Source organism: Oricola cellulosilytica, assembly GCF_019966575.1.
Taxonomy (GTDB): Bacteria; Pseudomonadota; Alphaproteobacteria; order Rhizobiales; family Rhizobiaceae; genus Oricola; species Oricola cellulosilytica.
Window position 1 is genome coordinate 172,052 of the sequence record NZ_JAINFK010000001.1, and the last position, 56,299, is coordinate 228,350.

General features: G+C 62.7%; 53 protein-coding genes and 1 tRNA gene (2 of these 54 cut by a window edge). 29 read left to right on the forward strand and 25 right to left on the reverse strand.

Annotated features, from left to right (window positions below):
• On the reverse strand, positions 1–276 hold the beginning of the coding sequence (locus tag LC298_RS00755; RefSeq protein ID WP_131565551.1) for a glycosyltransferase. The gene continues 897 nt to the left of window position 1, outside the view; only the first 276 of its 1,173 coding nucleotides appear in the window; it begins with the start codon at positions 274–276; the stop codon falls past the left edge of the window.
• Positions 277–429: 153 nt separating this feature from the next.
• Here LC298_RS00755 and LC298_RS00760 point away from each other — a divergent pair, with 153 nt between their 5' ends.
• The 9 genes from LC298_RS00760 to LC298_RS00800 all read left to right on the forward strand — a co-directional run bounded on the left by LC298_RS00760 (position 430) and on the right by LC298_RS00800 (position 8,590).
• Positions 430–1,425 (forward strand): glycosyltransferase family 2 protein, encoded by a 996-nt coding sequence (locus LC298_RS00760; RefSeq protein WP_131565549.1) that lies wholly within the window; start codon positions 430–432, stop codon positions 1,423–1,425.
• Positions 1,394–2,704 (forward strand): O-antigen ligase family protein, encoded by a 1,311-nt coding sequence (locus LC298_RS00765; protein WP_131565548.1) that lies wholly within the window; start codon positions 1,394–1,396, stop codon positions 2,702–2,704. The genes LC298_RS00760 and LC298_RS00765 overlap by 32 nt, the downstream gene beginning before the upstream one ends.
• A 70-nt stretch (positions 2,705–2,774) precedes the next feature.
• Positions 2,775–3,596: a pyrroline-5-carboxylate reductase gene (gene proC, locus LC298_RS00770; protein ID WP_131565546.1), complete on the forward strand. Its 822-nt coding sequence runs from the start codon at positions 2,775–2,777 to the stop codon at positions 3,594–3,596.
• Between the two features lie 6 nt (positions 3,597–3,602).
• Positions 3,603–4,217 (forward strand): glutathione S-transferase family protein, encoded by a 615-nt coding sequence (locus LC298_RS00775; protein ID WP_131565544.1) that lies wholly within the window; start codon positions 3,603–3,605, stop codon positions 4,215–4,217.
• Between the two features lie 106 nt (positions 4,218–4,323).
• The gene (locus LC298_RS00780) at positions 4,324–5,139 is read left to right on the forward strand and encodes an ABC transporter ATP-binding protein (RefSeq protein ID WP_131565542.1); all 816 of its coding nucleotides are present in this window, start codon (positions 4,324–4,326) and stop codon (positions 5,137–5,139) included.
• Positions 5,139–5,840: an ABC transporter ATP-binding protein gene (locus tag LC298_RS00785; RefSeq protein ID WP_131565540.1), complete on the forward strand. Its 702-nt coding sequence runs from the start codon at positions 5,139–5,141 to the stop codon at positions 5,838–5,840. Before LC298_RS00780 ends, LC298_RS00785 begins: the two co-directional genes overlap by 1 nt.
• A 3-nt stretch (positions 5,841–5,843) precedes the next feature.
• Positions 5,844–6,866: a branched-chain amino acid ABC transporter permease gene (locus tag LC298_RS00790; RefSeq protein ID WP_131565538.1), complete on the forward strand. Its 1,023-nt coding sequence runs from the start codon at positions 5,844–5,846 to the stop codon at positions 6,864–6,866.
• On the forward strand, positions 6,863–8,302 hold the full coding sequence (locus LC298_RS00795) for a branched-chain amino acid ABC transporter permease (protein WP_223385479.1): 1,440 nt from the start codon (positions 6,863–6,865) through the stop codon (positions 8,300–8,302). The genes LC298_RS00790 and LC298_RS00795 overlap by 4 nt, the downstream gene beginning before the upstream one ends.
• A 132-nt stretch (positions 8,303–8,434) precedes the next feature.
• On the forward strand, positions 8,435–8,590 hold the full coding sequence (locus tag LC298_RS00800) for a hypothetical protein (RefSeq protein WP_158284686.1): 156 nt from the start codon (positions 8,435–8,437) through the stop codon (positions 8,588–8,590).
• Positions 8,591–8,675: 85 nt separating this feature from the next.
• Here LC298_RS00800 and LC298_RS00805 read toward each other — a convergent pair whose 3' ends face one another.
• The 9 genes from LC298_RS00805 to LC298_RS00845 form a co-directional block, all read right to left on the reverse strand.
• Entirely contained in the window at positions 8,676–9,860 is a 1,185-nt protein-coding gene (locus LC298_RS00805) for an ABC transporter substrate-binding protein (protein ID WP_131565536.1), read from the reverse strand.
• A gap of 219 nt (positions 9,861–10,079) precedes the next feature.
• Positions 10,080–10,820: a proteasome-type protease gene (locus LC298_RS00810; RefSeq protein WP_131565534.1), complete on the reverse strand. Its 741-nt coding sequence runs from the start codon at positions 10,818–10,820 to the stop codon at positions 10,080–10,082.
• A gap of 120 nt (positions 10,821–10,940) precedes the next feature.
• The gene (locus tag LC298_RS00815; RefSeq protein ID WP_131565532.1) at positions 10,941–11,747 is read right to left on the reverse strand and encodes a transglutaminase family protein; all 807 of its coding nucleotides are present in this window, start codon (positions 11,745–11,747) and stop codon (positions 10,941–10,943) included.
• Between the two features lie 3 nt (positions 11,748–11,750).
• On the reverse strand, positions 11,751–12,692 hold the full coding sequence (locus LC298_RS00820; RefSeq protein WP_131565530.1) for an alpha-E domain-containing protein: 942 nt from the start codon (positions 12,690–12,692) through the stop codon (positions 11,751–11,753).
• A gap of 7 nt (positions 12,693–12,699) precedes the next feature.
• Entirely contained in the window at positions 12,700–14,127 is a 1,428-nt protein-coding gene (locus tag LC298_RS00825; protein ID WP_131565528.1) for a circularly permuted type 2 ATP-grasp protein, read from the reverse strand.
• A 66-nt stretch (positions 14,128–14,193) separates the two neighbouring features.
• Entirely contained in the window at positions 14,194–14,598 is a 405-nt protein-coding gene (locus LC298_RS00830; protein WP_131565526.1) for a hypothetical protein, read from the reverse strand.
• 30 nt (positions 14,599–14,628) lie between these two features.
• Positions 14,629–17,049, reverse strand: a complete 2,421-nt coding sequence (locus LC298_RS00835; protein ID WP_131565524.1) for a putative bifunctional diguanylate cyclase/phosphodiesterase — start codon at positions 17,047–17,049, stop codon at positions 14,629–14,631.
• Between the two features lie 12 nt (positions 17,050–17,061).
• Positions 17,062–17,586 (reverse strand): putative pterin-binding protein, encoded by a 525-nt coding sequence (locus LC298_RS00840; protein WP_223385480.1) that lies wholly within the window; start codon positions 17,584–17,586, stop codon positions 17,062–17,064.
• A gap of 319 nt (positions 17,587–17,905) precedes the next feature.
• Positions 17,906–17,980 (reverse strand) — tRNA-Phe (locus LC298_RS00845).
• A gap of 198 nt (positions 17,981–18,178) precedes the next feature.
• On the opposite strand from LC298_RS00845, the gene LC298_RS00850 reads away from it, so the two are divergent.
• The gene (locus LC298_RS00850; protein ID WP_131565523.1) at positions 18,179–19,213 is read left to right on the forward strand and encodes a Gfo/Idh/MocA family protein; all 1,035 of its coding nucleotides are present in this window, start codon (positions 18,179–18,181) and stop codon (positions 19,211–19,213) included.
• On the opposite strand, the gene LC298_RS00855 is transcribed toward LC298_RS00850, so the two are convergent.
• Positions 19,210–19,620, reverse strand: a complete 411-nt coding sequence (locus LC298_RS00855) for a hypothetical protein (RefSeq protein WP_131565521.1) — start codon at positions 19,618–19,620, stop codon at positions 19,210–19,212. The two genes, LC298_RS00850 and LC298_RS00855, sit on opposite strands and share 4 nt — an antisense overlap.
• Before the next feature lie 132 nt (positions 19,621–19,752).
• On the opposite strand from LC298_RS00855, the gene LC298_RS00860 reads away from it, so the two are divergent.
• Complete coding sequence (locus LC298_RS00860) at positions 19,753–20,100, forward strand: DUF952 domain-containing protein (RefSeq protein WP_131565519.1); 348 nt, start codon at positions 19,753–19,755, stop codon at positions 20,098–20,100.
• Positions 20,100–21,194 (forward strand): quinone-dependent dihydroorotate dehydrogenase, encoded by a 1,095-nt coding sequence (locus LC298_RS00865; RefSeq protein WP_131565518.1) that lies wholly within the window; start codon positions 20,100–20,102, stop codon positions 21,192–21,194. The genes LC298_RS00860 and LC298_RS00865 overlap by 1 nt, the downstream gene beginning before the upstream one ends.
• Before the next feature lie 121 nt (positions 21,195–21,315).
• On the opposite strand, the gene LC298_RS00870 is transcribed toward LC298_RS00865, so the two are convergent.
• Together LC298_RS00870 and LC298_RS00875 are read right to left on the reverse strand one after the other, a co-directional pair.
• Positions 21,316–21,732, reverse strand: a complete 417-nt coding sequence (locus LC298_RS00870) for a VOC family protein (protein WP_131565516.1) — start codon at positions 21,730–21,732, stop codon at positions 21,316–21,318.
• A 194-nt stretch (positions 21,733–21,926) separates the two neighbouring features.
• The gene (locus LC298_RS00875; RefSeq protein ID WP_428977523.1) at positions 21,927–23,267 is read right to left on the reverse strand and encodes an MATE family efflux transporter; all 1,341 of its coding nucleotides are present in this window, start codon (positions 23,265–23,267) and stop codon (positions 21,927–21,929) included.
• Positions 23,268–23,349: 82 nt separating this feature from the next.
• Between LC298_RS00875 and LC298_RS00880 the strand changes: the two genes are divergently transcribed.
• Positions 23,350–24,255, forward strand: coding sequence for a histone deacetylase family protein (locus LC298_RS00880; RefSeq protein ID WP_131565512.1), 906 nt, complete (start codon positions 23,350–23,352; stop codon positions 24,253–24,255).
• On the opposite strand, the gene LC298_RS00885 is transcribed toward LC298_RS00880, so the two are convergent.
• The 5 genes from LC298_RS00885 to LC298_RS00905 all read right to left on the reverse strand — a co-directional run bounded on the left by LC298_RS00885 (position 24,252) and on the right by LC298_RS00905 (position 28,804).
• Positions 24,252–24,722, reverse strand: coding sequence for a CAP domain-containing protein (locus tag LC298_RS00885; RefSeq protein WP_131565510.1), 471 nt, complete (start codon positions 24,720–24,722; stop codon positions 24,252–24,254). The two genes, LC298_RS00880 and LC298_RS00885, sit on opposite strands and share 4 nt — an antisense overlap.
• Complete coding sequence (locus LC298_RS00890) at positions 24,719–24,991, reverse strand: DUF6460 domain-containing protein (RefSeq protein ID WP_131565508.1); 273 nt, start codon at positions 24,989–24,991, stop codon at positions 24,719–24,721. The genes LC298_RS00885 and LC298_RS00890 overlap by 4 nt, the downstream gene beginning before the upstream one ends.
• Before the next feature lie 84 nt (positions 24,992–25,075).
• Entirely contained in the window at positions 25,076–26,086 is a 1,011-nt protein-coding gene (locus tag LC298_RS00895) for an endonuclease/exonuclease/phosphatase family protein (protein ID WP_131565506.1), read from the reverse strand.
• 94 nt (positions 26,087–26,180) lie between these two features.
• Positions 26,181–27,797 (reverse strand): cisplatin damage response ATP-dependent DNA ligase, encoded by a 1,617-nt coding sequence (locus LC298_RS00900; RefSeq protein ID WP_131565504.1) that lies wholly within the window; start codon positions 27,795–27,797, stop codon positions 26,181–26,183.
• On the reverse strand, positions 27,794–28,804 hold the full coding sequence (locus tag LC298_RS00905) for a ligase-associated DNA damage response exonuclease (protein ID WP_131565502.1): 1,011 nt from the start codon (positions 28,802–28,804) through the stop codon (positions 27,794–27,796). Before LC298_RS00905 ends, LC298_RS00900 begins: the two co-directional genes overlap by 4 nt.
• 106 nt (positions 28,805–28,910) lie before the next feature.
• Here LC298_RS00905 and LC298_RS00910 point away from each other — a divergent pair, with 106 nt between their 5' ends.
• Both LC298_RS00910 and pdeM read left to right on the forward strand, forming a co-directional pair.
• Entirely contained in the window at positions 28,911–31,439 is a 2,529-nt protein-coding gene (locus tag LC298_RS00910) for a ligase-associated DNA damage response DEXH box helicase (RefSeq protein WP_199223199.1), read from the forward strand.
• Positions 31,440–31,444: 5 nt separating this feature from the next.
• Positions 31,445–32,167: a ligase-associated DNA damage response endonuclease PdeM gene (gene pdeM, locus LC298_RS00915; protein ID WP_131565500.1), complete on the forward strand. Its 723-nt coding sequence runs from the start codon at positions 31,445–31,447 to the stop codon at positions 32,165–32,167.
• Here pdeM and LC298_RS00920 read toward each other — a convergent pair.
• The 4 genes from LC298_RS00920 to LC298_RS00935 all read right to left on the reverse strand — a co-directional run bounded on the left by LC298_RS00920 (position 32,164) and on the right by LC298_RS00935 (position 38,228).
• The gene (locus LC298_RS00920) at positions 32,164–32,664 is read right to left on the reverse strand and encodes a DUF3429 domain-containing protein (RefSeq protein ID WP_131565498.1); all 501 of its coding nucleotides are present in this window, start codon (positions 32,662–32,664) and stop codon (positions 32,164–32,166) included. The genes pdeM and LC298_RS00920 overlap by 4 nt on opposite strands.
• Positions 32,664–33,482: a TIGR02186 family protein gene (locus LC298_RS00925; protein WP_131565496.1), complete on the reverse strand. Its 819-nt coding sequence runs from the start codon at positions 33,480–33,482 to the stop codon at positions 32,664–32,666. Before LC298_RS00925 ends, LC298_RS00920 begins: the two co-directional genes overlap by 1 nt.
• Positions 33,479–34,402 (reverse strand): sulfite exporter TauE/SafE family protein, encoded by a 924-nt coding sequence (locus tag LC298_RS00930; RefSeq protein ID WP_131565494.1) that lies wholly within the window; start codon positions 34,400–34,402, stop codon positions 33,479–33,481. Before LC298_RS00930 ends, LC298_RS00925 begins: the two co-directional genes overlap by 4 nt.
• Positions 34,403–34,568: 166 nt before the next feature.
• Positions 34,569–38,228 carry an SEL1-like repeat protein gene (locus LC298_RS00935; protein WP_131565492.1) on the reverse strand — a complete coding sequence of 1,220 codons (3,660 nt, stop codon included), beginning with the start codon at positions 38,226–38,228 and terminating at the stop codon, positions 34,569–34,571.
• Between the two features lie 438 nt (positions 38,229–38,666).
• Here LC298_RS00935 and LC298_RS00940 point away from each other — a divergent pair, with 438 nt between their 5' ends.
• The 7 genes from LC298_RS00940 to LC298_RS00970 all read left to right on the forward strand — a co-directional run bounded on the left by LC298_RS00940 (position 38,667) and on the right by LC298_RS00970 (position 46,222).
• Complete coding sequence (locus LC298_RS00940) at positions 38,667–39,086, forward strand: MerR family transcriptional regulator (protein WP_223385481.1); 420 nt, start codon at positions 38,667–38,669, stop codon at positions 39,084–39,086.
• Between the two features lie 310 nt (positions 39,087–39,396).
• Positions 39,397–41,193, forward strand: a complete 1,797-nt coding sequence (locus LC298_RS00945; protein WP_131565489.1) for an acyl-CoA dehydrogenase C-terminal domain-containing protein — start codon at positions 39,397–39,399, stop codon at positions 41,191–41,193.
• Positions 41,194–41,232: 39 nt separating this feature from the next.
• The gene (locus LC298_RS00950; protein WP_131565487.1) at positions 41,233–41,466 is read left to right on the forward strand and encodes a hypothetical protein; all 234 of its coding nucleotides are present in this window, start codon (positions 41,233–41,235) and stop codon (positions 41,464–41,466) included.
• A complete protein-coding gene (locus LC298_RS00955; protein ID WP_131565485.1) occupies positions 41,463–42,116 on the forward strand; it encodes a glutathione S-transferase family protein in 654 nt (217 codons plus the stop codon). Before LC298_RS00950 ends, LC298_RS00955 begins: the two co-directional genes overlap by 4 nt.
• Positions 42,117–42,150: 34 nt before the next feature.
• Complete coding sequence (locus LC298_RS00960) at positions 42,151–43,359, forward strand: acetyl-CoA C-acetyltransferase (protein WP_131565483.1); 1,209 nt, start codon at positions 42,151–42,153, stop codon at positions 43,357–43,359.
• Positions 43,360–43,364: 5 nt separating this feature from the next.
• Positions 43,365–44,009, forward strand: a complete 645-nt coding sequence (locus LC298_RS00965; protein ID WP_131565482.1) for an FMN-binding negative transcriptional regulator — start codon at positions 43,365–43,367, stop codon at positions 44,007–44,009.
• Positions 44,006–46,222 (forward strand): 3-hydroxyacyl-CoA dehydrogenase NAD-binding domain-containing protein, encoded by a 2,217-nt coding sequence (locus tag LC298_RS00970; RefSeq protein ID WP_131565480.1) that lies wholly within the window; start codon positions 44,006–44,008, stop codon positions 46,220–46,222. The genes LC298_RS00965 and LC298_RS00970 overlap by 4 nt, the downstream gene beginning before the upstream one ends.
• 279 nt (positions 46,223–46,501) lie before the next feature.
• Here LC298_RS00970 and LC298_RS00975 read toward each other — a convergent pair whose 3' ends face one another.
• Entirely contained in the window at positions 46,502–47,392 is an 891-nt protein-coding gene (locus LC298_RS00975; RefSeq protein ID WP_131565478.1) for an SRPBCC family protein, read from the reverse strand.
• Positions 47,393–47,505: 113 nt separating this feature from the next.
• Between LC298_RS00975 and LC298_RS00980 the strand changes: the two genes are divergently transcribed.
• The 5 genes from LC298_RS00980 (at position 47,506) to LC298_RS01000 (ending at position 51,104) form a co-directional block, all read left to right on the forward strand.
• A complete protein-coding gene (locus tag LC298_RS00980; RefSeq protein WP_131565476.1) occupies positions 47,506–48,303 on the forward strand; it encodes a helix-turn-helix domain-containing protein in 798 nt (265 codons plus the stop codon).
• Between the two features lie 304 nt (positions 48,304–48,607).
• Positions 48,608–48,994 (forward strand): hypothetical protein, encoded by a 387-nt coding sequence (locus LC298_RS00985; protein WP_131565474.1) that lies wholly within the window; start codon positions 48,608–48,610, stop codon positions 48,992–48,994.
• Positions 48,995–48,998: 4 nt separating this feature from the next.
• On the forward strand, positions 48,999–49,700 hold the full coding sequence (locus tag LC298_RS00990) for a helix-turn-helix transcriptional regulator (protein WP_131565472.1): 702 nt from the start codon (positions 48,999–49,001) through the stop codon (positions 49,698–49,700).
• Positions 49,669–50,130 (forward strand): DUF6194 family protein, encoded by a 462-nt coding sequence (locus LC298_RS00995; protein ID WP_223385482.1) that lies wholly within the window; start codon positions 49,669–49,671, stop codon positions 50,128–50,130. Before LC298_RS00990 ends, LC298_RS00995 begins: the two co-directional genes overlap by 32 nt.
• A 227-nt stretch (positions 50,131–50,357) precedes the next feature.
• Entirely contained in the window at positions 50,358–51,104 is a 747-nt protein-coding gene (locus LC298_RS01000; RefSeq protein ID WP_131565470.1) for a hypothetical protein, read from the forward strand.
• A 311-nt stretch (positions 51,105–51,415) separates the two neighbouring features.
• Here LC298_RS01000 and LC298_RS01005 read toward each other — a convergent pair whose 3' ends face one another.
• Positions 51,416–52,792: an aspartate aminotransferase family protein gene (locus LC298_RS01005; protein WP_131565468.1), complete on the reverse strand. Its 1,377-nt coding sequence runs from the start codon at positions 52,790–52,792 to the stop codon at positions 51,416–51,418.
• Positions 52,793–52,909: 117 nt separating this feature from the next.
• Between LC298_RS01005 and doeA the strand changes: the two genes are divergently transcribed.
• Complete coding sequence (gene doeA, locus LC298_RS01010) at positions 52,910–54,091, forward strand: ectoine hydrolase DoeA (RefSeq protein WP_131565466.1); 1,182 nt, start codon at positions 52,910–52,912, stop codon at positions 54,089–54,091.
• 4 nt (positions 54,092–54,095) lie between these two features.
• Positions 54,096–55,088, forward strand: coding sequence for a N(2)-acetyl-L-2,4-diaminobutanoate deacetylase DoeB (doeB, locus tag LC298_RS01015; RefSeq protein ID WP_131565464.1), 993 nt, complete (start codon positions 54,096–54,098; stop codon positions 55,086–55,088).
• A gap of 100 nt (positions 55,089–55,188) precedes the next feature.
• Here the strand turns inward: doeB and LC298_RS01020 are convergent, their stop codons facing one another.
• Positions 55,189–56,299, reverse strand: partial view of a DEAD/DEAH box helicase gene (locus LC298_RS01020; RefSeq protein WP_131565462.1) — the 3' portion only. Its footprint extends 233 nt past the window's final position; the window shows 1,111 of its 1,344 coding nt (coding positions 234–1,344); the start codon falls outside the window, past its right edge; it ends in the stop codon at positions 55,189–55,191.

The window sequence follows — 56,299 nt, forward strand, 5'->3', positions numbered from 1 at the left end:
CAGCTTCGCGGAGGAGAATGTCAGTCCGCCGGCAACCGCCTTGCCCAGCCAGCGAAGCTTCTGCGGCAGGGACGAGGTATCCGTCTTTACGTCGACCTCGCCAAGACACACGGAATTTTCCGGGTAGCTCAGCGACGCGTCCGGCCATTTGAACCCGAGAAGCGTGACCTTGACGCCAACGCGGCGCAATCCCTCGATGATCGCCTGATTGGCGATCTCAAAACCGCTTTCGGGGGGACCGGATGGAATGAGTGACGATACTAAGACCAGATGCATAAGCACTCCTGCGGTGGCGCGGGGCTCTACCATCGATTGCTGAACCACCGCTTAATCGGACGGAAGGTGTTTGGTTTACAAGCCGTAAACGTTCCTTAACCGGTTTCTGCTTCGCTGCGTGAACAAGCGCGCCGACACCGGACGGACCAATCCTTGAAACAGAGACTCGCCGACAACATCTCGCTCGCCGGGCAGACCCCGGGACTCGACGCCGCGGCGGTGGAAATTGCCGTCACCGTGCCAACCTTCCGGCGGCCCGACCACCTTTTGCGCACGCTCGACAGCCTTCGAGCTCAGAAAACCAGCCGCCCCTTCGCCGTGATCGTCATGGAAAACGACGCCGAGGGGGGCGCGGGCGCCGAGGCCGCCGCGCCCCGTTTCCAGTCAGGTGCCGACAACGGCCTCGTTGTGATCGCCCATGAACGCGGCAATTGCCATGCGTACAATGCCGGCTGGTTCACCGCCTTCACGCTCTTTCCGAACTTGCGATACCTCGCCGTCATTGACGACGACGAAATCGCCGATCCCAACTGGATCGAGCAGCTTTGCGCCACCTCCGAACGGCTTGACTGCGCCCTCGTCGGCGGGCCGCAGATTGCCGTGTTCGAGGGCGATGTGCGTGGCGACTGGCAGACGCATCCCGTCTTTACCCCGCATCACAACGAGACCGGGCCCGTCCCGGTGATCTATTCATCCGGCAATCTCCTCGTTCGCAGTGACGTGCTCAGAGCGATGCCGCAGCCGTTCCTCGATCCCCGGTTCAATTTCACCGGGGGCGGCGACTCCGACTTCATCCAACGGGCGCGCACCAAGGGGTTCCGCATCGCGTGGTGCAACGAGGCAATCGTGCGCGAGACCGTTCCCGAGCGCCGCGTCACATGGTCGTGGATTCAGGCACGATCCCTGCGCAACGGCATGCTGAGTGCGGCGATCGAACACCGGAGGCGCGCCGGAGACGTCTTCGGCCGGACGCGAACGATCGCCAAAAGCCTGGCGTTGCTCGCCGCGGCGCCACCGCGGTTCGCCGTCCGCTTCGCCAGCACCGGCTCGCTGTTGCCATCACTCTACCCGGTTCATGTTGCGCTCGGACGGATCATGTCCGAGTTCGGATACGCCAATGAACAATATCGCGATCCCGAGAAGAACTGAGGCCGGCTTCACACCGCGCCGGGGCGTTGAGGTCAGATCGCTGCTGGCCTTTGCGGTGCTGGCGGTGGCGTGGATTTCGTTCTCCCCGTTCGATGTCGCATCCCTCTCCGATACGGAATCTGCGTCCGACGGAAAACTGATCAACCAGATCGGGTACACCGCCGTCAGCGCCGCCGCTGTTCTCGCATTGCTGACGATGACCGGCCGCGAAGTCGCATCGCGAATGCTCAGCCTCGGCTGGATCGCAATGTTCGTCTTGCTCGTCATTTCCGGTTACACAGCCGCGGATCCGGATGACGCAGTGCGGTCGACGCTGTTTACCATCATCGCGACCGTGATGGCGGCCACGGCCTTTGCCCTGCCCAACAACGCCAGAGCGCTTTCGGCCGCGCTGGCAACTGCCTGCGCGGCCGTACTGATACTCTCCTATGCAGGCGTCCTGATCTATCCTGAGGCCGCAATTCATACGGCCGAAGGGGTTGAAGCGAACCACTCGGGGTTGTGGCGGGGAATCTTCACCCACAAGAACACCGCCGGGCCGGTCATGGCGGCGATCGCGTTTTCTGGCATTTACCTTACACGGCGCGGTTGGCGTCTCCCCGGCGCGATCATTGCGCTCGCCGCGATCGTGTTTGTCTGGAACACCGGATCCAAGACGAGCACGGCGCTGGTGCCGGCGATCATCGTGCTTGTGATGGTGCCGTCGCTCGTCGGCATGCGGTTCCTCGCGGCAAGCGCCATCATCTTCTCCGTGGTGTCGATCTACGCCCTGACCATCGGAACGGTTTTCGTTCCGTCGTTCGACGCAATTCTTCGCGGCTTCAACGAAACCACCACCTTTACCGGCCGCATCGAGATCTGGGAGTTCGCGCGCGATTTCGTAACACGACATCCGTGGACCGGGTTTGGCTACGACAGTTTCTGGGGCGAGGCCGTCACGGAAAATGCCGAGCAGGCCTTCGACAGCACGTGGGATCCGCGCGGCATCGTTCACGGCCATAGCGGCTTTCTGGATGTCACCCTGTTCATGGGATTGCCGGCGCTGTTTCTTTCGGTGTGGCTCCTGTTGCTCGCCCCGTTGTGGCAATATCTGCGCACGCCGCCCTTCCGCGAGAACGTACTGCTTGCCGATCTCTGCCTCATGATCGTGTCGTTTATGATCATGAACTCTGCCATGGAGAGTTACTTTTTCCGAAGGGCGGACCCGATCTGGCTGACGCTGGTCGCCGCGCTGTTCGGACTGCGTCTGTGTTCGCGTTTCAAGCTCCGGTCGGAGTAGGCACCTCTTCCTCTTGCACCGCGTCACGCCTGCCTTTATCGCTGGCCGAAAGCGGAGGAACTGGCAAACGATGACCGGCAAAAACACCGTTATCCTGGCCGGATGCGGCAATATGGGCTTTGCCATGCTGAAAGGCTGGCTGGCATCGGGAGCGCTCCAGGCGGGCGACGTCTATGTGGTCGAACCCAGCGAGCAGCTTCGGAGCCGTGCCGGCGAGCTGGGGGTCAATGTCGCCGCAGGCGCAAGCGATTTGCCCCATGAACTGAACCCCGCGCTGGTCATCCTCGCCGTCAAACCGCAGGCCGTCGATGCGGTCCTGCCCGACTACGCCCGTTTCGCGGATGCGGGCAGCACGGTCGTCAGCGTGGCGGCAGGCATCACGATCGCCCGTTTCGAGGAAAAGCTCGGCGCAAACGCCGCGATCATCCGTGTCATGCCGAACACACCGGCCGCCGTGGGTGCCGGGATGATGGTGCTGTGCGCCAACAGCCGCGTCGGCGAAGCGAGCATGGAATTCGCGCGCACCCTGATGGCGGCGAGCGGCGACGTGGCGGTGATCGACGACGAGAGCCTGATGGACGCGGTCACCGCCGTTTCCGGTTCCGGACCGGCCTATCTGTTCCACATGATCGAGGCGCTCACCGAGGCCGCGCGCACCGCCGGCCTGCCGGACGAGATCGCCGCGCAGCTTGCCCGGCAGACGATCTATGGCGCCGCCGTCTACGCTCACGAGAGCGGTGTCGAACCGGGAACCCTGCGCGAGCAGGTGACCAGCCCCCAAGGGACGACCGAAGCCGCCCTGTCGGTGCTGATGAAGGACGGGCGGCTGACGAAGCTCATGACCGAAGCCGTCGAGGCCGCCCGCAAGCGGTCGGTCGAGCTCGGAAAGTAGGAATTCATGACGTATCATGTTTACGGATCGCCGCTGTCGCGCATGACGCGCGTGACATGGATGCTGGAGGAACTCGGCGAACCATACAGCCTGAACAAGGCCCGTCTCGGCACGAAGGATCTTGAGGGGCTCAACCCCTCCGGCAAGGGTCCGGTGCTCAAGGACGGCGACTTCGTGCTGACGGATTCCGCAGCGATCTGCCTTTTTCTTTCCGAGAAGCACGCCGATGCCGGGTTCGGCCCGCGCGACCCACGGGAACGCGCCCTGATGGAAAGCTGGATGCTCTATGCGCTGTCGGAATTCGAAGCGCCGATGTGGAACAAGCTGAAGCACCGGCTGCTGCTGCCGGAGGAATTGCGCAGCGAGATCGTCCCGTGGGTCCAGGCCGAATTCCGCCGCGAATGCAAGACGCTGGGGCAGCGGATCGGCGGCAACGACTACGCGATGGGCGATCGTTTCACTTGCGTCGATATCGTCCTCGGCCACTGCGGCATGTGGGCGCGCAGCGGCAAGTTCGAGATCGCGCCCGCGCATGTCGGCGCCTATTTCGATCGGGTACTCTCACGCCCGGCGTATCAGCGCGCGGTCGAGGCGGAAAAGGCGCTCAAGGCCGCGGCTTGAGGGCTTTCCCACAAATTCCGGGCGAAAGCGCCGGGTTGGAAATGTATCGGCATTGCCTTTCGGCAAGCGTCGTGCTTGACACTGCGAAAACGTAAGCCTGTCAAACATGATCGAAGTCAAATCCGTCTACAAGCAATTCGGCGGCGTCCACGCGGTCGAAAACGCGACTCTCAAAATCGCGCGGGGGTCGATCACCGGCCTGATCGGGCCGAACGGCGCCGGAAAGACGACCCTCTTCAACATTATCGCCGGCAATCTCCGGCCGACCAGCGGACACATCCTGCTCGACGGCGAGGACGTGACCGGCCTGCCGCCGCACGAGTTGTTCAAGAAGGGGCTGCTGCGCACGTTCCAGCTCGCGCACGAGTTCTCGACGCTCACTGTTCTGGAAAACCTGATGATGGTGCCGGACAACCAGCTCGGGGAAGGCCTGATGAATGCGTGGTTCGGCTTTGGCGAGGTCAAGCGTCAGGAAAAGCGCATTCGCGAGCGCGCCATGGAGGTGATCGAGTTCCTCAATCTTGGCCATGTCGCGCAGGAGCTGGCAGGTAATTTGTCCGGCGGCCAGAAGAAACTGATCGAACTCGGCCGCACGATGATGGTCGACGCCAAGGTCGTGCTTCTCGACGAGGTCGGCGCCGGCGTGAACCGCACGCTGCTCGGCGAGATCGGCGATGCGATCATCCGCCTGAACGAGGAGCGGGGCTACACGTTCTGCATGATCGAGCATGACATGGATTTCATCGGCAAGCTCTGCGACCCGGTGATCGTGATGGCGGAAGGAACGGTTCTGGCCGAGGGAACCGCCGACGAAGTGCGCAGCAACGAGGCGGTGATCGAGGCCTATCTCGGACGCGGACTGAAGAACAAGACGCCACGCCAGATGCAGGTCGCGGCAAGCCAGCCGGAGGCCGGGGCCTGATGTATCTGGTTGGCGAAGGCATGACCGGCGGCTACGGCGGCGGCGACATTCTCCGCGACTGCACCATCGGTGTCGAAAAGGGCGAGATCGCCGTTATCGTCGGGCCAAACGGTGCGGGAAAATCGACCGCCATGAAGGCGATGCTTGGAATGCTGCGCCTGCGGCTGGGGTCCGTCGTCCTCGACGGAAAGAACATCACGACGCTGTCGCCACAGGCGCGCGTGGCAGAGGGCATCGCCTTCGTGCCGCAAACCAACAATGTCTTTACCGGAATGAGCGTCGAGGAAAACCTCGAGATGGGCGCCTATCTGCGTCGCGACGACATCAGCGGGACGATGGAACAGGTGTTCGCTCTGTTCCCGATCCTCAAGGAAAAACGCCGGCAGGCCGCGGGCGAACTTTCGGGCGGACAGCGCCAGCAGGTGGCCGTCGGACGCGCGCTGATGACCCGGCCGACCGTGCTCATGCTTGACGAACCGACCGCCGGCGTGTCGCCGATCGTCATGGACGAGCTGTTCGACCGCATCCTTGAAGTCCGGGACACCGGTCTCGCCATCCTCATGGTCGAGCAGAACGCCCGGCAGGCGCTGAACATCGCCGATCGCGGCTATGTGCTGGTCGGCGGCGAAAACTGGCGAACGGGAACCGGCCACGAGTTGCTCGCCAATCCCGAAGTCCGCAAATCCTTCCTCGGTGGATAGAAAATGCCGGAAGCAACAGAGATTCTCAATGCGCTCGTCCTGATGACGAATTTCGTCTTCGTGCCCGCCCTCGCCTACGGTTCGCAGCTCGCGCTCGGCGCGCTGGGTGTGACGCTGGTCTTCGGCATCCTGCGCTTCGCGAACTTCGCCCATGGCGATCTGATGGCATTTGGAACGACGATCACGATCCTTTTCACATGGCTGTTGCAGGCGAGCGGCATCACCTTCGGCCCGTTGCCGACCGCATTGCTGGCGCTGGTACCGGCCATTGCGGCGACCGCCATCATCGCCATCCTGATCGACAAATCCGTGTTCGCGTTCTACCGCAAGCACCGCGCGGCGCCGGTGGTGCTGGTGATCGCGTCCGTCGGCGTCATGTTCATGCTGAGCGCCATCGTGCGCTTCATCATGGGAACCGACGACCGCCGCTTTACCGACGGCGAGCGGTTTCTGGTACGGGCGCCGGAGTTCAAGCGCTGGAGCGGCCTCGACGAAGGACTCGCCATCCAGACCACGCAGGCGATTACCGTGATCGTCGCGCTGGTCGTCGTCGTCGCACTCTTCATCTTCCTCAACCGCACACGTACCGGCAAGGCAATGCGCGCCTATTCCGACAATGAGGATCTGGCGCTTCTGTCGGGCATCAATCCCGATCGCGTCGTAATGGTGACCTGGATCATCGCCGCAGCGCTCGCGACAATCGCTGGAGCGCTCTACGGTCTCGACAAGAGCTTCAAGCCGTTCACCTATTTCCAGCTTCTTCTGCCGATTTTCGCGGCGGCGATCGTCGGTGGAATCGGCCAGCCGGTCGGCGCGGTGGTCGGCGGCTATATCGTCGCTTTCTCGGAGGTGATGCTCACCTATGCCTACAAGAAGTTCGCGATGTACCTCATGCCGGACGAGCTGGCGCCGCAGGGACTGCTGCAGTTCCTGTCGACCGACTACAAATTCGCGGTCTCCTTCATCATTCTCGTGGTCGTGCTGCTGATCCGGCCGACCGGTCTGTTCCGGGGGAAAGTGCTATGAGCGCTCCGGCTATAGACGAAACGGCACAAGCCGAACGCAGCCCCGCTGCCCCGCCGGCCATCGTCCAGAAAAAGGACAGCGCATGGCGCGCGCCGCTGGCCTTTCTGGCGATGGGCGCCGCCCTCGCTGCGGTCGGCATGTTCCAGTCCTGGTCGGTGGCGCTGGCAATTCTCAACATGAGCCTGATCTCGGCCGTCATGGCGATGGGCCTGAACCTGCAATGGGGCTATGCGGGCCTGTTTAACGCGGGCGTGATGGCATTTACCGCGCTGGGCGGTCTGGCCGCTGTTGTCGTGTCGCACCCGCCGGTGATGGAGGCCCTTACCGCCGGAGGCCGCAGTCTTGCTCTGTCGGCAGTCATCACCATCGGCATCGTGGCGACGATCATCTTCCTGACGTCGATCTTGAAGGGACGGGTGCGGGGCTTCGCGATCTTCGTTGTGGTCGTCGCAGGTTACTTCCTGCTGCGTCCGGTTTTCAGCGACGCCGTTACCACGATCGAATCCGTCAATCCTGCGCGCACCGGCTTTATCGGCGGATTGGGCCTTCCGATCACGTTATCCTGGCTTGTCGGCGGTATTTTTGCCGCCGCGGTCGCCTGGCTGATCGGCAAGGTGGCGCTCGGTCTGCGCTCGGACTATCTCGCCATCGCGACCCTCGGCATCTCCGAAATCGTGATTGCCATTATCAAGAACGAGGACTGGCTGGCGCGCGGCGTGAAGAACGTCACGGGTCTCCCGCGTCCCGTTCCCTATGAAATCAACCTGCAGCAGGAACAGTGGTTCGTGGATCTGGTGAGCCGCTTTCATGCCGCTCAGCTCGAATCGGTCGGCGAAGGCACACGGGAGCTGTTGCTTCGCCAACTTGTGATCGAAGGCGCCAGCGCCTTCGTCAAGATTGCTTACGCGGGCCTGTTTACTGTCGTTCTGCTGATCATCCTGGCGCTGTGCGTGCGGGCGCTGAACTCGCCATGGGGCCGGATGATGCGCGCCATCCGCGACAACGAAGAAGCGGCCGCCGCGATGGGCAAGAACATCACGAAGCGGCACCTTCAGGTCTTCGTTCTCGGATCGGCGATCATCGGGATCGCCGGGGCGATGATGACGACACTCGACGGCCAGTTCACCCCCGGAACCTACAATCCGCTGCGCTTCACCTTCCTTATCTGGGTGATGGTGATTGTCGGCGGATCCGGCAACAATCTCGGTGCGGTTCTCGGCGGATTCCTGATCTGGTTCATCTGGGTGGAGGCGGAGCCGGCGGGCCAGTGGATCGTCGCGCAGATCAGCGCCAACATGGATCCGAACACGCCGCTCTACCGGCACCTGCAGGACATCGCGGCGCCGTTCCGCCTGTTCGTCATGGGTCTGGTTCTGCTGATCGTGATGCGGTTCTCGCCGCGCGGAATCCTGCCGGAAAAGGTCCGCCATACCTGACCTGTCTGCACCCGACTTCCGATAATCGGGAACGCTGGCGGTCGGCAGGAAGACTGGTTGACCGATATCAACGCATCACGCGGTGCACCTGTCTAGGGTTTCCCTATCGGGAACACGAAAAGGGGCGTTGTCATGAAAGCAGCTGCGAATGTTTTGGCTGGTCTTGCGCTTCTGTTGGTGGTCGGATGCGCCACCGACGGGCGCTATCCCATCTCGGGCGAGGAATGCGGTCCCGACGATCCGGTCAAGACGATGAGCGCCCCGCTGTGTCCGGAGACCGGCGTCTAAAGTTCATCAGCCCGCATGGCGCGAAAAACCCCGGACCGCGTGACGATCCGGGGTTTCTTTTCGGTGTGTTCAGTTGGCTATGGGCCTAGCGGACCTTAACGGTCTTCCACGCTCCGCCCTCGATCACCAGTTCCTTGTAGGAGCCGAGCGCCTCGCCGACATCGGTGAACTCGACATTCGTCGCGCCCTGATAGTCGATATCGGTGCCTGCGGCGACCAGTTCGAGCGCCTTGTCCAGCTCGCCCGGGCCGATCTGCTCGCCCGGCGCGTTGGCGATCTCCATGATGTTTCCGGCGATGGCAGAGCGGTCGGCGGCGCCGGCCTTCTGCATGGCGAGGATCATAAGGGCGGCGGCATCGTAGCTCTCGCCCCGGTACGGGCCGGTTCCGGTGATGCCGGCATCGGCGGCCATCTTGTCGAAATTGGCCGCGCCTTCGGAGTCCGAACCCGGCGCGGTCCCGATCACCTTGGCACTGTCGAGGCCGGACACGTCGAGCAACGAATCGCCGATCATGCCGTCGCCAAGAACGAAGGTTTCGAAGGCGCCGGTGTCGATCGCGTTCTGCATGATGCCGCGGCCACCTTGGTCGACGTAACCGAGCACCGCAAGCGCGTCTCCGCCCGCAGCAGCCAGCGCGCCGACTTCGGCGGCGTAGTCGCCCTTGCCGTCCTCATGGGCAGCCGTGATCGTGACCGAACCGCCACGCTCCTGGAAGGCTGCGGCGAACGAGTCCGCCAGGCCCTTGCCGTAGTCGTTGTTGGTATAGGTGATCGCGACCGACTGAATGCCCTGCTCCATCGCCACATCGGCCAGAACCTGGCCCTGACGGGCGTCGGACGGCGCGGTGCGGAAGAACAGGCCGTTGTCCTCGATCGTCGTCAGCGCCGGCGACGTTGCCGACGGCGAGATCAGGACGACGCCGTTCGGAATGGCGGCATTGTTGGCGACGGCTGTCGTCACGCCCGAGCAATCCGGACCCATGATGGCCACGACATTGTCGGATGTGATCAGCCGCTCGGCGGCTGCGGTGCCGGCTGCGGAATCGACGCAGGTGGAGTCCGCGCGCACCGAAGTGATCGTTTCGCCACCGAGGAACTTGCCGCTGTCGGAAGCTTCTTTCATGGCCATTTCAGCACCACCGGCCATGTCCGGCGTCAGCGATTCGATCGGCCCGGTGAAGCCGAGGATGACTCCCATCTTCACTTCGGCCTGTGCCGCGGCGGCGAGCGCGAAAACGCTCGCTGCGGCGAGTAGAACAGTTTTTCTCATAATCCCATTTCTCCCTTTTGAGACGCCGCCGTTACGGCTGGCGCGGGCATTTCCGCATCTTGCGACCGGAAAGGCTGACAGGGTTTAAAGCGCACTCCAGACAGGTGCGCAAGCGCTTTGCGATGGTTGGGTTAAGACGGCAAATCGCAGTGACTCCAAAGGGATGCCCGGACAAGGGCCGTCGGGGCGGCTGGGCCAAAGGCGCTTTTGGCGCACCGCTTAGCCGTCGGCAAACGTGAAATCGGGAAGAACGCGCAGCGCCTGCGACAGCGCTTCCCCCCAACCGGTCGAGATCGACTGGTAATAGGCATCGTCGGCGCCGATGCGCTGCTGGCGGCCGATCTCGAAACTGTCGGTTTCATAGGTCTGCACGTCGATCGGCAGCCCCACCGAAAGATTGGCCTTGATCGTGGAATCGAACGAAACGAGCAGAAGCTTCACCGTTTCCTCGAAGGACATTGCCGGATCGTAGGCGCGCACCAGGATCGGGCGGCCGTACTTCGTTTCCCCGATCTGAAAGAAAGGCGTGTCGCCATTGGCCTCAACGAAATTGCCCTCCGGATAGATCATGAAGAGACGCGGCTCGCTTCCCTTGATCTGGCCGCCGAGGATCAGCGTCGCATTGAAGGCGGAATCGGCTGTTTGCCCGCTCATCGCGTTCGAATTGATCACCTCGCGCAGGGTCTCTCCGATCTCGCGCGCCACCTGGAACATCGACGGCGCCTCGAGGATCGACGGATTGCGGTCGACCGGCGCCTTTGAGCGTTCGTCCAGCAGGCTGACGACGGCCTGGGTGGTGGCGAGATTGCCCGCCGTCATCAGCGTCATCACCCGCTCGCCGCGCCGCGACCAGCTGAACATCTTCCGGAACACGGAGACATTGTCGACTCCGGCATTGGTGCGGGTGTCGGACATGAAGACAAGGCCCTTGTCGATGCGCAGGCCGACGCAATAGGTCATCGAATGATTCTCGCCACGAATTTCGGGGACGTTACGTCCACGCCCCATGCGTTACAAGGGATTCGGTGGGCTGACGGTTCCCTGCGTTCTTCCCGTGACGGCCGAACCGGCACCCCCGCACTACTGCTGCTGAACCTGCAAGGTGACGTCCATCTTCTCTTCACCGGTGCCCCGCCGCAGTCCCGAGACAGGCGCCGCCTCGGTGTAATCCAGCCCGGTCGCCACCCGCACGTAACGCTCATCCGGCGAAATGCGGTTGGAGACGTCGAAGCCGACCCAGCCCAAACCGTCGACATGGGCCTCCGCCCAGGCGTGGCTCGCATCCTGCTCTACCCGGTCGTTCATCATCAGATAGCCGCTGACATAGCGGGCTGGATATCCCATCGCCCGCGCCGCGGCGATGAAGATATGTGCGTGGTCCTGGCACACACCATAGCCGATATCGAGCGCCTCCTCGCCGGTTGTCCCCGCTTCGGTCTGGCCGGTCCGATACTCCACCTGTTCGACGATCGCGTTCGACAGATCGTGCAACCGCGCCACGTCGCCATCGCCGAAATCGCCGCCGACGCTCTTGACCAGCTTGCGCACGTTGTTGCCCGCGCGTGTCAGCGGAGTGGCCTTTCGGAACAGCCACAGCGGAGCAAAGCCGCCATGTGCGCCGATGACGCCGGTGCTGTTGGTGTTTTCCACCTCACCCTCGCAGAGCACCGTGATGTCGGTGCGTCCATCCTCGAAACTGACCAGTTCAACGTGGTTGTTGTGCTCGTCGTCATATTGCAGTTGTGAAATCCCACCCTCGACCGTGGTGCTCCACGCAATGACGTTCTGTCCGGCGCGCGATTTCGGCGTCAGCCGCAATTGCTGAAGCACGGCATGAACGGGCTCGGCGTAATGGTAGCGGGTCGTGTGGGTGATCCTCAGTTGCATGGCCTATCCATTGAACCGGTAATCCTGCTCGATCTGCTGCCCGAGCGCGTTGTTGTCGCGAATGAACTGCTCGATGAATTCGTGCAGGCCGATGTCGAAGATGGCGTCGACCGTATTGTCGCGCAGCCTCGAAACGAGGGCCTCCGCCGCATCGTGACAGGCGTGCCGTTCCCCGTAATCGTCGGCCAGAAACTGCAGATTGTCGACGATCTTCGTCGCGCAGAACGCCAGCGAACGCGGTAAACGGCGATCGAGAATGAGAAATTCGGCGATGCTGCGCGCGCTGATGTCGTCGGCGTTCAGCCAGCGATAGGCGCGCTGCGCCGACACCGAGCGCAGGATCGTCTCCCACTGCACATTGTCCAGCGACGAGCCGACATGCATCACCGAAGGCAGCAGCACATAGTACTTCACGTCGAGAATACGGGCCGTGTTGTCGGCGCGTTCCAGAAACGTCCCGATACGCGCGAAATCGTAGATCTCGTTGCGCAGCATGGTGCCGTGCAGTGCCGCGCGGACGAGCGCGCTCTGCTGGCGGATCAGCGCCAGCGTGGCCGGCAGTTCGCGGTCGCGCACCGGACGCGCCAGTGCGTCCTTCAGGGTGATCCAGCATTCGTTCACCGCTTCCCAGACTTCGCGGGTCAGCGCGGTGCGCACGAGGCGGGCGTTGTTTCGCGCTGCCTCCACGATCGACATCACGCTCGTCGGATTGGTCATGTCGCGCAGCAGAAAGTCCGTCACCGTTGCCGTGTTGACCTCGTCGTGACGCTCCTCGAACGCCTCGCGGATGCTGGTAGTCTGGATAACCGACATCCATTCGTCCTGATCGCTGGCGGAACGCGTCAGCGACATACGGAACCCGGCGTCAACCAGGCGCGCGGTGTTCTCGCTCCGCTCGAAATAGCGGAACATCCAGTAGAGGCCGCCTGCGGTCTTGCCTAACATCGCTGTGTCATTCCTCCAGCACCCAGGTGTCCTTGGTGCCGCCTCCCTGGCTGGAGTTGACGACGAGCGAGCCCTCCTTCAGCGCGACGCGCGTCAGCCCACCGGGCGTGATGTTGATACCGCGCGGCGAGACCATGACGAAGGGCCGCAGATCCACGTGACGCGGAGCAAGCCCCTTACGGGTCAGGATCGGCACGGTCGACAGCGAAAGTGTCGGCTGGGCAATATAGTTGGCCGGCTTGGCGACAAGCTTTTCGCGGAAGGCGGCAACCTCGCGCTTGCTGGCGGCGGGCCCGACCAGCATTCCGTAGCCGCCCGATCCGTGCACTTCCTTGACCACCAGTTCGGTCAGGTGCTCCAGCACATAGTCAAGCGAATCCTGCTCCGAACAGCGCCAGGTCGGCACGTTCTTCAGGATCGCCGTTTCGCCGGTGTAGAACTCCACGATCTCCGGCATATAGGAATAGATCGCCTTGTCGTCCGCTATCCCCGTTCCCGGCGCATTGGCGATGGTGATGCCCCCGGAGCGGTAGACATCCATAATGCCTGGAACGCCGAGCATCGACTGGGGGTTGAAGTTCAGCGGATCCAGAAAGTCGTCGTCGACCCGGCGGTAGAGCACGTCGATGGGCGCGTATCCGCGCGTCGTGCGCATCGCGATCTTGCCGTCGACCACGCGCAAATCATGGCCCTCGACAAGTTCCGCGCCCATCTGGTCGGCCAGAAACGAATGTTCGAAATAGGCAGAGTTGTGAATGCCCGGCGTCAAGACGGCGACAACGGGCTTTCCGTCACATCTCTCCGGCGCGCAGGCGGCGAGCGAGCGCCTCAGGTTCTTCGGATAATCGCTGACCGGCTGCACCCGGATTTTCGAGAACAGTTCGGGAAACATCTGCAGCATGGTTTCCCGGTTTTCGAGCATGTAGGACACACCCGACGGCGTGCGCGCATTGTCCTCGAGGACGTAGAACTCGTCCTCGCCCGTGCGCACGATGTCGGTTCCGACGATATGGGTGTAGACGTTGCCGGGCGGTGCGACACCGATCATCTTCGGCAGAAAGGCTTCGTTGTCGGCGATCAGGTCGACCGGAACGCGGCCCGAGCGCAATATTTCCTGACGATGATAGATGTCGTAGAGAAACGCGTTGATCGCGCGGACGCGCTGCTCGATCCCGCGTGAAAGCCGCGCCCATTCGCGGCCGGAAATGATGCGCGGCACGATATCGAACGGTATCAGACGCTCGTTCGCGCCTTCCGCGCCGTAGACGTTGAACGTGATTCCGGTCCTGCGGAAGAAGGTCTCGGCTTCCTTGGATTTCTTGTTCAGCCTCGCCGTCTCTTCGCCGGCCAACCAATCGCAAAATCCCGAATAGGGAGGACGGGCCGTTTCGCCCCCGCCAAGCATCTCGTCGAAAAACCCGCCCGCTCGATCCATGGCATAACCTTATGGCAATGCTTGGCTTTGACAAGGTGTCTCGTTCAGCAAGGGATCCGCGGGCCTTCAGTTCTCCGCCTTCAGAAGTGACCGCGCATAGGCGACGAGCGCCGCTACATCGGAGAACTCGATATCCACCGGCACGGTCGGCCGCCCGGCGGATTCATCGCTCGGCTGGCCCGCAAACCGGATGATCGCAGGATGCGGCGGCCTCTCGTGAAAACTGCCGAAACGCTCTTCCCAATCCCGCAACTGGTTCACCAGAAACGGAAAGGAGGGCGTTGATGATATGCCGGAAAAGCGGTTCTCGTTGTCGACGATATGGCAGCGGGAGCAATGCGCGCGCGCAACCGACCGGCCCCGCTCGACGAGCGTTGGCGCTTCCTGGGCGCGCGCCGGCCCCGCATATGCGGACGCGGCCGCCGCACCGGCGGCCAAAAGTGAAAGCCAGATCGGGAGGATCAAACGCATGGTGAAAGGCTATCGCGTTTCCGACCGGCGTCAATGCACCGGTCGGCCTGCCTTGCCAAACCCGCCAGGCGGCTGATCGATCGTTACACCTTGCCCGGACGGCGTGTCCGACTGGAAATACGCGACGATTTCGCGTGGCCCCAGCGGCTTGCTGATCAGGAACCCCTGCACCTCGTTGCAGCCCGTCGCACGCAGGATCTGCAGTTCACTCTCCGTCTCCACGCCCTCCGCGATGGTGCGCATCCCAAGTCCCCTCGCCAGGTGAACGATCGCGGCAACGATTGCCTGGCGGTCCGGGTTGCGATCGATTTCTTCGACAAAGATCCGGTCGATCTTGATGCGGTCGACGGAAAATTTCCGCAGGTAGCTCAGCGACGAATAGCCCGTGCCGAAGTCATCAAGCGAAATGCCGATACCAGCGCGCCTTAGGGTTCCGAGTTCATTCTCGAAAGCGCACTCGTCATCGAGCAGAAGGGTTTCAGTAATCTCCAGATGGAGACGCTTCGGCTCAAGTCCCGTCCGGCTCAGAACATCGAATACCGTCGCGACAATGTCATCCTGGCGAAACTGGATCGGCGACAGGTTCACGGACACCGCGACCGGTTCCGGCAAGCCGAGAGCCTGGCGGCATGCCTTTTCCAGAATCCAGCGGCCCAGGCTGACGATAGCCCCGGTATCCTCGGCGATTGAAACGAGCTCCAGCGGCGTCAGATCGTCGTCGCGAGACGTCTTCCACCGCAGCAGCGCTTCCACCGCATGGGGTTGGCCCGTGCGCAGATCGACAATCGGCTGAAACACAAGGTCGAGCTTTTCGTCGAAGTCCCCGTCGAGCAGTTCGGCCTCGATCCGGTTTCGCCGCAGTAACGTCTCGGACATTTGCGGGGAATAGGTGGAAAAAGCGCCACGACCGCGCCTCTTCGCGTCGTAAAGAGCGATATCGGCATTCCTTATTAGCTCGTCGGGCTCCATCCCGGAGGAGGACAGCGCAATCCCAACGCTCGTGCCACCGAGTATCCTCACGCCATCCACTTCGAAGGGTTCGGCCAGTGCCACGACGATGCGCGCGGCAATCTCTTCGGGAAGCGAATGTTGCTTGACCTTGTCGACCACCACCACAAACTCGTCGCCGCCGATGCGGCAGACAAGAGTCTGCTCAGGAACAATCGAACGCACCCTCCGGCCCACCTCCCGAAGAACCGCATCGCCGGTCGGATGGCCATGGGTGTCGTTGATCTTCTTGAAGTTGTCCAGATCGAGACACAGGAGCGCGGTCGAACCGCATGGATCGGAGTCGGTCGCCAGAACATTTTCGAGGCGTTCGCGAAGCAGAATACGATTGGGCAGGCCCGTAAGCGCATCATGGCGCGCTATCTGCTCAATTCTTTCCTGCGCCCGGTGCCTTTCGCTTATATCCTCGAATGTAATGATCCAGCCGCCGGTTTCGACGGGCCGAAGCGTCAGGCTGATCATGCGCCCATCCGGCAAGGTCTGATGTAAACGTTCCGGTATACCCCGTGCGATCGCCGCCTCGAGGCGTTGCCGGCTCGCGCTTGTTCTGCCGGAATCGTTTGAATGCCGCTCCAATCCGATAGCCTGGAAAAAGTCCGCAAATCCGGTCCCGGGCTCCGGGCAGCCCGGCTTGCAACCATAAAGCCGACTGAATTGCCGGTTGCTGACGATCATTTTCCCCTCGGCGTCGAACATGCACAAACCGTGCGTCATGTTGTTGAGGGCGGTGTCGAACAGCACGTTTTGCGACCGCAGTTCTGCGCCCGTATTCCGCAGTTCGTCGTTCGATCGCCGGAGCCAGCGGCGGATATGGACCAGTATGTGGTTTTGCCATCTCACGAGGGCCAGAAACACGAAGGCGCAGACAACGAGACAAAGTGCAAGAAGCGAGAAGATCCAGTGCAAACGCAGGAGGCCGCGCTGATCTTCGGCAACTTGGCGGCTTCCGTAATGGTCCGCTTCCGAGGCAAGCCCTATCAATTCTCCCTCCAGAGGAGAGGTCATTTCCAGCGCCCGCCTTGCGATCTCGGCGCGATGGATGTTTGCCATCATATTTTCGAGATCGCCGACAGTCCGCTTCAGTTTGGCAATCACCTGACGGCGCTCAGCGCTGGTGCCTACGAATTCGTCGAACTGGCCAGCGCGAAATATGTCGAGCCGGCTCGCCAGAATGTCGAAGCGAAGCCGCACCTCGCGAAGCGCTTCGGGCGAGGGCGCGAGAAGATATTCGGCCAGCCGCTCCCGTAACCGGACATATTCGTTCATTCCCTGCGCGGCGCTGAACGCAACATTGTAGCGGTAGGATTTCTCAAGCGCCTGCTGGCGATCGAAGACTATCGCCGACACATAGGCGGCCATGGCCGCAAGGAAGACGATGAGCACCGTCAAGGCGAACTGGGTCGCCTTGAATCCTCGCTGTCCGAATGGCCGGGGCAATGGCATGGGTGAGACGCGTTACCTGACCACCAGTCGGCTGATCTGCCATACCGATCGTGCATAGTATTTCTCCGCGGCCAGCCGGGAATCGGAATCGTAGGGATAGACGATGAACAGCGGCCCCTTGTCGCGGATTTCCATGTACTTTCCGTCACGTTTGAGCGCGAGCACGGCTCCATCTTCGCCCAAATCCGACAACGGAAGCGTCGCCTGATAGTCGTTGAGCGCAACCGCCGTCATTTCGCTGCCTGTCGCGCCGACCGCGTCAAGCAATCGGTCCAGCGGCACGCCCTCGAATTCGACCGGATTGTCGTACCAGGGCGTGGATGTCAGGAAGGATGTGGTCCCGATCGACTCCAGCATCGCGCGATCGAATTGCGCTGTCTCATCGACGTTCTTGCGTTTGATATTTCCTTCGATCACCAGGATGATTTCGCTCTCGGGGGCAGGCAGCACGTCCTCGGCCGCGTTCGCGGGAAGAATGACTGCGAGGGCGGCTAAGGCGGCGATCGCAGACGGAAAACGGCGGCGTAAATCGGGCACTGCTTGCTCCTTCGGTTGCTCGATCAACACCTAGAACATAGCGGCGGAATGGACAGGGAAATGTCCGGGGTGTTCGCCGCTTCCGGCGCTTACGGTAAAGGCGAAGTTAAATCTTCTCCCTTCACCTTATCCGATCGCCACCTTTGCTGATTGGCGTCTGGCGCAGTCTACCTTCGGTAACGTTTCCGGCTCGACGGCCCATTACCCGATTTCGTCGGCGACCGAGGCACGCGCAATGCTCGCCTGGTGGGTATCGACTTCACCAATCGCTGAAATCTCTACTCTTCGAGACAGCATCTTCGATCGGGGGGAAGGCTGGTGGTGCCCGGGGGCGGATTTGAACCACCGACACGCGGATTTTCAATCCGCTGCTCTACCCCTGAGCTACCCGGGCCGACGCTTCACTTCATTTCGCGAAGACGATTTCCGCGGTCGCGCCGCGTGAAAGTGCGCGGTTTATAACACGCAATTTCCGGGTGTCCAGCCGCAAATTCCGCTCTTCTCCACCCCCGCCAAGCCCCTTCAATGAGACTTTGACAAATCCCCCGGCCCCGGCCTTACATGACGCCGTTCGGCGACGAGAAAGGACAGCATGAAGCAACAAGCGCTGGGGTGGGGCGTTATCGGCACCGGAACAATCGCCCGCAAGTTTGCCGAGGACATGGCGCTGGTTGTCGGAGCGCGTCATGCTGCCGTCTGTTCGCGCTCCATGGAGACCGGTCGCGCTTTCGCGTCGGCGCACGGATTTGCGAAGTCTTACGCCGATCTCGATGAATTTCTGGGCGATCCTTCGGTGGAGGCCGTCTATGTCGCGACGCCGAACACCGCCCACCTCGAACAGGCGCTGGCGGTCGTGAAATCCGGCAAGCCGGTGCTGATCGAAAAGCCGGTGGCGCTGTCGGCGGCGGACGCACGGACGATCGCTCGCGCCGCCGAAGGACGCAACGTGTTCGCCATGGAGGCGATGTGGACACGCTTTCTTCCGGCGGTCCAGCGGACGGCCGCACTCATCGCGGACGGGCGGATCGGCATGATCGAGCGGGCGCAGGCGACGCTCGGCTTTTCCCGCGTCGTCGAACCGGACAGCCGTCTTTTCAATGCCGCGCTTGGGGGCGGCGTTCTCTACGATCTCGGCGTCTATCCGCTCTCGCTCGCCCTGATGCTGCTCGGCGAGGCGAGTAACGTGTCGGGCCGGTGGAAAGCCGGGCCGACCGGAACCGACATCGAAGCCCATGTCGAGATGACATGCGGCGGCGCGCCGGTCTCGGTCCGAACGTCATTCGCCTCGGAGATGGAGAACGCCTTCGTCATCCAGGGGTCGGCGGGTGTGTTGCGGCTGGACCGGCACTTTCTGCGCGGCCCGTCCCTCACACTCTGGGACAAGCCGCTCAAACGGATTCCTGCCGGGTCCGATACGTTGGCGGGAAAGCTGGCGCACAGATTCCCCCTGGACGGACGCAGGACCGAGCGGTTCGACCAGCAGGGCCACGGCCTGCACCACGAGATCCGTGCGGCGCAGGCGGCCATTCTCTCCGGGAAAACATCAAGCGACGTCATGCCGCTTGGCGAAAGTGCCCGTGTGCTGGAGATCATCCGGGCGGTGCTGTCGACGCCGGCCGAAACCTAGGTCTTGTCGCCGGGCTTTCCCTGCTCGAATTCCTCGACAATGCCGAGAAAGCGGCGGAAGAACTTTTCCATGTTGTCGAGACCGCGATCGAGCTCCTCGTCGCTCGGCAGCACGCGGTCGGCAAGCCCGCCCTCGAGCCTCGTCTCGAGCCGCGCGACCCGCTCCTCCAGCCTTTGGAGTTCGTCCTGAAACGCCGCGCGCTCGTCGGCGGCGAGCTTGCAGACGATCTGCCCGCTCTTCTCCGCGCAGATCGACATCTCGCCGGTGGCGGTGTCCATGCGAACATAGCCGTTTTCGGTTTTCTCCATGACATAGCGGCCATTTTGCGCTGATGCGGCCTGCGCGCCCGCCAGCGTCATCGCCAAAAACGTTGCAACGGCAGCCATGTGCCGGCTGAAACTGGTCATGTATCGTGCCTCTTCCACAAAACTGTCCCGTCTCCTCCCGAGTAGCAGCCAATTCGGCGGGAATTGCGACAGATCGGGAAAAACGCCGATTGCGGCTTTCCCCCGCACCCGAGGCGGATTAAGCACCACTCCATGGACAAGATCATTTACAAGATCGCGCCGCGCGCCCTCTGGCAGGCGGCAGAGGAAAACGGGCGCTTCGACGGCGCGCCGATCGATATCGCCGACGGCTTCATTCATTTCTCGACGGCGGCGCAGGCGCGCGAAACCGCCGCGAAACACTTTGCCGGCCAGAACGATCTTCTGCTCGTTGCGGTCGACGGCGAAAAGCTCGCCGGCGCGCTGAAATACGAGGTCTCGCGCGGCGGCGACCTGTTTCCCCATCTCTACGCGCCGCTCGATCTCGACACGGTCGTGTGGGTGAAGGAACTGCCGCTCGGCGATGACGGCGCACACGTCTTTCCCGGGCTCGACGCCTGATGCTTTCACACCTTGCCGAGACGGCGGGACGCTGGCTGGCGTTCCGCTTCGAGCCGGAAACAGCCCACCGCCTCGCCATCCGGACGCTCAAATCCGGCGCGCCGGTCGTTCGAAGCGTGCACCGCGACCCCCGGCTTTCCGTGTCGGTGAACGGCCTGACCGTGCCCAACCCGCTCGGCGTCGCCGCCGGGTTCGACAAGAACGCGGAGGTTCCCGACGCGCTTCTGGCCGCCGGGTTCGGTTTCGCCGAAATCGGCACGGTCACGCCGCTGCCCCAGTCCGGCAACCCGAAGCCGCGGGTTTTCCGACTGCCGGAGGATCGCGCCGTGATCAACCGTCTCGGCTTCAACAACGAAGGCCACGCGGCGGCGCTCGCGCGCCTTCAGGCGCGGAACGGGCGGCCGGGCCTCGTCGGCGTCAATATCGGCGCCAACAAGGATTCAGGCGACCGGGCCGGCGATTACGTTTCCGGGCTGGAGCGATTCTACGGCCTGGCCAGCTATTTCACCGTCAACATTTCCTCCCCCAACACCCCCGGCCTGCGCGACCTGCAGGGCCGCGCGCAACTGGCGGAGCTGCTTTCGCGCATAGCGGAAAAGCGTGCCGAACTGTCCGAAACCCAATCACGCATTGTCCCGGTATTGCTGAAGGTCGCGCCGGATATCACCGAAGAGGGTCTCGACGATATTGTCGCAGAGGTGCTCGCCCACGGGCTCGACGGGATGATCGTGTCGAACACGACGCTGGCCCGACCGGGGCTTCGATCCGACCCCGGCGAGGCGGGCGGTCTCTCCGGCCGCCCGCTGTTCGAGCGCTCGACGATCGTTCTGGCGAAGACGCGCGAGCGGATCGGCGGAGAGGCATTGCTCATCGGCGCGGGCGGCGTCGATACGGCACAGTCCGCGCTCGCCAAGATCGAAGCCGGCGCGGATCTGGTGCAGCTTTACACCGGCATGATCTATCGCGGCCCTGGCATCGCCAATGCGATCAACCAAGAGCTGTCCGAAGTGCTCGACAAAACCGGCGCGCCGTCGATTAACGACCTGATCGGCACGAAGACCGAGGACTGGGCGGCGAAGCCAATCCCGGCGTGATCGCATGCATTAGGTCATAATTCGCTTCGCCGTACGATCAGGCGGCGTATGGCTGCTTCAAGCGCATTATACCGATCTTCCGCGATGCGGCGAATGGCTTTTGCCGCCCGTGTGACCGGCGCTATCCGTCTCGTCCTGGTTCGTTCGGATCGCTAGAGAAAAGTGCGATCTTGTTGCCTTGAGGATCGCGAAGGTAGCCAACATAGAACTCAGGTCCATAAGAAGCACGAAAGCCTGGCTGGCCCTCATCGGAACCGCCTGCGAAAAGCGCGGCGGCGTGAAGGTCACGAACCTGCTTTTGATTGCGCGCCTCAAATGCGACCATAGAACCGTTGCCAGCCGAGGCCGGACGTCCATCGAAGGGTGGTTTGACGTAGAAGTCAGGCAGAACGGGAGACTTACCCGGTTGTACGGGCAGTGCGTAACTCAGTCCCGCAGGCCCCTCCTCCAGTTCGTAACCAAGGGCTGGCAGGAACGCGGAATAAAATCGTTTTGCGCGCGCGATGTCATCCGCACCGACTGTGACGTAGGCAATCATGCTTCGTGCGTCTTTTCGGAAGTTTGGTCATTCAAACGAGATTACTGCATAGTTGCAAGCCAACACAGAATTCGGCTCAATATATGACCCCTTATCCATCCCCAAAGTCGACATTGTGCAATTGCAGCGTAAGCTCACTTTGTCCGCATAGCTGCCATCGGCCGGCATTTCGAAGATTGCCCGTTTCCGCCCGATCAGCCGAAAACCCTCCGCGCCTTGCGCGGGAGGATCGCCAGCAGCGTCAGTCCGCGCACGCCCAGAAAGACGTTGAGGGCAAGCCATAGCCCGTGATTGCCGTAGGCCGGCACAACCGTCAGCAGCAGGATCACAAACACCGCCAGTGACGCCAGCATCATGTTGCGCATGTCCTTCGACCAGGTCGCGCCGATGAATACGCCATCCATCTCGAAGGCGAGCACGCCCGCAATCGCGGTCAGCGCCGCCCACATCAGGTAGGTCTTCGCCTCGGCTCGCACGTCCGGTGCCGTGGTCATCAGGTCGATGGCTGCCGGTCCGAACAGGACGACCATGATGGTCGTGAAGCCGGCGAGGGCGAATCCCCACATCGTCGTCAGCCGGACGGCGCGCCAGAAAGCCGGCGGATGATTTGCGCCGATTGCCCGCCCGACGATCTGTTCGGCGGCGGTCGCGAACCCGTCGAGATAATATCCGGCGATGAGGAAGAAGTTCATCAGGATCGCATTGGCGGCAAGCGTGACAGCGCCGAACTGCGCGCCGGTACGCGTGAACAGCGAGAAGCCCGCAAGCAGAGCGAAGGATCGGATCATTATATCGCGGTTGACCGACACGAGGCGCAAGAATGCCTCGCGATCGAGGACGCGCGCCCGGCTTGGCGCGTGGCGGAGGTCGAACCCGCGCCTGATCCACCAGAAACCGGCTCCGGCGGCGATCGCCTCCCCGAGCACCGTGCCGATGGCCACGCCCTCTATCTGCCAGCCGAGGACGAGCCCGAACCAGATCGATCCGGCAATGTTGATCCCGTTCAGAAGCGTCTGCAGCAATAGCCCCGCCATGGCCCTTCCCTGCCCCAGCAGCAGGCCGAGAAGCGCATAATTAACCAGCGAGAACGGGGCGCCAAGCATGCGGATGGTGACATAGCTGCGCGTAGCGTCCGCAACGCCCTCGCCGGGATTCATCAGCAGGATGCCGAGTTCGCGGATGAGCGGCCCAAGGATCAGCAGCACAAGGCCCAATCCCGCGGCAAGCAGGACAGCGCGCCAAAAGACGGCCTGTTGTTCGGTTTCGTCACCGCGGCCGAATGCTTGGGCGACGAAGCCGGTGGTTCCGGACCGCAGAAAATTGAACGTCGTGAAGACGATGTCGAAAATGATCGCGCCGACGGCAAGGCCGCCGATCAGCGCCGCATCTCCGAACTGGCCGATCACCGCCGTGTCCACGATCCCCAGCAAGGGCGTCGTCAGGTAGGCCAGCGTCATCGGAACCGCGATGGCGAACACCATGCGGTTGCTGACCTCGAAGGGAAGCGAGGAAACGGATGGCTCGGATGTCGTCACGGTCTGCCGGGATCGGTCGCGATGAATGGCGGAAGCGAGGCTTGGTTGCTTTTGCCGGCAAATGCAATAGCTGAACTTCGCCATGCGCCTGCCCATAGTCCACAACCCCGCCTACGACGCGAAGTTCTCGCCGGACCATCGGTTTCCGATGAGCAAGTACGCATTGCTTGCCGAGGTCATTATGCGCGAGGGCCTCGCGGGACCGGGAGATTTCCATGTCCCGATGCCGGCGCCCGCCGCGTGGATAAAGCTCGCCCACGATGCGGCCTATGTCGATCAGGTCTACGACTATCGCGTGCCGCCGGCGATCGAGAAGATCATCGGATTTCCGGTAACCGAGCGGACCTCCATCCGAGCGCAATGCGCGACCGCTGGGACCATCATGGCGGCACGGCTGGCGTTGGAATACGGCATCGCGTGCAACACAGCCGGCGGGAGCCATCATGCCGGACACATGCATGGGGCCGGCTTCTGCACCTTCAACGATGTGGCGGTCGCCGCCAAACTCATGCTCGCAGACGGAGAGATCGGCACCGCCCTCGTGCTCGATCTCGACGTTCATCAGGGAGACGGAACGGCAGCGATCCTGTCCGATGAACGCCGCGTCTTCACCGCCTCGGTCCATTCGCAGAAGAACTACCCGACCCGGAAGGTGGCGTCCGACTACGACCTCGGACTGCCGGACGGGATGGAAGACGCGGCGTATCTGAAGACGCTTGCCCTTGTGCTCGAACAACTGCGCGACCGGGTGTCGCCCGACATCGTCTTCTATAATGCCGGCGTCGACGTTCACGCCGAAGACAGGCTCGGGCGTCTCGCGCTCACCGATCGTGGGATCGAACAACGCGAGCGCATGGTCATTTCCCATTTCCGGCAGCGTGGGATTCCGGTCTGCGGCGTGATTGGCGGCGGTTATTCGAAGGACGTGGAAGCCTTGGCATTGCGCCACGTCATCCTGCATCGCGTGGCAAGCGAGTTTGTCTTCTAGGGCGAAAGCACCATCGCCCAATAGCGCCGGCCGCCCGCAGCCGACGCGTAGGCGACGCCGACACGGCCGAATTCATCATCAAGGAGGTTGCGGCGGTGTCCGGCCGATTGCGACCAGCCATAGACGGCCGATTCGGTGTCCGGCTGGCCGAACGCCAAATTTTCCGCAGCCGGGAAGTTCACGCCTGCCGCGCGCATGCGCCCCCTGAATCCGGCATGGGTCACCCGCCCCTGTACCGCCATGGCTTCGGCATGGTCGAGCGCGGCGCGCGACAGCACGTCGTCGGCCAGCAGCGGCTGCAAACCGTTATTGACACGCAGCGTATTGACCGGGGCCAGCGCCTCGCCGGTGACGATGCCGCTTTCGATCGGGCCGTCGACGGTGGCCGACCTCGTCGTGCACCCGGCGATGACCGGTGCAACCAGGAGAACGCCCGCACCAGTCAGAAGCGCCCGTCGGCCGATCATGCGCGGCGGCCGTAATTGAGCAGCCGCATCAGGATGAACACCGGAATGACGACCATCGCGCCGAGGATCAGCCAGTCGCCGAAACGGCCGAGCGCGGCCCACCCCTTCTCCCAGAGATTCACCGCGAAATCGCGCACCGCGAATAGGAGGTCCATCGGATAAATCTCGAACACGTTCATCACCATTCCGACCAGAACGGAGACCACGATGAGCTTGACGATGGTTCGGAAGACGGTATCGCCGAGAAAGGCATTCACGCGCATTGGCATCTGATTCCCTGAAAGCTGTGCATCGCAGCTAGTAAGAAACTGTGGCGTATGCAAGTCACGGCGCGGTGCGGCGCCCCCCCCCCGCTAGACGACCAATGGCACACCCAGGGTATCGAGGTCGAATTCCGCCACCACGGGCGCATGATCCGATTCCGGGAACTTGGCGTCAAAGGCGAAAGCGACACTTTCGTCATGGATCATCTCGTTGTGAATTTCGATGCCCTGGAAGCAGGCCATCATGCGTCGTGAGACGAGCATGTGGTCGAGCAGGTTTCCGCGACCGTGATGAAACAGCGTGTAGCGCCTGCTCTGCGCGACGGAGAGGGCGACCGGATGCATCACCCGGTGATTGAGCGCGGGATTTCCCGTGTCCTCCGTCTGCCCGCGGATGGCCATCACGGGAACCTCATGGGGTTCGGCATTGAAATCGCCACAGATCAGAATATTCGCGTCCGGCTCCACGTCGAATATTCCGTCGATGAACATGCGTGTTTCGAGCGCGGCGCCCACCCGCTTCATTGAGGAGAGAAAATACCCCTCCGCCCAGCCTGATGCCGTTTTCCATTTGTAGTCGTCCGGGCCCTGTCCGGGTATCCGGGTGGGGTTCTTCGACTTGAAGTGGACATTCAGGATGTGAAGAACGACGCCCGACTGACGGCGCAGGCGGACGTAGAGCGTCGGCCGGTCCCAGATCACTTTCTTCGGCAACTGGTCGCCCTCGGCCGTTACCCGGAAATATTGCGGCGGATTGACGAGCGTGTTCTGGATTTCGCGCATTTCTTCGACGGTGTCGCCGGCCGGCGTGGCGACGACGAGGTTGCGGTATCGCTCGACGTCGGGCTTGTTCTTCAGGGTTGTCGAGGAAAGCGTGTGCACAGAGTATCGCGTTCCGCTCAACAACGTCTCCAGCGCTCTCAGGCGGCGCGGACCGGAGGCAACATTCTGGCCGTGCACCTCCTGAAAACAGATGATGTCGGCTCGCAGGCGCTCCAGCATTGGCCGCAGGATCCTCACACGCTCCTCAAACGGCGCGTCCCGGTCGGAACTGACAGCAACGTCGTCGAGGTTTTCGATGTTGTAGGTTGCGATCCGCATGGCATTTTTCCTCCCGCATTCGGTTGAGGCCTGTCGTCGCGACGGAGCGAGAGTAGCGGACCCGTGTGAAACGAGCGTGATCGCGCTCAGCGGTTCAGTCCAGCATCGCTTCCAGCGTTTCCAGCCGGTCGGCCTCGAATGGCGGCTTGTCCCACCTCAGCCGGGATATCCGCGGGAAGCGCATGGCGACGCCGGACTTGTGCCGCGCCGACCGGTTGAGACCCTCGAACGCAACCTCGACAACCAGGCCGTGATCCGGCTCCGCGCGCACCGATCGTACCGGCCCGAAGCGCTCAACCGTGTTGTCGCGCACATATTTGTCGATCTGCTTCAGTTCCTCGTCGGTGAAGCCAAAATAGGCCTTGCCGACGGGCACGAGCTGCGGATCGTCCATCGGTCCGGTCCACACGCCGAAAGTGTAGTCGGAATAGAAGCTCGACCGTTTGCCATGGCCGCGCTGGGCATACATCAGCACAGCGTCGACCAGACGGGGATCGCGCTTCCATTTGAACCACGGCCCCTTCGGCCGGCCCGGCACATATGCGCCGTCCCGGCGCTTGAGCATCAGCCCCTCGATCACCGGATCGGGCGGGTCGTTGCGTCTTTCGGCTACGTCCTCCCACGACGAGAACGCCAGCAGCGGCGAGAGGTCGAACCGGTCGGCGGGCACGCCCGCGACAAAGTCCTCGAGATGCCGGCGACGATCCTCGAAGGCGAGCGAACGCAAATCCCGGTCTCCCGACTGAAGCAGGTCGTAGGCGCGTACGAAAGCCGGATACTTCGCCTGCAGCTTCGCGGGCACGGCCTTGCGGTTCAGCCGCTGCTGCAAATCGGAAAACCTGCCCGTCCGGATCGCGCCCCCCTCCGGCCATCCGACAAGAAGCTCGCCGTCGATCGACCCCTCGAAGTCCATTGCCTCGAGCAGATCCGGGAAAGCGCCGGAGATGTCGTCCCCGGTGCGCGAATAGATGCGGCGGGCATTTCCCTCGGCAGTGACCTGCACACGAATGCCGTCCCATTTCCACTCCGCCAGGTAGTCCTTCGGGTCATAGCGGGTCAGTTCCTCGGCATCGGTCGGGGTGGCGAGCATGACCGGGCGAAACGGTGCAGCGGCCAGGTTCACCGGTTTTTCAGTCCTGCCATCCAGCCACGCGAAAAGCGGCAGATAGGGGGGCGTCAGCCCGTGCCAGAGCTCCTCGATCTCGGTCACGTCCTTGCCGCCGAAATCGGCCAGCGCCTGCTTCACCAATCGTGACGAAACGCCCACGCGCATGCCCCCGGTGATAAGCTTGAGCAGCGCGTAGCGGCCTTGGGAATCGAGAATGTCGAGCCAGCCTTCGACCAGCTTCGGGCCATCGGAGCGGGACGCCGAATGCAGCGCTTCCACAATCGTCGAAATCGTCAGATCGTCTGCGCCCCTGTCTTCAGCCCGCCCGTGGGGCGTCGGCCATATCAGCGACACCGTCTCGGCGAGATCGCCGACGAAATCGTAGGAATAGCCGAACAGCACCGGATCGACGCGCTCCTCCACCAGCCGGCGGATCATCGCCGGCTTGACCGACAAGATGTCGAGATCGCGGGTGATGGCGGCGATCGCGTAACCGCGGTCGGGATCGGGGGTCGCGGCGCAATAATCGACAAGCAGCTTCAGCTTCGCGTTGCGCGACGGGGTCAGGACCAGCCGGTCGAGCAGTTCGGCGAAGGGCTTCATTCCGCCTCATCCTCATAGCCGACAATGTGCAACGGCTTGGCGCGGATCTGGTTCAGCTCGCACCAGCGCACCAGCGCCTCTTCCCGACCATGGGTGACCCAGACCTCCTGCGGACGTATTTCCAGAATGGTTTCCGTCAGTTCATCCCAGTCGCAGTGATCGGAAAGGATCAGCGGCAATTCGACACCGCGCTGCTTGGCCCGCTGCCGGACACGCATCCAGCCGGAGGCGAAGCAGGCGATCGGATCGGGAAAGCGGCGCGCCCAGCGATCGGCGAACGCCGAAGGCGGACCGATCACGATCGCCCCCTCGAACTGGTCCTTCGCCGCCCTGTCGACCGTGGCCGGTGCCAGCGGTCCGAGCGCCACGCCCCGGCTTTCGTAATAGTCGCACAGCTTCTGCATCGCTCCGTGGATGTAGATCGGCTTGTCGTAGCCCGCCTCGCGCAGCAGCGCGATGACGCGCTGCGCCTTGCCGAGCGCGTAGGCCCCGACGAGATGGGCGCTTTGCGGAAACTGCCCGACGCTCTTCAGCAGCCGGGCGATCTCCTCGCGGTCGTCGGGGTGCCTGAACACCGGCAGTCCGAACGTCGCCTCGGTGATGAAAACGTCGCAGGCGACCGGCTCGAAGGTCGTGCAGGTCGGGTCGCGGCGGCGCTTGTAGTCACCGGAAGCGACGATCCGCACGCCGTCCTTTTCCACCGCGATCTGCGCCGCGCCGAGCACGTGCCCGGCCGGATGCCAGCTCACGCTCACGCCGTTGACCGTCATCGCCTCGCCATAGGCGGCTTCCTGCGAAGCGGCGGAAAAATCATCGCCGTACCGTATCGCCATGATGTCCAGCGTTTCGCGCGTCGCGGTCACATGGGCATGACCCGGACGCGCGTGATCCGCATGGCCGTGGGTGACGAGCGCGCGCTCGACCGGCCGGACGGGATCGATGTAAAAATCGCCGGGCGGACAATAGAGCCCCTTCGGTGTCGGACGTAGCAAATCCTCGAAACGCATGGCCCATAGATAGCCGTTCGACGATCCGCGGAAAGGGTATCGCGGAAGAAAACAGGAACATTGTCTTGGCCTTCCGGCCATCAGACCCTAGTTTGCCCGCGTGAGCATAGCGACCTCCCCCTCCAATCCGTCCTCGGACGGTATCGACCTGCCCGTCCCCTTTCTCGACTGGTTCATCTCGAAGGGCTGGCAGCCGCGCGCCCATCAGCTCGAGTTGCTGACGAAGGCAGATGCGGGACGGTCGTCGCTGCTGATCGCGCCGACCGGCGCCGGCAAGACGCTGGCTGGCTTCCTGCCGTCGCTTGTGGATCTGACGCGGCGCGGCAGCCCGCAGCCAGGCACGAAAAAACCGGGTGTGCACACACTCTACATCTCGCCGCTCAAGGCGCTTGCCGTCGACATCCACCGCAACCTGTCGACACCGGTCGAGGAAATGGCTCTGCCGGTCATGATCGAGACGCGCACCGGCGACACGCCGCAATCGCGCCGTCAGCGCCAGAAGCTCAACCCGCCGGACATATTGCTGACGACCCCGGAACAACTGGCGCTTCTGCTGTCGCACAAGGACGCTGAGCGTTTCTTTGCCGATCTGCGCTACGTGGTGCTTGATGAGCTGCACTCCCTGGTCACCTCCAAGCGCGGCCACCTGCTCGCGCTCGGTCTGGCCAGGCTGCACCGCCTGTGTCCGAGACTGCGGGTGACCGGCCTGTCGGCGACGGTTGCGGAGCCCGACATGCTGCGGCAATGGCTGGTGCCCCAGCGCGATGGCGGCGAAATGGCCGATATCATCACGGTCGCTGGCGGCGCGAAGCCGGACATCACCATCCTGAAATCGAAGGAGCGGGTGCCGTGGAGCGGCCATTCGGCGCGCTATTCCATGCCGGAAGTCTACGAAGCGATCCGTCGGCACAAGACGACGCTGCTGTTCGTCAACACACGCTCGCAGTCCGAAATGCTGTTTCAGGAACTGTGGCGGATCAACGAGGACAATCTGCCGATCGCGCTGCATCACGGCTCGCTCGATGTCAGCCAGCGGCGCAAGGTCGAGCATGCGATGCAGAACAACGCGCTGCGCGCCATCGTCGCCACGTCGACCCTCGACCTCGGTATCGACTGGGGCGATGTCGACCTCGTCATCCATGTCGGCTCGCCGAAGGGCGCCAGCCGGCTTGCACAGCGCATCGGCCGCGCCAATCACCGCATGGACGAGGCGTCGAAGGCGATCCTGGTGCCGGCGAACCGCTTCGAGGTGATGGAATGCCAGGCGGCGCTCGACGCCAACTATCTCGGCGCGCAGGACACGCCGCCGTTGGCCGAGGGCGCGCTTGACGTGCTGTGCCAGCACATCCTCGGGACGGCTTGCGCGGAGCCATTCCGTTCAGACGATCTGTATGCGGAAATCGTGACTGCCGCGCCATATGCGAATCTGCCGCGCGAGACCTTCGACCGGGCGGTGCAGTTCGTTGCTCATGGCGGCTACGCCCTGCAATCCTACGAGCGTTACGCGCGCATCCGCCAAACCAGCGAGGGAACCTGGCGCATCTCGCATCCCTCCATCGCCCAGCAGTACCGGCTTAACGCCGGGACGATCGTCGAGGCGGCAATGCTGAACATCCGAATGACGCGCCATCGCGACAAGGGTGCCGCGGTGCGGGCCGGGCCGACGCTGGGAAAGATCGAGGAGGGCTTCGTCGAGGCGCTTGCCCCGGGCGACACCTTCCTGTTTGCCGGAAAGGTTCTGCGTTTCGAAGGCATTCGCGAAAGCGACTGTATCGTATCGAAGGCCAGCGATCTGAACGCCAAGGTGCCGGTCTATGCGGGCGGCAAGTTTCCGACGACGACCTATCTGTCCGAGCAGGTCCGCAAGATGCTTTCTGACCGGAAGAGCTGGAGCCGGCTGCCCGCCCAGGTATCGGACTGGCTGCACATCCAGAAACGGAAATCTGCGGTGCCGGGCCCGCGGGACCTTCTGGTAGAGACGTTCCCCCGCGGCGCGCGGTACTACCTCGTCGCCTATCCGTTCGAAGGGCGGCTCGCGCACCAGACGCTCTGCATGTTGCTGACCCGCCGCCTCGAACGCGCGAAGGCGCGGCCGCTCGGGTTCGTGGCGTCGGACTATGCGGTGGCGATCTGGGGCCTGCGAGACATGGGCGCGATGCTGCGCTCCGGCGAGATCACGCTGGACGGACTGTTCGATCAGGACATGCTGGGCGACGATCTGGAGTCATGGCTGGACGAATCCTTCCTTCTTAAGCGTACGTTCCGCAATTGCGCTGTCATCGCCGGCCTTATCGAGAAGCGTCATCCGGGAAAGGAAAAATCCGGCAGGCAGGTTACCGTTTCCGCCGACCTCATCTACGACGTCCTGCGCACGCACGAGCCGGACCATATCCTGCTTCAGGCGACGCGCACGGACGCGCGAACCGGATTGCTGGACATCGGCCGGTTAAACGACATGCTCTCGCGCATACGCGGACGAATCATGCATAAGGACCTGGAAGGGATATCGCCGCTGGCAGTCCCGGTGATGCTTGAAATCGGCAAGGAGTCCGTGCATGGCGGCGATGCGAGCGAGGCATTGATGGCGGAAGCAGCGAACGACCTCGTCCTCGAGGCGCTTGGAAAGGATATCTGAAAACCATGCGGGCAGCGCTGAAGACGGTCGATCAGGTGACAGCGGGCGAGGCCCTCGCGCTGTCTTTCGATGATGCGGAAGTGCTGCTCGACCCTGCCGGCGTCGCATACTTTGTCGAGCATCGCATCCTCGCCGTTTCCGACCTGCATCTGGAAAAGGGATCGTCCTACGCGCGAAGGCGCGTCTATCTGCCGCCCTACGACACGGCGGCCACACTGGCGCGGCTGGCTGCAATGGTCGCCAAATACGACCCGGCCACGATCATCAGCCTCGGCGACGGCTTCCACGACAAGGACGCGTCGGCGCGACTCGGCCACGAGGCACGCGACGCTATCGCCGCCATTGCCGCAAGGCGGGAATTGATCTGGGTGACCGGCAATCACGATCCATTGCCGCCGGCGAACGTGCCGGGGGATTCGGTCGAGATGCTGGCGTTCGGGAGAACTGTCTTTCGTCACATCCCCGACGCTTCCGAGTTCGGTCATGAAGTGTGCGGGCACCTGCATCCCTGCGCGAGGATAGTCGGCGGCGGACGGTCGGTCCGCCGGCCCTGTTTCGCCAGTGACGGAATCCGCCTCATCATGCCGAGCTTCGGCGTCTTCACGGGCGGGCTGAACGTGTGTGACGACGAGTTCGCCGGATTGTTCGAAATGTCGCGGTTCCGCGCCTACATGCTGGGCAAGGACAGGGTCTTTGCGGTCGGCGCCCGAAAGCTTCATGGAGACTAGAAAGTCGCCGCAAAGGCCGTGAGCATGGTCCCGGTCACCAGGATCGTCAGCAGCAGGCGCAGCCGTCCGAACCAGGCCGGAGCACCGCCCGAGGTCACGAGCCTGCGGTCCCAGAGTCCGGTCGCGGCGAAGGCAGCCGCAAACACCGCGAATGACCACGGGTCGCCGAGGAAGAATGCGAACCAGCCGACAAGGGACGGGATGACGCTGACGGTCAGCACCTCAGCATTGTCACGCCCCTCACCCGGGCTGACGATCGCGACACCCCACCTGATGCCGCCGAGAAATGAAAGGATGATCGCCGCATAGGCCTTCAGCGCCACGGCGGCGCTCGTGCCTTCGCTGAAGCTGCTCTCGCCGGCGGCAATGAAACCGGGCGCTGCGAGAAGCAGTGCCGTCAGGAAAGCGAAAGGCAGGAAACCGGACAAGGCAAGAAACACCGCGGTCCATTCCAGACCGCGCCGGGCCGTTCGCCTCTTTCTTAACGTGATCATCATTAGTCCCTGCGGAACAGGACGCGGCCCAGCCAGCCGATGAACAGGGCGAACGCCACCGCCGCGATTCCGTAGAGAAGCGACTGGTTCTGGGCGGCCTGGAACAACTGGTACTCGAGGCCCGCCTTGCGAATATCGAGCGTCGTGGTCGTCTGCGCGGAAAGGGTTCCGGCCCTGAACAGATATGCGCGCGCGGTATGGCGGCCCAGCGGCACGTCCGCGGGCAAGTGCAACTGGGCGCGGAACAGCGACTGGGAGATGAAGCGGACGCCCGAGGGAAACTCCTGATAAAGACCGCTGTTTTCCTTCAGGCGTCTCAAGGCCTCGGTAAACTCGGTCACGTCATCCTTCCCCCGGGGGGAGACCTTGCCGGGACGCAACCGGACTTCCTCCACGCCGAGCGACAGCCGGTCCAGCGTCGAACTGGTAGTGATGTCCCTGGCCTGCCGTGTCGAGGCGACCAGAAACGATTGCGGCACGTCCAGAAAGCTCTGCGATTCCACGTTCATCCAGATTCCGAGAACCCGGCTCTTGCGCCTGGTCACGATGTTCGAGGACGGCCCTTCCAGAATTACGAACACATCGTAACGGCCCTGACGCTGGATCAGCGGATCGACATTGTCGATCGCGCCGAAAATGGTAAGGCCGACCCCTGCGAAATCGGAGGTGATCGCGATCGTCTCGGTCGAAAGTCCGATTTCGATACGCTCCGGCGGTATGGGCGCCGCCAGCAACGGGCCTTCCGGTTCCTCCTGCGCGTCCGCCGGCGGCGCGGACACCAGCGCAACGCCCATCGCGGCCGCGGCAACCAGCGCCCTCACAGCAGGAAATCCGTTGAAATGGTGTAGAGTTCGTCGGGGGTGATGAAAAGCGTATACGCCAGCCGCAGAGCCACCAGCAGAACGAGCGCCGCAAGGAGCGCGCGCAATTGCTCACCGCGCAGCTTCTGCCCGGCCTTGGCTCCGTATTGCGCCCCGGCGACGCTTCCCGCCATGAGCAGCATTGCGAGAACGACATCGACCGTCTGGTTCGCTGTGGCGTGTACGATGGTGGTGTAGGCAGCCACGAAGATGATCTGAAACAGCGATGTCCCGATCACGACGTTCGTCGGAACCTTGAGGAGGTAGATCATGGCCGGCACCATGATGAAGCCGCCGCCGACACCCATGATCGATGCGAGCATTCCGATCATCGCCCCGAGCAGCACCACCGGTATCACGCTGACATACAGCTTCGAGGCTTTGAACCGCATTTTGAAGGGCAGCTTGTGCACCCACATGTGCTGGCCGGGCCGGCGCAGGCCGATCGTCGCACCGGCGCGGGCCCGCGCCATCGCGCGAATGCTCTCCGCCATCATCAGCCCGCCGACCGTGCCGAGAAAGACGACGTAGAGGATGGAGACAAACAGGTCGAGTTGGCCGAGGTCGCGCAACAGCGCGAAGATCCATACGCCGACGCTGGACCCGGCGATGCCGCCGACCAGCAGGACAGATCCGAGCTTGACGTCCACCGTGCCGCGCTTGAAGTGGGACAGGACCCCCGAAACGGATGATGCGACAACCTGGTTGGCTCCGGTCGCGACAGCCACGGCCGGCGGAATGTTGTAGAAGATCAGCAGCGGCGTGATCAAGAAACCGCCGCCAACGCCGAACATTCCGGAGAGGAAACCGACCGCTGCGCCCATGCCGAGCAATACGAAAATGTTGACCGACATTTCCGCTATCGGCAGATAGAGCGCCAACTGGATCTCCTGTGTCTCCCAAGCCCCTTAATAGTTCATGCGCCCCGCGAATGATGAAGTCAATTCATGCGGGGTGGGGGTGGTAAATGTCTGAAAGGACTGCCAACCCGCCGACTTCGAACGGCGCCCGTTTCCGGCAAGCGCGATGGCGGATGGCCCGCTTGGCTCAGGCGGTCCGGTTGTGTTCGAGCAGCTTGTCGACCAGGGCGCGGTCGACTTCGCCGGTCGGCATCAGACCGTTGGCCTTTTGGAATTCGATGATGGCGGCACGGGTCTTGTTGCCCATGATGCCGTCGGGAGGACCAGCGTCGAATCCGTTCTGATTCAGGATCGCCTGGATGTTGCGTATCGCCCGGGTCATGTCGTCGCCGGAAATCGTCGCCGAGGCAGCCGTCACAGCCTTGTCCGTCTTCCATGCGTCCGGCACCTCGACCGTGTTGACCTCCGGGTCGACCGGTTTCGGCTTCCAGAGCTCCACCCTGCCGCGGGCGGTTTCGAGCTGGTCGGGGCGCATGAACGTCGCCACCTCATCGCGTTTCGCCAGCGCATCGGCGTCGCCGGCCGCGGCGGCGAGCGCGAGCCATTTGTATGATTCGACGAGATCCTGGGCGACTCCTTCGCCCCGCGCCGAGAGAATTCCGAGATTGACCTGGCTGTCACGCACGCCCAATTCCGCGGCCTCGAGGAACCACCGTCCCGCCGAAGCCATATCCCTCTTGCCATTGATTTCGGTGGCGAAGAGCACCGCCAGATTGTGCATCGCGCTGGCATTGCCCTGTTCGGCGGCAAGCTGATACCAGGTCTTCGCCGCGTCGGCATCGCGGGCAAGGCCGTGGCCCTTCTCGTAAAAATTGCCGATCCGATATTGAGCCGGAGCATAGCCCAGTTCGGCGGCCATTTCGTACCATCGGGCAGCACCCTCCAGATCGCTGTCCGGAGCAGCCGGGCCGTTGATCATCATGCGGTCGCCGACGACAAACATCGCTTTCGGATCGCCGGCGACGACCGCCTCCCGCAGCGCAACGGGGCCAATCTCTTCGGGAACATCGTCGAGCGTCAGCGTCTCGAGGCTGCTCTGCCCGGCGGCATCCTCCGGATCGTCGGTCTCAACCACCGGCGCGGGCGCGTCCGATGACACCTCTTCGGACTCCTCCGCCACCACCGGGACCGCCTCACGCACGACGACGGGCGCCTCCGCGGCGACCTGTGGGGCCGCGTCCGGCGAAGCCGAAGCTTCCGATTGCCCCGGTTCAGGCCCCTCGGTGGCGACGGATGGGGATTCGGTCTCCGTCGCGGAGGGCTTCTCGTCGATCGCCACCACGTCGACCGGGGCAACGTTGTCCTCCAGCAGGACATTGCGCACCAGCGGAATGGCCATCAGTGCAAGCAGGATCGCGCCGACGCCGAGCATCAGCGGCCGGCGGCTGCGCGGCTGCTCGGCGCGCGATTTCTTTCCGTTCCGTCCGGGCTGATCCGGTCTTTCCGTGATGGCGGCTTCGTCGGCGGCAGCGCGCGCCGCACGGCGAGCGGCGGCAATGAAGTCCGACTTGCCCGCCTCGTCGGCGGAATCGGCATCCGGGGCGCCTGAACGCTCGGCGCGCACCCGCTTCATGATGGCAGCAAGATCCGGGCCGCCCGACCCCGGCTCCAGCGGTTCGTCCGCAACTTCCGGTGCCTCCTCGGACGAATGTGCCTTGCCGAAGATTTCCGGAACTTCGTCCTCAATCGTCTCTGCGGCGGGTTCGGCGGTCGAGCGATTCAGCCGGTTGCGCAGATTTCCCAGAATGCTGGTTGAGGCGCTCTTACGGTCGCCCGGCCCGGTTTCCACCGCTGGCGCCAACATCCCTTCGCCGGCGTCGGCCGGGCTTGCGGCCGCGCCCGCCGCCAGCGCAGCGGCCTCCGCCGGTGAAACCGGCATGCGCGGTGGGGCGGTATCCCGTTCGCGCGGTGGCTCGGCCACCTCACCGTCATCGGCGATGTCGATCGCAGGCGCGTCGTCGATTTCCTTCTTGTCGGCCTCCGACCAGAACTGTTCCGGAAGCGCTTCCACGGGAGCGGGCGCAGCAGCGGCGGCGGGCGTTCCCGTCTCGCGGTTGCGGGCGAGCCCCTCCTCGAGGCCCGCGATGCGATCGGCCACCTTCACAAGCGTGTCGTGAATGGCCTCGAACGTCCTCACATTGCGGTCGTCGGCGTTGCGCGCCAGCTCGTCGAGAGCATGAAGATCGGCCGCGAGCCGCCCCAGCACATCGCGTTCCTGCTCGGATGCGCCATGGGCGAACTTCGTGACGATCTCTTCGGCTGCCTCGCGCGCCGCGGAGATCATTTCCTCGCGGCCGTTGGCGAACTGTTCACCGATTGCGATCAGCTTGGGCGCGAGGTCGGCGACGGCATGATTGTCGACCGGCGCCGGCATTGCCGACAGACGTTCCGAGAGGGCCGCGATCTGGGCTTCGAGATTTTCGAACGCGTCAGGGTCGGCGCCGCCGGGGGGCGCGGAGACCTGCCCTTCGCCCGAGGTCAGCATCTGGGCGATCTCCTCGATCCGCCGCTCCATGTGGTCGAAGGTCGGCACGCTTGCCGAATCGCGTTCATTCTCCTCGATCCGGCGGGCGAGTTCCTCCATGCGCGCATCGAGCGACTGGAACATCCGGGCTCCGGCCTGCTCGGCAGAACTGTGATGGGAATCGAGCCTGCTCGCGATCTCCTCGAACCGGGAATTAAGCCTATCAAGTACCTCGTCGGGGACGGATGCGGGAGGCGATCCATCCTGGAGCGAGTGCATCACCTCCTCGAGGCGATCACTCAATTTGTCGAACGCGTCGTCCGGTGATGCCATGTTAGCTGTCGCCGAATGCAGCGCATCGAGCCGCGCGCCGATCTCGGCGAGCTTGGTGTCGACGGCGCTCCGGCTGGAATCGCCGCCCTGTTCTTCGATCTGGCGCGCGAGGGAGGAAAGCCTCGCTTCGATCCGGTCGAACGGCGTCGGATCGATTTCCGGCGGGGCGCTTGATACCGAGACCGCGACGATCGCACGGCTGATCTCGTCGAGGCGCTCGTCGATCGCGGTGAGGTAATCGGGCGAAATTGCCGCATTCTGCGACGCCAGGGTTGCAACCGCTTCCGCAAGCGCGCGCACCTGGTCCTCCATGGACTCCATTGCGCGCGAATTGGGCAATCCACTCATTGCCTCGTCGATCTGCGAAATCCGGTCGGCAATCCCCATCAGATCGTCGCGCGATCCCAACGTTTCGGGCAGCGCGCCGATTTCCTGCTCGATGACCGACCAGCGTTCGGTCATGTCGCGCAGTGTGTCCTCGCGAGCCAGCTCGGCAACGTGCGCCTTGAGTTCCTCGACCTCGCTCCGCAGCGACGCTGCGTCGTTGTGCTCAACGCGCGAGGCTACGACGCCGAGTTCGCGGGTCAGCCGGTCAAAACCGGCGGAGAGGTCGCCGGCGGCGATACCGTCGCCACGGGTCTGAAGCAGGCGCAGGTCTTCGCGCATGGCCTCGAACTGGCTGGAAATCGTGTTTGATAACTCGGCGTTCAGGGCGGCGCGCATGTTTTCGAGCTCCCGCCGGAGCGAGGCATCGCCCGCGCCTGCAGTGCCGGTTGTGCGCGGAGGGATGGCAGTGCGCGTGTGCGCGAGCGCCTCCTGCCGGGCCCTTATGGCCGAAATGTCGTCTCTGCTCGCACTGGCCTGAGCGGTTCGCGCGGCAATCCCAATGCGTCGTTCGAGAACCGAGAGGGCATCATCCAGCTTGTCGAGTGTTGTCCCGGCGCGCCTTGGCGCCTGACGGATGCCGGACTGCGATGGCCTGTTTTGCATAGTACGCCCGTTTGTTGCGGCGGCCTGCTGACCTCGTATCGGGAGCCCCTCCCGGACGGCTTCGCGCAATGACCTACCAAAGTCTAAGATCTCGCGTGTGTACCCGGAAAACACTCAATCACGTCGCGACCTGTCTCGGTTAACCTTTCACCAATCGCGGTAAATAAGGCGTTAACCATGCTCATTTTCGCCCCAATTATCCTTAGAGAGGGCCCCTCCCCGGATGGGCAATCCGGGGTTGCGGTCACGATCTTCAACCCCATGTAACCCACGGTAACGCAGAAGCCCCCCAATATTGAGCCCTTGAGCCGCTTCTTGGGCTGACGCTAGAACACCGCCGGGCGGTGCCGGAACTCCAGACGACCTCGCGTGTTTCGGTTATTGCGCCTGCGGGGGAAAATGAAATTGCGCCGGTCGCCCGGCGCCAACGGAAACGAAATGATGAACACGGTCACTACCAGCAACAATCTTGAAGATCACGAGATCACCTATCGGATCGGAGAGCTCTCGAGCGAGTTCGACGTCACCCTTCGTACACTGCGCTTCTACGAGGATAAGGAACTGTTGTTCCCGAAGCGCGTCGGCAATACCCGGCTCTACTCGCGTGCCGATCGCGCTCGCCTGAAGCTGATCCTTCTCGGCAAGCGCGTCGGCCTGTCGCTCCAGGATGTCAAGGAACTGCTCAGCCTTTACGACGCAAAGGGCGACAACCGGCGACAGCTCGGCGCCGCCGTACAAAAGGGCGAGCAGCAGATGTCCGTGCTGGTTCGGCAGCGGGAAAGTGTCGAGAAGGCCATCGCGGAACTGAACGATACGCTCGGCAAGCTTCGGTCGTTGATTGCCGAAAAAGAAAAGTAGCACCCTCATCGTGCGTCGGCACAGATCGACGTAGCGAGGGCAACCTTCAAGAGTCCCTGGCTCAAATTAGCGTTTTCATTGCCCCGGCATTCGAACCGAATGCCGGGTTTTTTTATGCGGCATGGCACGAAAAACAGCGAATTTTGCCGTTTTTCACCTTTCTGGCCATCCCGTGGGCAAGACAGGGCGACATTTTTGTCTCATTTCGAAAATTTTGACGTTTACGCAAACGTCAAAATTTGCTAGCGACAGGATCAGCAGCGGTCCGCGGTATCTCCCGCAAACCGCAATCCACGCCTCGGAGGAATTCATGCCCGTCTATCGCGCGCCCGTCGACGATACGCTTTTCGTGCTCAACGATGTCCTGAAATACGAGCGTTACAACAATCTCCCGGGCTTTTCTGACGCAACGCCCGATATCGTCGAGGCGGTTCTGCGCGAGGCGGCACGGATGGCCGAGGAGGTCTTCTTTCCGCTCAACCAGAGCGGCGACCAGGAAGGTTGTGTCCGTCACGAAGACAGCTCCGTGACCACGCCGAAGGGCTTCAAGGAGGCTTTCGAGCAATACAAGGAAGCGGGCTGGATGGGTCTCGCCTTCGATCCCGAATATGGCGGCCAAGGTCTGCCCTACACGCTGCACTCGGCAATCGGCGAATATTTTTCCTCGGCCAACATGGCGTTCGCCATGTATCCCGGCCTGACGCAGGGCGCGATGGCCGCGATACACGTGCACGGATCCGACGAGCAGAAGCAGCAATTTTTGCCGAAGATGGTCGAAGGCACATGGACCGGCACCATGAACCTGACCGAACCGCATTGCGGGACGGATCTCGGTCTTTTGCGCACCAAGGCTGTTCCGCAGAAGGATGGCAGCTACAAGATTTCCGGCCAGAAGATTTTCATTTCGGCCGGTGAACACGACATGTCCGAGAACATCATCCATCTCGTGCTCGCCCGCATTGAGGGCGCGCCCGAGGGCGTGAAGGGCATTTCGCTTTTCATCGTGCCGAAATTTCTCGTCGGTGAGGACGGCTCCGTCGGTGAGCGCAACGGTGTTGCCTGCGGCTCGATCGAGGAAAAGATGGGGATTCACGCCAACTCGACCTGCGTCATGAACTATGATGACGCGACCGGCTACCTCATCGGCGAGGAGCACAAGGGTCTCAAGGCAATGTTCGTGATGATGAACGAGGCGCGGCTCGGCGTCGGCCTGCAAGGCCTCTCGATTGCCGAAGTCGCGTACCAGAACGCGGTGACCTACGCGAAGGAGCGGCTTCAGGGCCGTGCGCTGTCGGGCGCCAAGGAACCCGAGAAGAAAGCCGATCCAATCATCGTCCACCCGGACGTGCGCCGCAACCTGATGACGGTGCGCGCCTTCAACGAGGCGGCGCGCGCCTTCATTCTGTGGGCGGCGCTCAAGTCCGATGTGGCCCATCGCTCCGAAGACGGGACCGACCGCGAGCTTTCAGAGGACATGATGGGCCTGCTGACGCCTGTTATAAAAGGTGTGCTCACCGACAAAGGGTTCGACCATGCCGTGATGGCGCAGCAGATGTATGGCGGCCACGGCTACATCGAAGAGCACGGCATGAGCCAGTATGTCCGCGATGCCCGCATCGCCATGATTTACGAGGGCGCGAACGGCATCCAGGCGCTTGATCTGGTCGGACGCAAGCTGCCCGCTAATGGCGGCCGTGCCGTCCAGGCGTTCTTCAAGGAGGTCGGCGATTTCTGCGAGGAAAACCGCGGCGACGAGAATCTCGCCTTCTTCACCAAACACCTGAAGAAGGGGCTGAACGACTTGCAGGCCGCGACCATGTGGTTCGTCCAGAACGCGATGGCCAAACCCGACAATGCCGGCGCCGGCAGCCACGACTACATGCATCTTTTCGGTCTGGTGGCGCTCGGTTACATGTGGGCGCTTCAGGCCAAGGCGGCGAACGAGAAGATCGCGGCCGGGGCCAATGGCGACGCGCAGTTCCTCGATAGCAAGCTGACCACGGCCCGCTTCTTCATGGAACGCGTCATGCCCGAAACGTCAGCCCATCTCGCGCGGATCTCGTCCGGTGCCGACACGATGATGGCGATGCCGGCGGAGGCGTTCTGAGGAACGCCACTGTCGCACCCGGCTTGGGAGGGCCGTTCGATGGCCAGGTCATTTCCGCTTCCGAAGCGCTTCTCGGCGGCCTTGTCCGAAAAGGCATACGGCCGCCTGCGCGCGCTCAACGAGCGCTACAGCCTGTCCAATAACTACCTTCTGACGGTGTTGCTCGAGAACCTCGACGAGATCGCTGATGGCGACCGTCTGGCGGCGGCCGTCGACACGTTCATTGCCGAGTATGGGGCGCCGGCGCCGGGAAAAACGGGAGAGGCGGGATGACGGAGTTCACGCTTCATTGCTTTCACGAATCCGGCAACGCCTACAAGGCGGCGCTGATGCTTCAGCTCTGCCGGGCCGGTTGGACGCCGAAGCGGGTGGCGTTTTTCACCGGCGAGACGCGCGGACCCGAGTTCCGTGGTCTCAACGTCATGGGCGAGGTTCCGGTGCTGACCCATCACCGTCCGGACGGCGACTTCACGGTGACACAATCGGGGGCGATCCTGACCTATCTCGCGCGCCATTTCGGCAAGTTCGGTCCGGAAACAGAGGCCGAGGAATTCGAGGTCATGCGCTGGCTGCTGTTCGACAGCCAGAAAGTTTCCGGTTACGCCGGGCCGCTGCGTTTTCTCCGCTTTTTCATGAAGAAGGGCGAAACCGAAGACGTCCAGTTTCTGCACGGCCGCGTCACCAGCGCCCTGAAGATCGTGAATGCGGCACTCGAAAACCGCGAATGGATCGCGGCGGACCGGCCGACCATCGCCGACTTCGCATTGTGCGGCTACCTCTTCTGGCCGGACGAAATCGGCACTACCTTTGACGAAAGACCCAATGTCGCGGCATGGCTCAACCGCATCCGAGCCCTGCCCGGCTTCGAACTTCCCGAAGCGCTGATGCCATCGGGACAAGAGACGAAAACCGCCACCGCCTGAGACGCGCGGCAGGCAACCGACAAGGAGACCAGATATGGCTGACGCATTCATCTACGACGCGGTGCGCACCCCTCGCGGCCGCGGCAAGAAAGACGGGAGCCTGCACGAAGTGCCGACGCCGCGTCTCGGCGCGAAGGTGCTCGAAGCGCTGCGCGAGCGCAACGAACTCGATACCGCCAAGGTGGACGATGTGATCTTCGGCTGCGTCGATCCGGTCTACGAGGCCGGCGGCGACATCGCGCGCGCATCGGTCTTCGAGGCAGGCTACGCCACCAGCGCGCCCGGCATGCAGATCAACCGGTTCTGCGCGTCGGGTCTCGACGCCGTGAATTTCGGCGCGTCGAAAATCTCCCAGGGCGCAGACGACATCGTCATCGCGGGGGGCGTCGAATCGATGTCGCGCGTCGGCATGGGCGCGTCCGGCGGCGCATGGGCGTTCGACCCTTCGGTCAACCTGCCCGCCTACTTCATGCCGCAGGGCGTCTCCGCTGACCTGATCGCCACGAAATACGGCTTCTCGCGCGACGACGTCGACGCTTATGCGGTCGAGAGCCAGAAGCGTTCCGCCGAGAGCTGGGAGAAGGGCCACTTCAAGAAGTCCGTCATCCCGGTGAAGGACCAGAACGGCCTCACCATTCTCGACCGTGACGAGCACATGCGCCCCGGCACCGACATGCAGTCGCTCGGGCAGTTGCAGCCCTCCTTCGTCATGCCCGGCCAGATGGGCGGCTTCGAGGCCGTCGGCATCGCCGGCCATCCGGAGGTCGAGGCCATCAACTACGTCCATCATGCAGGCAATTCGTCCGGCATCGTCGACGGCGCGGCGGGCGTGCTGCTCGGCTCGAAGCGCGGCGGCAAGACGATGGGGCTGGAGCCGCGCGCGAAGATAAGGGCGTTCGCCAATATCGGCTCCGACCCGACACTGATGCTGACCGGCCCGGTCGATGTCACCGAGAAACTGCTGAAGAAGGCGAAGATGTCCACGGCCGACATCGACCTGTTCGAACTGAACGAGGCCTTCGCGGCCGTCGTGCTGCGCTACATGCAGGCCTTCGAGATCGACCATTCGAAGATCAACGTCGCCGGCGGCGCGATCGCCATGGGCCACCCGCTCGGCGCGACGGGGGCGATGATCCTCGGCACCGTACTCGACGAACTGGAGCGCCGGGACCTCAACACGGCGCTGGTGACGCTGTGCATCGGCGCTGGCATGGGCACCGCCACCATCATCGAGCGGGTGTGACGGCCATGTACCAGCCTGCGTTCTTTCAGGAGAACGATCCGGAGAAGCTTGCCGCGCTGGCGCGCGAGATCCAGTTCGCGTGTCTCGTCACAGCCGACAGCGGCGCGCTGCACACTGTGCACGCACCCTGCGTGGTCAAGGGGACGCCCGGCGATCTTTCGGTCGAGTTCCACGTCGCCAAGGCCAATCCGCACTGGCGGCTGCCGCCGGACGCGCCGACCGTGGCGATCTTCCAGGGCGACCAGACCTACATCCACCCCGGCTGGTATCCGACCAAGGCCGAGACCGGTAAGGCCGTGCCGACCTGGACCTATGTCACCGTGCACATGCACGGGCAGCTCGAAGTCATCGACAATCGCGACGACCTCGCCCGCCATCTCGATGAACTCACGGCCTTCAACGAGGAGACCCGGGACGAACCGTGGTCGGTCGCCGACGCGCCCGAGAGCTACACCAACCGCATGATGGCCGGCATTGTCGGGCTGCGCCTGCGCGTCCAGCGGATTGAGGGCGCACTGAAACTCAACCAGCACAAGAACGCAGCGGACCAGCTCGGCGTGATCGCCGGGCTCCGCGGCTCCGGCCCCGCGGCAACGCGTGTTGCCGACCGGATGGCCGCCGCCAGACAGGAAACGGGAGACCTCGAATGACCTACAAGAACTTCACCGTCGAGACCGACGAGGACGGCATCGCGCTCGTCACCTGGGACATGCCGGACAAGTCGATGAACGTCTTCACCGAGGAGGTGATGGACGAACTCGATGCGATCGTCGACCAGGTCGCCGGCGACGACGCGATCAAGGGCGCGGTGCTGACGTCGGGCAAGAAGGATTCCTTCTCCGGCGGCGCCGACATCACCATGCTCAAGCGGATGTTCGACATCCTCCAGAACGAGAAGGCCAAGGACCCGCAGAAGGCGACCGAGATGCTGTTCGAGAACGCCGGGCGCATGAGCCAGCTCTTCCGCAAACTCGAAACCTGCGGCAAGCCGTGGGTGTCGGCGATCAACGGCACCTGCATGGGCGGCGCGTTCGAGGTCTCGCTCGCCTGTCACGGCCGCGTCGCGGCCGACTCTCCCGCCGTCAAGCTGGCGCTGCCGGAGGTCAAGATCGGTATCTTCCCGGGGGCCGGGGGCACCCAGCGCGTGCCGCGCCTGACCAACCAGCAGGACGCGCTGCAGATGATGACGCAGGGCTCCAACCTGAAGCCGTCGCGCGCCAAGGCGATGGGCCTGATCGACGAGGTTGTCGCGCCGAAAAAGCTGATCGACGCCGCAAAGAAGATGATCAGGAACGGCCTCGACCCGGTCCAGCCCTGGGACAAGAAGGGCTTCAAGCTGCCGGGCGGGGCGATCTATTCGGCGGCCGGCGGCAATCTGTGGCCCGCGGCCTCGGCGATCCTGCGCCGCGAAACCAACATGAACTATCCCGGCGCGGCGGCGATCCTGAAATGCGTCTATGAGGGCCTTCAGGTGCCGTTCGACACCGGCCTGAAGATCGAGCAGCGCTATTTCACGCAGGTTCTCCAGACGACGGAAGCCGGATCGATGATCCGCTCGCTTTTCGTCTCGCTGCAGGAGCTGAACAAGGGCGCGCGGCGTCCCGAAGGCGTCAAGCCGACGAAGTTCAGGAAGATCGGCGTGCTCGGCGCCGGCTTCATGGGCGCGGGCATCGCCTATGTCACCGCCAAGGCCGGCATCCCGGTCGTGCTGCTCGACCGCGACATGGAATCCGCCGAGAAAGGCAAGAAGCATTCCGAGGATCTCGTCTCCAAGGCGATGCAGAAGGGCCGCGCCAGCGAGGACGACAAGCAGAAGCTGCTGTCGCTGATCACGCCGACGGCGGACTATGCCGATCTCGACGGCTGCGACCTGATCGTCGAGGCGGTGTTCGAGGATTCGGAAGTCAAGAAGAGCGCGACCGAGCAGGCCGAGGCGGTGCTGAAGCCGTCCGCCGTCTTCGCGTCGAACACCTCGACCATTCCGATCACCGGCCTTGCGAAGAACTCGAAGCGCCCGAAGAACTTCATCGGCATCCACTTCTTCTCGCCGGTCGACAAGATGATGCTGGTCGAGATCATCCTCGGCAAGCGCACCGGCGACAAGGCGCTGGCGGTGGCGATCGATTACGTGCGCGCGATCAGGAAGACGCCGATCGTCGTCAACGACACGCGCGGCTTCTACGTCAACCGCTGCGTCATCCGCTACATGAACGAAGCCCACAACATGCTGATCGAGGGCGTGCCGCCGGCGATGATCGAGAACGCGGCGAAGATGGCCGGCATGCCGGTCGGACCGCTGGCGCTCAACGACGAGACGGCGATTGACCTCAGCCAGAAGATCATGAAGCAGACGATCCGCGACATCGGGGAGAAGGCCGTCGATCCGCGCCACATGGAACTCGTCAACACCATGGTCGACAAGCATGGCCGGCTCGGCCGCAAGAACGGCAAGGGCTTCTACGACTATCCGGCCAAGCCGGCCAAGAAGCACCTGTGGCCCGACCTGAAGACGCTCTATCCGCAGCAGGACGCCGATTCGATCGACTTCGAGGAGCTGAAGCAGCGCCTTCTGGTCGCGATCGCGCTGGAGGCCGCGCGCGTCATGGAAGAAGGCATCGTCACCGATCCGCGCGAGGCCGATGTCGGCTCGATCCTCGCCTTCGGTTTCGCGCCCTATACCGGCGGGACGCTGTCCTATATCGACGGCATGGGCGTTTCGAACTTCGTCGATCTCGCCAACCGGCTGCGCCGGAAATACGGCGCGCAGTTCAAGGTGCCGAAGCTGCTCAAGCAGATGGCCGAGAACGGCGAGACGTTCTACACCCGCTTCGACCCCTACGCGACCATGGACCAAGCCGCGTAAGCAGAGGCTTACTCAATGCGAAAAAACCCCGGAGAGCGATCTCCGGGGTTTTTTGTGTGGGGAGTTTTGGCGTGGCGAGGAGCGTCCGTTTGGTGAAAAGTCAAGGAACGCTCGCAATGCGGACGAAGCGGTCGCTGCCAGCTTACGGTTCAATGACAGCTTTTTGCGCGGCAGGTATAGCTTGGTGCTCCTTTGCAGGAGAGGGTTTCACGGCTGGATATGCTCGCTCTGCCTGCATGAACGCTTGGCGGCGCGATTGTCGCAACGCCTTTCAATCAACTACGCCCGTGCCTCGCGTTCCATTCTGGCGGCCCAGGCATCTGCGAGGTCGGCCAAGACGACCTTGAATTGCCGCTTGGCTGCCGTCTTGAACAGCGTTTGAGTCAAGAGGTTCCCTTTGGGTTGAGCCTCAATGATGATGGCAAATTTCGAGCCGTTGCCATTGCGCTCGACGGACCATTCCCCATGCAGATCGGAAATCGGGTAAGGATAGTCGTCGGCCTCCGTGTGAATGCGAAAACCAAATGCACGGCCATCCTCATACAGATCACAGGTTTCCAGCCAGTTTTCGCCTTTTGGGCCATAGCATCGGCGCTGCATGCCAACGCCATCGCCCTTCACAACCTCGACTTTGGAGATGTTGTCAGCCACATCAGCATAACCGGGATGATCATTCATCACTCGCCATACAACATCCTCCGGTGCACTGACGGCTCGGCTCACTCTCGCCAGGATTTTCCCGCCGGAGATCGTAACGGACGCTTGGCTCAACGGCGGTACAATCTTTTGCGCACCGACGTACTGACCGATGGCAAAGACGGCCACGATGCCAGCGACCATAGTGATATAGGCCTGTCCAAAAGCTGAAAACAGGTGGCCGTCAACGACCAAAAGGAGCGCACTCCCAAGGATCCAGCCGACGTCCATCATCGTGATGAACAAGACCTGCCTATTGGTCAAGAACCGGTTCCTTGCCATCAGGACCAGACCCAGGCCAAACAGAATCAAACCGCCCCCCAATACGCGCAGCGCGATGGGTTGCCACGACGCAGATTCCAAAAAAAGTAAACCAGTTGCATAGCTTGGTGCGATCAGGAAACCCGCACCCATCGCGAGTGAAAATGCAGCGTTTAGCCCGAGGAAAGTTCGAGCGGTCTTTGAGTTTTCCATGATTCAGGCTTTCTGGTCAGTTGGAGTTCATCGACATTCCTGACCTTTGCCCGTCTTGACTCAATTACATCGCAGGTAATCGACCTGCGTGCCCTCTTCTGACAGGATTTGGCATGAGGTATAATCCGAACATATCCGATCCGGCATTTCCCAATTTTCTGAAGAACTGGCGAAAGCGCCGCAGGCTGAGCCAGCTCGACTTGTCACTGCAATCCGGTATGTCGCAGCGCCACATCAGTTTTCTCGAAACTGGACGGTCCAATCCCAGCAGGTTTTCCATATCGCAGCTTGCTGAGGCACTGGAAATGCCCGCCGCTGAGGTAGACGCGATGTTGTTGTCTGCCGGGTTCGCGGCTCGGTCATCACGCAACGGGTGGGACGACGAAACGCAGAAGGCCGTCGATGCATCGATAGATCACGTCCTACAAGGTCATGCCCCCTATCCGGCGGTTTCGATTGACCGGATATGGAATCTGGTCAAGGCCAATGAACCAGCGCAGAAGTTCTTCTCGCTCGCAGGTGCGCGAGGCGACAGCAACCTGATGCGTGAGATATTGGCACCGGGAAACGTGCGCGACAACATAGTGAATTGGGGTGATACAGCCCGGTCTTTGTTGCGGTTGCTCGAACTGGAGGTTGCACGACGTCCTCACGACGCAGAAGCGCATGCGCTTCATGCCGAACTCCTTGCCTTAGATGGTGTGCACCCGCTTATGAGCACGCCGTCAAGCAACCTGAATGCCCCGGTACTTGCGATAAGGATTCAAATGGGAAACGACATTCTGGAGTTGTTCTCTCTTATCGCAACGATCGGCATGAGCGCAGACGCGACCCTTGATGATCTCCGCATCGAGACCCTGTTGCCAGCGAACGACGAGACGCGCGCTTGGTTCGAAAGGGCTTTCTCGTAAGCGAACAGTCACCGCTTGCGCCGTCTCGCCTCCAAAGCGGTTCAGTTGCGATGGAGACATTCATGCAATTCGCAGCATTCGAAACAAAGGGCTACTTCCCGCCATCACCGACGAACTTTCGAATACCCGCAGATGACGTGTTCGGCCTCTTCCCCGGTTGAACAGGCGCACATTTCTTAACCCATACGCCCCTGTCCGCCGCTCAAACGTCAAGGGTGAAAGTCTGCTTCAACCAATGATGTAACTGACAGACCGTGTCAGTTGGTGTGTGCGAGAACGAGCTTTCAAATCAATGGAGTGCGAGATGAAAACACTACTACTTTTCACATTGATCAATCTGTCCGGAGCAGGGGCGGCATTTGCGGAGACATGCGGGACTGTAAAGGACGACACTGCGACCACTGCCGAAATCGTGGAGTTTCGTCTGGTAGATGGGGCCACCCAAGAACAGTTTCTGGCATCTGCTCAGGCGACTACAGAATATTTATGCGAAACGGACGGTTTTGTACGTCGCAGCTTGTCTCGCGACGAAACGGGTCTTTGGACAGATTACGTCGAGTGGACATCCGCTGAACTTGCTAAAACGGCAGCAGAAGCAGCCATGCAACGTGAGGACATGATGCCATTCATGATGGCAATTGATCCGGAAACAATCTCTTTGCGGTATGCTGACATCTCAACGATAGAGTAATCGGATGCGCAGAACTGATCGGCTTTTCAATATCATCCAACTGTTTCGCGATGGACGCCTTCACAAAGGGGCTGACATTGCCGAGCGGATGGAGGTGTCGTTGCGTACCATATATCGCGATATTGAAACGCTGATTGGCTCTGGTGTTCCGATTACGGGCGAACGCGGTGTTGGATACATGATGACCGAGCCGGTCTTTCTGCCCCCGCTGAACCTGACACCGGGCGAATTGGAAGTGCTGGAGCTTGGAATTGCATTGGTGCAATCCAGCTTTGGGCGAAGCCTATCAGAGCAAAGCCAAAGCCTTGGTGACAAGATGCGTGCTGTCCTGCCGCGCCCTGAAATGCTTGATTCAACGCGAGGAGCGATTGCGATCTATGCACCACGATTTCCGCAGGATGTACTGGATGCTTTGGATATCGTCAGACGAGCCATTCTCAGTCGCACGATGCTGGCTTTTGCATACACTTCTTTGTCAGGTCAAGAATCTAAACGCCTCGTCCGACCCCTAGAAATTGAAGTCTGGGATAATGCCCTGACACTGACCGGATGGTGTGAAACGCGGGCCAACTTTCGAGTTTTTCGACTGGATCGTATGGAGAACACAACTTTAGGCGATCATGGTTTCAAGCCAGAGGTCGGGAAACGATTGAAGGACTACCTTGGACAACAAAATGCAAAACCTGACACCGTCACAGATCATTGATGCGCTCTTGCAAAGATTCGATGGCGTCACAGTTGTAGAAGCTTGGGGCGAAAAGTCATTGTTTTACAATCCCGGCAGACTTTTGCCGCGAGGGGTGTATTTCGCGACCCTCAAGGAAAAGAATGGCGACAACGACCGCGCATCACACTTGGATCGAGAAGGCATCTTTCGCCTGAATATTGGCACTACGAAGCCGCTTTTCCTAGAACGGTTCGGCCCTCCACCACCGCGACCCGGCAAGGGTGGTGCCGTTGATGGTCCTTGGGACTTCACCGCCTTGGATACACTGACACCTCATCCTGTTTATGGCTGGATGAGTTGGGTTGCGGTAGTTAATCCTTCAGAGGGGAGTTTTCACGAAATCAAGCCTCTGATCGAGGCCGCTTACCAGAAAGCAACAACGACGTTTTCTAAGCGGGTATCAGGATAACGGACATTCATGCGTCCGCAGCATCCGGTATTTTGGGCTCAGACCTGCCATCCAAACCGAACTGCCGAACACCCACACAGCCGCACACAGCCCCCACGACCGTTGATAAATTCGCCCCCATTTTCCGTTAACCCTTTGTTTTTGCTCCACATAGGGAAAAACCTTATCAACACCCCCGGAAACCTGTCCGACAATTCCTCCCGTGTTTGTTGCCGAAGGAGGCGGGGATGGGTTTCGACTGGGAAGGGTCGGTGGAGCATTATGGCGACGCGCTCGACGCGCTCGCCGCGCGGCTCGTCACCATGGCCGGGATCCTGTGGGGCCGGCCGGTGGAAACCCTGCCGCGCCGGCTCTATCTCGAGATCCTCGCGATCCTTCGCCCCGCCGAATTCGCATTGCGCCGCCTGATCGTCATGGCCGCATGGAAGGTGGTGCCTTTCACGGAGTTCGCCACTGCGAACCAAGGATCCGAGCCTGAAGGAAAGGCGGGCAAGGCCGGCGCCATGCACCCGGTCTCCCCCCTTGCGGGGGAGATGTCACAGCGTGACAGAGGGGGGGATTTCGAACAGGGCGCAATGGAGGAGATCGACAAGCCCCGCCCCTTCCCGATCTTCGATCCGTGGAAGCGCTACGGCCCGCCGTTTTTGACCGAGGAGCAGATCGCGGCGCTGAACGACCCGCACCGCGTGCCCCTGCCGCCCCGGCCGGTGCTCGACCCGGACGAACCGGTCCCCGCCAAGACCCTCTGCCGGCGGGTGCGCGCTTTTGCCAACGCGCTGCTCAACCTCGATCATCACATTGATCGCATGGCCCGCTGGCGGGCACGGTGTCATCTGGACTCCACGCGGCCGCGGCGCTGGTGGCCGATCCGGCCCGGGGTTCCGCCCGGCTTCAGCGAGCGGCCGAAGACCCTCGTCGGCGGGACGCTGAAGGACTGCCACATCCTCGCCCTCGACGCCCTCAACAGTTCTTGAGCCGCCCGGACAGCGGCTTGCCAGCGACGAATGCAATGAGGAGCTTAAGGGCGGGACAAAGAGTCCGTGCGCCTCGATGCCGGCGATTGGCCCGGGAGCCAAAACACAGGCCGTCATCCTCCGGCTTGACCCGAGGATCCATGAATGACCACAGTGGTAAGAAGCGCGGAACCCACTCTCCCCCCTTGCGGGGGAGATGTCGCCAAAGGCGACAGAGGGGGTACTTCGATCTCCGCGCCAACACCCCCTCTGTCTGCTAGCGCAGACATCTCCCCCGCAAGGGGGGAGAACGGCGCCTTTTCGCCTACCCCTCACAACCCCGCGCAGACCTCCTCGACCGCCGTCTTGGTCGCGGCGACGATCTGGTCGGCCTCGGCTTCGGTGAGGCAGAGCGGCGGCGCGTAGCCGATGATGTCGCCCTCCGGCATCGCCCGGGCGATGACGCCGTGCTCGAGCATCCTGGCGACGATTGACGGGCCGGCCTTGCGCGACGGGTCGAAGGGGCGCCTTTGCGCCCGGTCCTCGACGATCTCGACGGCGCACAGCATGCCCTCGCCGCGCACCTCGCCGACATTCGGATGGTCACCGATTGCGGCCTTCATCTTGCGGGTCAGATACGCGCCGACGGTGCCGGCATTCTCGACCAGCCCGAGTTCGTCGAGCAGCGTCAAATTGGCGACGCCGGCCGCCGCCCCGATCGGGTGGGCGGAATAGGTCCAGCCATGGCCGAACACGCCGAGCGCGTCGGTGCCCTGTTCGAGAATCTTCCAGACCTTGTCGGAAACGATCGAGCCGGACAGCGGCGCATAGGCCGAGGTCAGCCCCTTGGCGATGGTGATGATGTCCGGCCGGATGCCGAAGTGATCCGAGCCGAACATGGTGCCGAGACGGCCGAAGCCGGTCACCACCTCGTCGGCGATCAGCAGGATGTCGTGGCGGGCCAGCACCTCCTGGATCGCCGGCCAGTAGCCTTCCGGCGGCGGAACGATCCCGCCGGTGCCCAGAACCGGCTCGCCGATGAAGGCAGCGATGGTGCCGGCACCCTCGCGCTCGATCATGGCTTCGAGTTCGGCGACGCAATGGGCGGTGAAGTCGGCCTCGCTCATCGCCTCGTCCGGGCGGCGGTAGTAGTAGGGCGATTCGGTGTGGAGGACCTGCGGGAACGGCAGGTCGAACTGGCGGTGGAACAGGCCGAGACCGGTCAGCGAACCGCTCATCAGGCCCGACCCGTGATAGCCGCGCTTGCGCGAGATGATCTTTTTCTTTTCCGGCCGCTCCAGCACGTTGTTGTAGTACCAGACCAGCTTGATGTTGGTCTCGTTGGCGTCCGAGCCGGAGAGCCCGTAATAGATATGGTTCATCCCTTCCGGCGCGCGGTCGGCCACCATTTTCGACAGGGTGATCGAGGCTTCGGTGCCGTGCCCGGCATAGGAGTGGTAGTAGGCGAGTTCATGGGCCTGCTTTGCGATCGCCTCGGCGATCTGCGTGCGGCCGTAGCCGACATTGACGCAGTAGAGACCGGCAAAACCATCGAGCAGGCGGCGCCCGTCCCGGTCGGTGATGAACGACCCCTCGCCGCCGCTGACGATCCGGTTCGGCGCCTCGCCGCGCGAGAACTGGGCCAGATGTGTCGACGGGTGAAAAAAGTGGTCGCGATCCCACTGGTCCAGCTGGTCGTTCCGCAACATGCGCCGTCTCCTCAATCTTCGTTTGCGTGCGCCGACCCTACGCGTTTAGATGGCGGCTTCCAAGGTGGGGACGGGGCGTCAGATGCGAATTTTCCCAAACATCAAAACGGGTTGGCGATGACGACGTCTTCACCGAATTTCCCGACGGAAGAGTACAATTTCCGGGTCACGCGCACCCGCCGCGCCATGGAAAAAAAGGGGATCGACCTGCTGGTCGTTTCCGACCCCTCCAACATGGCATGGCTCTCAGGATATGACGGCTGGTCGTTCTACACCCACCAGGCGGTGCTGATCGGTCCGGAGGGCGAGCCGGTGTGGTGGGGCCGTGCGATGGACGCGCTGGGCGCGCTCCGGACCGTGACGATGGCCGACGAGAACGTCGTCGGCTACGACGACACCTATGTGCAGAACCCGGAAAAGCATCCGATGGAGACGCTCGCCACGCTCATCAAGGAGCGAGGCTGGGGGGCGCTGCGCATCGGCGTCGAACTCGACAATTACTACTACTCGGCCGCCGCCCACCTGACCCTCGTCGCCGGGCTGCCGGACGCCCGGCTGTGCGATGCGACCGGCCTCGTCAACTGGCAGCGCGCCGTCAAGAGCGACGTCGAGGTCACCTACATGCGCCGGGCGGCGCGGATCGTCGAACAGATGCACCTGAAGATCGTCGACCGCGCCGAACCGGGCATGCGCGTCAACGATCTCGTCGCCGACATCTATCACACGGGCATCACCGGAGCGGACGGTTACTGGGGCGACTATCCGGCGATCGTGCCGATCACCCCGACGGGGCTGGACGCGACCGCCCCGCATCTGACGTGGGACGACCGGCCGTTCCGGAAGAACGAATCCTCGTTCTTCGAGATCGCCGGCGTCCACCGGCGCTACCACTGCCCGCAGTCGCGCACGCTTTTCCTGGGGCGCCCGCCGCAGAAATATCTCGACGCCGAGAAGGCCGTGCTCGAGGCGATCGACGCCGGTCTGGAGCAGGCCAAACCCGGCAATCGCTGCGAGGACATCGCCAACGCCTTCAACGCGGCGCTGAACAAGCGCGGCTTCCAGAAGGACAGCCGCTGCGGCTATTCCATCGGGCTGTCCTACCCGCCCGACTGGGGCGAGAGGACAATGTCGTTCCGGCGCGGCGACATGACCGAATTGCGGCCGAACATGACGTTCCATTTCATGCCCGCGCTCTGGCTGGACGATGGCGGCCTGGAGATCACCGAACCGATCCTGATCACCGAGACGGGCGTCGAGTGCTTCTGCGAAACGCCGCGGCGGCTCTTCGTCAAGGAGTAAGCCGGTGGTTACGAATCCGATTCAGCCGACCATCCCGCTCGACGCCGAGGGCGTGCATCACGGTCACCTCCGCCTTCCCTACAGCCGGGACGATTCCGCATGGGGTTCGGTGATGATACCCATCGCAGTGGTCGCCAACGGGAAAGGCCCGACGGCGTTGCTCACCGGCGGCAATCATGGCGACGAATACGAAGGACCGATCGCGCTGCAGAATCTCGCGGCCAGCCTGAAGCCGGACGAGATATCGGGCCGGGTCATCATCGTGCCGGCCTTCAACTACCCGGCCTTTCGCGCCGGCACCCGTACCTCGCCGATCGACAAGGGCAATCTCAACCGGTCCTTTCCGGGACGTCCGGACGGAACGGTGACCGAAAAGATCGCCGACTATTTCAACACCGTTCTCGTGCCTGAGGCCGATATCGTGCTCGACTTCCATTCGGGCGGGCGGACGCTCGATTTTCTGCCCTTCGCGGCGGCCCACATCCTCGACGACGCGGCGCAGCAGGCGGCCTGCGTCGCCGCCATGCGGGCTTTCAACGCGCCGTGGTCGATGATGATGCGCGAGATCGACAGTGCCGGCATGTATGACGGCGCGGTCGAGGCGCAGGGGAAGGTCTTCGTGACCACCGAACTCGGCGGCGGCGGAACCGCGACCGCCCGCAGCGTCGCCATCGCCAGGAAGGGCGTGCGCAATCTCCTCATCCATGCCGGCATCCTGAAGGGGGAACCGGTCGTCGAGGAAAGCACCGATCTCGTGATGCCGGACGATGACTGTTTCGTGTTCTGCGAGGCGGACGGGATGGCGGAACCCTGCGCCGATCTCGGCGACCGGATCGGGAAGGGCGACTGCCTGGTCAGGGTGTGGCCGCTCGACCGCACCGGCGTCCCGCCGGTCGAGTATCGCGCGCGGCGGTCCGGCATTCTCGCCGCACGGCACTTTCCGGGCCTCGTCCAGGCGGGCGATTGTCTCGCCGTTGTCGCCGAAACGGTCTCGTAATGTGCCTCTTCCGCCAGCGCGCTTGCCCGCTGAACACCTTCAGCAGGCAGTAGACCGGGACGGGAGTATCGAGGGCCCGGTCAGGGCCCCCGTCAGCAGATCAGGCCGCGGCGCGATTGCGATTCCGGTTGCGGCGGCGCGGCGGGCGCTGTGCTGGCTTGCCCGAATTTGCCGCCGGATTGCCGAAACGCTTCTTGCGGTTCGGACCGCCATTGTTGCGGCCCGATCCGGCCTCGCCTTCCTGACGCGGCGGGCGGTTGCCGCCCTGCCCGCGATGCGGCTTGCGCGCCGGGCGCTTCTCGCCCTGGCCGAAGCCAGGATGATCACCGCTGGCCACCGTGATGGGCACATTGGTCAGCCGCTCGATATCGCGCAGCATCTTCGTCTCTTCCGGCGAGCAGAACGCAATGGCCCGGCCTTCGGCGCCAGCGCGGGCGGTGCGCCCGATCCGGTGGACGTAATTCTCGGCAACCTGCGGGAGATCGAAGTTATAGACATGGCTCACGCCCGGAATGTCGATGCCCCGGGCGGCGACGTCGGTCGCCACAAGGATGCGGATTTCACCGCTGCGGAAATCGCGGATGGCGCGGTCTCGCTGGCCCTGGCTCTTGTTGCCGTGGATCGAGGCCGCCGAAAATCCGCTCGCGACGAGGTGCTTCATCAGTTTCTCGGCGCCGTGCTTGGTACGCGCGAAAACCAGCGAGAGGTCATCTTCCCGCTCGGCAAGGCACTTCTTCAGGAGATCTGCCTTGGCGCGCTGGCCGACGAAATGCACCGACTGGAAAACCTTGTCGGCGGCCTTGCCGGGAGGCGACACCTCGACGCGCACCGGATCGGTCAGATAGGTCTGTGCCAGTCCCTCGATCGAGTTCGGCATAGTCGCCGAGAACAGAAGCGTCTGACGTTCCTTCGGCAGCGTCTTGGCGATCTTGCGCAGGGAGTGGATGAAACCGAGATCAAGCATCTGGTCGGCCTCGTCGAGCACGAGGAAGCTCGTCTGCGCCAGAACGATGGCGCGGCGCTCCATCAGGTCGAGCAGGCGTCCCGGCGTGGCGACGACGATGTCCTTGCCCGGTCCGAGATCGCGCATCTGGACGTTGATCGACGCACCGCCGACGATGGTGGCGATCTTCAGCGGCGTCTTGCGAACGAAGCCGCGCAGGTTCGCCGTGATCTGGTTCGCCAGTTCGCGGGTCGGAGCGAGAATGAGC

What these genes read in the sequence shown, in the direction of transcription:
- LC298_RS00765 (WP_131565548.1), top strand. Translation starts at nt 1,394, where the DNA reads ATGAACAATATCGCGATCCCGAGAAGAACTGAGGCCGGCTTCACACCG.
- proC (WP_131565546.1), top strand. Translation starts at nt 2,775, where the DNA reads ATGACCGGCAAAAACACCGTTATCCTGGCCGGATGCGGCAATATGGGC.
- LC298_RS00775 (WP_131565544.1), top strand. Translation starts at nt 3,603, where the DNA reads ATGACGTATCATGTTTACGGATCGCCGCTGTCGCGCATGACGCGCGTG.
- LC298_RS00780 (WP_131565542.1), top strand. Translation starts at nt 4,324, where the DNA reads ATGATCGAAGTCAAATCCGTCTACAAGCAATTCGGCGGCGTCCACGCG.
- LC298_RS00785 (WP_131565540.1), top strand. Translation starts at nt 5,139, where the DNA reads ATGTATCTGGTTGGCGAAGGCATGACCGGCGGCTACGGCGGCGGCGAC.
- LC298_RS00790 (WP_131565538.1), top strand. Translation starts at nt 5,844, where the DNA reads ATGCCGGAAGCAACAGAGATTCTCAATGCGCTCGTCCTGATGACGAAT.
- LC298_RS00795 (WP_223385479.1), top strand. Translation starts at nt 6,863, where the DNA reads ATGAGCGCTCCGGCTATAGACGAAACGGCACAAGCCGAACGCAGCCCC.
- LC298_RS00800 (WP_158284686.1), top strand. Translation starts at nt 8,435, where the DNA reads ATGAAAGCAGCTGCGAATGTTTTGGCTGGTCTTGCGCTTCTGTTGGTG.
- LC298_RS00805 (WP_131565536.1), bottom strand. Translation starts at nt 9,860, where the DNA reads ATGAGAAAAACTGTTCTACTCGCCGCAGCGAGCGTTTTCGCGCTCGCC.
- LC298_RS00810 (WP_131565534.1), bottom strand. Translation starts at nt 10,820, where the DNA reads ATGACCTATTGCGTCGGCCTGCGCATCGACAAGGGCCTTGTCTTCATG.
- LC298_RS00815 (WP_131565532.1), bottom strand. Translation starts at nt 11,747, where the DNA reads ATGCAACTGAGGATCACCCACACGACCCGCTACCATTACGCCGAGCCC.
- LC298_RS00820 (WP_131565530.1), bottom strand. Translation starts at nt 12,692, where the DNA reads ATGTTAGGCAAGACCGCAGGCGGCCTCTACTGGATGTTCCGCTATTTC.
- LC298_RS00825 (WP_131565528.1), bottom strand. Translation starts at nt 14,127, where the DNA reads ATGGATCGAGCGGGCGGGTTTTTCGACGAGATGCTTGGCGGGGGCGAA.
- LC298_RS00830 (WP_131565526.1), bottom strand. Translation starts at nt 14,598, where the DNA reads ATGCGTTTGATCCTCCCGATCTGGCTTTCACTTTTGGCCGCCGGTGCG.
- LC298_RS00835 (WP_131565524.1), bottom strand. Translation starts at nt 17,049, where the DNA reads ATGCCATTGCCCCGGCCATTCGGACAGCGAGGATTCAAGGCGACCCAG.
- LC298_RS00850 (WP_131565523.1), top strand. Translation starts at nt 18,179, where the DNA reads ATGAAGCAACAAGCGCTGGGGTGGGGCGTTATCGGCACCGGAACAATC.
- LC298_RS00855 (WP_131565521.1), bottom strand. Translation starts at nt 19,620, where the DNA reads ATGACCAGTTTCAGCCGGCACATGGCTGCCGTTGCAACGTTTTTGGCG.
- LC298_RS00860 (WP_131565519.1), top strand. Translation starts at nt 19,753, where the DNA reads ATGGACAAGATCATTTACAAGATCGCGCCGCGCGCCCTCTGGCAGGCG.
- LC298_RS00865 (WP_131565518.1), top strand. Translation starts at nt 20,100, where the DNA reads ATGCTTTCACACCTTGCCGAGACGGCGGGACGCTGGCTGGCGTTCCGC.
- LC298_RS00870 (WP_131565516.1), bottom strand. Translation starts at nt 21,732, where the DNA reads ATGATTGCCTACGTCACAGTCGGTGCGGATGACATCGCGCGCGCAAAA.
- LC298_RS00880 (WP_131565512.1), top strand. Translation starts at nt 23,350, where the DNA reads ATGCGCCTGCCCATAGTCCACAACCCCGCCTACGACGCGAAGTTCTCG.
- LC298_RS00885 (WP_131565510.1), bottom strand. Translation starts at nt 24,722, where the DNA reads ATGATCGGCCGACGGGCGCTTCTGACTGGTGCGGGCGTTCTCCTGGTT.
- LC298_RS00890 (WP_131565508.1), bottom strand. Translation starts at nt 24,991, where the DNA reads ATGCCAATGCGCGTGAATGCCTTTCTCGGCGATACCGTCTTCCGAACC.
- LC298_RS00895 (WP_131565506.1), bottom strand. Translation starts at nt 26,086, where the DNA reads ATGCGGATCGCAACCTACAACATCGAAAACCTCGACGACGTTGCTGTC.
- LC298_RS00900 (WP_131565504.1), bottom strand. Translation starts at nt 27,797, where the DNA reads ATGAAGCCCTTCGCCGAACTGCTCGACCGGCTGGTCCTGACCCCGTCG.
- LC298_RS00905 (WP_131565502.1), bottom strand. Translation starts at nt 28,804, where the DNA reads ATGCGTTTCGAGGATTTGCTACGTCCGACACCGAAGGGGCTCTATTGT.
- pdeM (WP_131565500.1), top strand. Translation starts at nt 31,445, where the DNA reads ATGCGGGCAGCGCTGAAGACGGTCGATCAGGTGACAGCGGGCGAGGCC.
- LC298_RS00920 (WP_131565498.1), bottom strand. Translation starts at nt 32,664, where the DNA reads ATGATGATCACGTTAAGAAAGAGGCGAACGGCCCGGCGCGGTCTGGAA.
- LC298_RS00935 (WP_131565492.1), bottom strand. Translation starts at nt 38,228, where the DNA reads ATGCAAAACAGGCCATCGCAGTCCGGCATCCGTCAGGCGCCAAGGCGC.
- LC298_RS00940 (WP_223385481.1), top strand. Translation starts at nt 38,667, where the DNA reads ATGATGAACACGGTCACTACCAGCAACAATCTTGAAGATCACGAGATC.
- LC298_RS00945 (WP_131565489.1), top strand. Translation starts at nt 39,397, where the DNA reads ATGCCCGTCTATCGCGCGCCCGTCGACGATACGCTTTTCGTGCTCAAC.
- LC298_RS00950 (WP_131565487.1), top strand. Translation starts at nt 41,233, where the DNA reads ATGGCCAGGTCATTTCCGCTTCCGAAGCGCTTCTCGGCGGCCTTGTCC.
- LC298_RS00955 (WP_131565485.1), top strand. Translation starts at nt 41,463, where the DNA reads ATGACGGAGTTCACGCTTCATTGCTTTCACGAATCCGGCAACGCCTAC.
- LC298_RS00960 (WP_131565483.1), top strand. Translation starts at nt 42,151, where the DNA reads ATGGCTGACGCATTCATCTACGACGCGGTGCGCACCCCTCGCGGCCGC.
- LC298_RS00965 (WP_131565482.1), top strand. Translation starts at nt 43,365, where the DNA reads ATGTACCAGCCTGCGTTCTTTCAGGAGAACGATCCGGAGAAGCTTGCC.
- LC298_RS00970 (WP_131565480.1), top strand. Translation starts at nt 44,006, where the DNA reads ATGACCTACAAGAACTTCACCGTCGAGACCGACGAGGACGGCATCGCG.
- LC298_RS00975 (WP_131565478.1), bottom strand. Translation starts at nt 47,392, where the DNA reads ATGGAAAACTCAAAGACCGCTCGAACTTTCCTCGGGCTAAACGCTGCA.
- LC298_RS00980 (WP_131565476.1), top strand. Translation starts at nt 47,506, where the DNA reads ATGAGGTATAATCCGAACATATCCGATCCGGCATTTCCCAATTTTCTG.
- LC298_RS00985 (WP_131565474.1), top strand. Translation starts at nt 48,608, where the DNA reads ATGAAAACACTACTACTTTTCACATTGATCAATCTGTCCGGAGCAGGG.
- LC298_RS00990 (WP_131565472.1), top strand. Translation starts at nt 48,999, where the DNA reads ATGCGCAGAACTGATCGGCTTTTCAATATCATCCAACTGTTTCGCGAT.
- LC298_RS00995 (WP_223385482.1), top strand. Translation starts at nt 49,669, where the DNA reads ATGCAAAACCTGACACCGTCACAGATCATTGATGCGCTCTTGCAAAGA.
- LC298_RS01000 (WP_131565470.1), top strand. Translation starts at nt 50,358, where the DNA reads ATGGGTTTCGACTGGGAAGGGTCGGTGGAGCATTATGGCGACGCGCTC.
- LC298_RS01005 (WP_131565468.1), bottom strand. Translation starts at nt 52,792, where the DNA reads ATGTTGCGGAACGACCAGCTGGACCAGTGGGATCGCGACCACTTTTTT.
- doeA (WP_131565466.1), top strand. Translation starts at nt 52,910, where the DNA reads ATGACGACGTCTTCACCGAATTTCCCGACGGAAGAGTACAATTTCCGG.